This is a genomic window from Pseudidiomarina sediminum DSM 21906 (genome assembly GCF_000423165.1).
Classification (GTDB): domain Bacteria; phylum Pseudomonadota; class Gammaproteobacteria; order Enterobacterales; family Alteromonadaceae; genus Pseudidiomarina; species Pseudidiomarina sediminum.
This window is the reverse complement of the sequence record NZ_KE383983.1, coordinates 964,953-1,021,633: the sequence shown is the minus strand read 5'-3', so window position 1 is coordinate 1,021,633 and position 56,681 is coordinate 964,953. Positions and strand designations below refer to the sequence as shown.

The following is a 56,681-nucleotide window of genomic DNA, read 5'->3' as shown; positions in this document are numbered from 1 at the left end:
CGCTAGCGTTTCGAGAATGTTTAAGCCCGACGTCTCCCAGAAGTTATTCACCCGTGTTGGTTTGCCATGCTGAATCGTAAGCCAGCCGTCACGCGCAAGACGCTGCAAGACTTCACGTAACGTTGTACGCGTTACACCAATCAGTTCTGACAATTCGCGTTCAGCTGGCAAAATTGTGCCAGGCGCAAAATGTCCGTTCCAAATGGACTTCACAATATATTCTTCTGCAAAGCCCGCTGGGCTTTGTGCCTTGATGATCATGAACTGGCCTATGTTGTTACGTCGTAAACCCACCGCAGGTTACGTATTCATTATTATTAATCGACCGCTGATTTTACCAGCCTTTGTAATGGTCGGACAAGTTTTGTCGCACTTGCATTTCAGAAATGATTCGACTTCTTATCGCAGCTTGGTTATTTTTGTCTGCACTTTTTCGACGCAGCTACAACAATAAGAGATAAACCTTATGCGCTACCTCGCTGAACTACCCGAACGCCGCGGAGCATGGTTGCTCCTTGCCCTTACCGCATTCGGGCTATTTTTTGTCGCGCTCTATATGCAGTACCAAATGGAGCTCAAACCTTGTGTAAAGTGTATTTATCAACGTGTTGCCATTTTAGGCATCGGACTTGCCGCCTTAGTTCCGTTACTGGCACCAAAGATCGCTTTGGCCCGCCTGCTCGGTTTTGCCGGCTGGTTAACAGCAGCGATTTGGGGGCTCTTTATTGCCAATGAGCACGTTAGCACACAGCAATCCGCCAACGCCTTCTTCGCGGTGTGTGACGCTTTTCCAAACTTCCCAGACTGGATGCCACTACACGACTGGTTTCCTAGCTTATTCAATGCGACAGGCATGTGTGGCGATATCAGTTGGGAATTTGCTGGGTTAAGTATGCCGCAGTGGATGCAGATCATTTTTGCCAGCTATGGTGTGGTTGGTGTCGTCGTCCTAGTGTTACGCTTGCTCCTCGTTCGTCGTATTTAATCGGCTTAATCGACGTCCTTTAACGGCCAGGTCACAATACGTAATTCGAGGTCCTCATGGACCTCGTTTTCGTTTATCACCCGCTGCGCAGCGCTCATGCCCGCTGCCTGCATAGGTTCACGACTGCCGTTATGCCGCAATGGGTGCCAACTGGGCAAGTCGCGCCCTTCCGCCAAGCGGCGATACGCGCACGACGGCGGCATATAACTTAGTTCATGCACGTTCGCCGGCGTGATCACCACACAATCGGGCACAAACTGTTTACGATTGGCGTAGTTCGAACACAAGCCAGTGCTACCATCCAATAACGCACAGGTCACGTCAGTGTAGTGCAAGGTTTCCGTCACATCGTCTTCATCGATAAGCTTATGTAGGCAACACTTCCCACACCCATCGCACAGTGACTCCCATTCCTCATGGGTCATCTCCGTGAAGTCTTTGCGCTGCCAAAACCCTAACTCAGTCATGCCCGGTTACCTTGGCCTGCCATTGATAGGACGCTTCCCCCAGTTGCCACTCACAACACAACTGCTCACCGACCTGCAATGGCCCGACACCCGCAGGTGTTCCCGTCAACACAACATCGCCCGGCTCCAGCGTAAACACTTGGCTAATTTCAGCGATAAGGGCCGCTATCGGCGTCAACATCTGGCGTCCATCGCCCTGCTGCCGCAGCACCCCGTCACAACTCAGCTGAAAACGGCTCTGTTGCACCTCATCAAGGGTTGTCACGGTAACCCATGGCGCCAATACACACGCCCCGTCAAAGGCTTTGGCGCGCTCCCACGGGTACCCTTGTTGTTTAAGCTGGCTTTGTACGTCACGCAGGGTCAAGTCGAGTGCTAAGGTCGCCTGCGCCACTGCCGCCGCCGCGGTTGTAGCATCAACGCGTTGCAAACGGCGATTCACCTGCACGGCTATTTCTAGTTCGTGATGACATTCGCCCCACTGGGTCGGAATAATAACCTCAGGAAAATAGGCAAGACTGCTGGCGGGCTTAATGAACAGCAAGGGTTCACTGGGAATGGGGTTATTCAATTCAGCTGCGTGCGCCGCATAATTGCGACCCACGCAGACAATTTTAGAAGGACGCGGCATCATTGACGTGGAAATCGGATCCGGTCAGATAAATAACCGACCGCCGCAACAAAGTAGTGGGAACGGTTCCAACGCATCAAAGCGTCATAGTTCGCGTACGCAAGATAGACACGACCGTTTTTGTCATCGGGGATAACTACTGACGCTTGAATATCATCGCGTTGTGGCAACGCACTACCGTCCATCCGACGCACACCTAACGCCTGCCATTCGGCGAGAGTCTTCTTAGTTTTCAAACTTGCTAAAGATTCATCAAAGCCTTCAGGTAGTTGTACTTGGCGGCCCCAGGTCACATCGTCTTTCCAGCCCGCGTTTTTCAAGTAATTCGCTGCCGAAGCAAAAACATCGCCCATTGAGTTCCAAATATCTTTCCGGCCATCACCGTCATAATCAACTGCATACGCCATAAATGAACTTGGCATAAACTGCGTTTGACCCATGGCACCGGCCCACGAACCTTTCATTTGTGCCACATCAATGTGGCCTTCCTGAATGATGGTGAGCGCTTGCCACAATTGATCTTTGAAGAACTCTTCGCGGCGGCCTTCATAGGCCATGGTGGTTAATGCTGACACCACATCAAAACCGCCCGTGTACGAACCGAAGTTGGTTTCAATACCCCATAACGCGACAATGAAACGTGGCTGCACACCGTATTTTGCACCAACTTCTTCGAGCAAGTCTTTGTGTTCATTGTACTTTTCGACAGCTTGTTTGGCTTTCCATTCCGGTACTGCGCGTGGCAAATAGGTATCGAGGGTTAATTTAAACTCCGGCTGGTTTTTATCAGCTTTAACCGAACGCTGGTAAAACTTTGCTTCCGCAAAGGCTTGCTCAAGGGTCGCTTCGGTATAGCCCTTCTCCAGCGCTTCTGCTTTAATCGCCTTTACGTAGTCAGCAAAGCCTGCTTCATCAGCGGCATAGGTCGTATTTGGCGCCAAGTAGAGCGCCCCTAAACTCAGTACCATTGCGGCGAATTTCTTCATTTTGCCAACTCCTTTTTTAACAAATTTTCCGGCGGTGGTGGTATCTGTAAGTAGAAACCTGGATCGTCCAAATGTTCCTGCAATTCTGCCACACTTAGTTGCGCCAACTTGCGCTCAGGTGTCAGTGCAAAGGTCATCACAGGGATCGGACGACCAAAGCTAGTGGCGAGTACTTCAGGAAGAATGGAGAAGTCGGCAGGATGTGCCATATACAAATAGGTGTCCGCTCGTTTCGGACTACGAAAAACTGCACACAACATAGCTAACCTACTTCTTTACGATGGCTTCAATAGTGTTTTTCAGCTTAGCGCCTCGCCAGCTTGCGAACAAGTCAGGCAGCGGTAATTGGGCTTGCGCATGCGGTGGAATTTGCCAGCACCAGTGCAGGACGTCATTGATTTGACGACGTGAGGCGACCATAGCGACTGGAATCGCTAATTCATCAGCCAGCTCCTGCGCGCACTTTTTCACTGCATTAAATGCGACTTTATAGCCGGGCATGTCGGTTAAACGTTGCAAAGGTACCTCTAACGGCCCCTGCTCCTGACCACGCTGAATCGCGGCCAACATCGCGTCGCCAGCGTAACGCACCGTCACCGATGACAATTCTTTAATACCGTGCAGTTGCCCTTTGCTCTTCGGCATCCGTCGCGCAATTTCCAACAGCACATGTTCTTTAGCGACAAATCCTAGCGGGATATCAGCCGTACGAGCACGCTCGTAGCGCCATGCAAGTAACTCTCGCAACACGCTTAACTGTTCAGGATTGCACTGCCAAGCATTGCCAAAATGCAAAAACAACCACTCCGGCGGAATCGTCTGTGCACGTTTTTCCGCTTGCCATGCACTTTCTGCGAGGATCAGATCAAGCTTCCCGCTTTGCTCGGCCTGTGCCAGCAAGCGTGGATAAATTTGGTTCAGATAAAATACATCGGCAGCCGCATAATCAAGCTGCTCCTGGTCTAACGGACGTTTCATCCAATCCGTGCGCGACTGCGATTTATCAATCTCAACTTCTAGCTGCTGCTGCACTAAGGCGGCGTACCCCATGGCCTCACCCTCGCCGAGCATCGCAGCAGCTATTTGCGTGTCAAAAATGGCCGTCGGCAAACAGCCCATGTGTTGGTGTAAGATTTCGTAATCTTCACCACCGGCATGAATCACTAAGGTTTTATCATGATCCGCAAATACATCCCAAAGCGGCTGTAGGGGGTCGCCCTGAGTTTTATCACTCAACGCGACAGGGTCAATCAACACCGTGGCATCTCCGGCTTGTACTTGCACCAAACCGAGTTTGGCAAAGTAAGTACGGGTGCGGACAAATTCTGTATCTACGGCAAGAAACGAGGCTTGGCGGGCTTGCTCACAAAACTGAGCAAGCGCCTGAGCGTCGGTAATCATTTGGTATGGGATCACTTAGTACTACCTGATTTAGCTTCTTCTTCATCACGTAATTCGCGACGTAAAATTTTACCCACGTTTGATTTTGGTAATTCATCACGGAATTCGACAAATTTCGGCACTTTATAGCCGGTCATATTTTCTCGCGCAAACCCAATCAATTCACGCTCAGTCAATGACTTGTCCTTACGCACAATAAAGACTTTCACGGCTTCACCCGATGAATCGTGCGGTACGCCAATCGCAGCAGCTTCCAGCACTTTCGGATGGTCAACCATTACATCTTCAATTTCATTCGGATAAACATTAAAGCCTGACACCAAAATCATGTCTTTCTTACGATCAACGATCTTAAAGAAGCCGTTCTCGTCCATTAAACCGATATCACCGGTTAAGAACCAGTCGTCTTGCATTACCTTGGCGGTTTCATCAGGACGGTTTAAATAGCCCAACATAACTTGTGGGCCTCGCACTTGCAGTTCGCCGACTTCACCTTGTGGCACTTCTTCGCCACTGTCAGGATCAACAATACGTACTTCAGTCGAAGGTAGCGGTACACCAATGGTGCCGTTGTAATGTTCAATATCGGTTGGGTTTACGGTAACCACTGGCGAGCACTCGGTCAGGCCATAACCTTCAAGCAAGCGTGACTTGGTCACACGCTCCCAATGCTCCGCCACAGAGCGTTGTACGGCCATGCCACCACCCAATGCAATTTTCAGATTGGAGAAATCAAGATCTTTAAAGCCATCGGTATTGAGCAAACCATTGAACAAGGTATTGACGCCACAAATAATCGAAAATGGATACTTGCCAAGTTCTTTTACAAAGCCAGGCATATCGCGTGGGTTGGTGATCAGAATATTCTTACCACCATGCTTCATAAAGGTTAAGCAGTTCGCTGTCAGCGCAAAGATATGATACAGCGGGAGCGCGGTGATAATGGTCTCTTCACCATCATTGACCAGCGGTGCGACGATGGCAGAAACTTGTTCCAAGTTCGCCACCATATTGCGATGCGACAACATGGCACCTTTGGCAAGACCGGTGGTTCCGCCAGTGTACTGCAGAAATGCGAGATCATCGCCGGTAAGTTCGGGACGTTGATAGGTGCTGGCATCGCCTTGACTGACGACATCACGAAAACGTTTCGCCGTTGGTAAACGATAACTCGGCACCATACGCTTCACATGGCGCACCACAGCGTTCACCAACCAGCGCTTCGGCGCAGGTAGCAAGTCGCCAATAGCGGTCAAAATAATATGCGGAACATCAATATCTTTGACAACTTTTTCAAGCGTGTGCGCAAAATTTTCGAGGATCACAATACCTTTCACTTGGGCATCGCTGAGCTGGTGTTTTAACTCACGCGGGGTATACAGCGGGTTAACATTCACCACCACCATGCCGGCGCGCAAAATACCAAACAACGCCACTGGATACTGTAATAAGTTTGGCATCATTACGGCGATGGCATCGCCTTTTTTAAGACCTTGTTGCTGCAAATAGGCAGCAAATTTTTTCGAGGCTTGGTCCAACTCATTGAAGGACATCTCGTGATCCATATTCACATAGGCAATACGGTCACCGTAAGTTTCGACACTGTGCTCGAGAATGTCGACCAATGAGGCAAAATGATTTGGGTCAATCGTTTCTGGGACCCCTGCTGGATAGCGTTGTAACCAAATTTTATTCACGCGTAGATGCTCCTGGCTCATTTTAGTTTTCGCTAATCATCGCACATCCGACCTGTTTACACTAGCCGTTTTCGGTCGCCAATAGCGCACAAAACTGGCGCCACGCCGCATCTGGAGACTCCATATGGGCATGATGACCACCGGCGATATCCATCACTTGTAACTGCGGTACAGCAGTTCGCCAAGTGCTCAGCGCTTGCTCGAGGCGTTGACGATGACCTTGACTGCCAATAAGTAGTGTATAAGGACAACGAATGGCCTGTAAAATCGTCGCGATTTGCTGCGGACTCATGCGCATCACCGAGCGACAACGTAGCTGGCCATCGGCACGGAAACGGAAGTCATTCGGGGCGAGTTGTTCGATGCCACGCTCCACCAGTAATGCTGCAATGGCAGTTGAAAAATCGCCGGCTTGCTCGCGCGCCAGCACCGCACTGTTGAGATCCGTATAATGAGGTCGACGTTTGCCTTGCTGCCGCAAACGGCTGCGAAACCCTTGCCGAATATCGTCTAACACCGCGCTTTCTGGGCTGGTTAATAAGCCAAAAGCCTCAATCGCAAGTAACCTTTCGATCCGCTCTGGCTCAATGCCCGCCCAAAGGTTAGCCACAAACCCACCCATCGAGTGGGCCAGCACACTCACCTTGGACCATTGCTGCTGTTCACACAATTGCACCATGTCATAAACGTAGTCCAAAAATGGGTAGTAATTGCCCGTTGGCCGGTGATCAGAATGACCATGCCCCGCCCAATCCAGCGCCACCAATTGATGGGTCGACTGCAATTCGGAATCGATAAAATGCTGGGCGATAGGTAAAAAGCTGTGGGCGTTATCAAGCCAACCGTGTAAGGCGAGGATCACCTGCCCTTGCGGATTTCCCCACCGCAGGCCTGCCAACGCGCCCCAGTTCAACTGAAACGAAACAGGCTCAGCAACTTGCTGAGCCTGTAGGTAGCTATGCGATGTCATTTAATTGTCTTTCGCTGGTGCCGGCTTGGTTTGCACGGGTACTGGGTAGTACACACGGTAGCCCGGAGAATACCAATAATGACGGTACCAAAGCGAGCTGTAATCCACTTCAGCACGACGCTCATCGATTTCTTTCCACAAGTACTTACCAGTAACATTCAAGGTCGGGAACAGGTACGTGTACTCATCAATTTTGTCTTCTACCGGTGCGCCGATGATCCCTGTGAAGGTAACACTACGCCCTTTTTTGTACACCATTGGGTCGATGAAACCATCCAAGTAGGCACGGAAGCGACCGTCGCTGGTGTCAGAAAGCACCGGGCGTCCATAGGAGTTAAGGTCGTAATTCACCACTTCGATTAACGTGCCTTGCTCACTGTTACGCACCTCGGCAATGACCCCGCCCCAACGCGCAGTTTGCCCTTCAACTTGGTCGGCATTCTGTAACGCCGTGGAATACTTCACCAATGGTGTGTTTTCGGCAACGGCAAGTTCATCTGGTACGGCCGAACAAGCACTCAAGGTTAACGCCACAATCGTGGTAAGCCAATACTTCATCATACTCTGTACTCCTTGATTTACGCCGACGAACGCTATTCACGACCCGGCAGTTTTTGCCATGTAACTTCATTGCGAACATAAAGCGGCTCAAGTTGCTCCGCAGCAACCGGCGTCACTTTAGCAGCGAGGGTTAGCATATCTTCAGCAAGTGGTAAGGTGACGTCTGCAGAAATTTGCACCAGACCCTGTGGATCAAGCTGTTCCGCATACGCCTGCCAACCAGTGCCAACGCCAACCACAGCATCTGCGTGTGGCCACCACGGCTGTTGCGTGAGGTCTTTTAGCGCTGCCATCTGAGGTTCTGTTACCGTTTGTACGCTGCCATCTTGGACGACAAAACCAGCCACATAGACCTCATTCATACGCGCATCTATAGCACTGACAACAGTTTTTGCATTAAGTTTACGCACTGCTTGCTGTGCTAACGCCGCTAATGTAGAGACGGGATAGACCGGCAAAGTGTGACTGAAAGCTAACCCTTGGCAAATCGCCACACCAATGCGCACACCGGTAAAACTTCCTGGACCATAGCCGCAAACGATGCCATCGACATCTGCAAGACTAAGTTTAGCCTCTGCCAGCACTTCTTCCACAAAGCCGAGCACGCGCTGCGAGTGCTCACGCGGCGTGATGGCGGCACGCTGGTACGTTACCTCGCCCACTTGTAAGGCAACAGAACATTGCTCGGTAGCAGTATCAATGGCTAACAATACAGCGGTCATGCAGAGGTATCTCCAGTTAATTCATTCAAAAAGTCTAAGGCTTGCTGCAAATCTCGGGTGCGCCGTAACGGCGGCAAACTGGCGAGAAACTGCTGGCCATAAGGTTTACTGACAAGGCGTTGATCGCAAACAATCAGCACACCTTTATCATGACGGTCGCGGATCAGACGACCTGCCCCTTGTTTTAAGGCGATGACCGCCGGTGGTAATTGTACCTGAGTGAAAGCTTCCGCTCCACGCATCCGACAATCTTCGATACGCGCCTGCAACAGCGGATCATCTGGCGCCGCAAATGGCAGCTTATCAATAATCACGCAGGTCAACGCTGAGCCACGCACATCCACGCCTTCCCAAAATGATGAGGTACCCAGCAATACTCCATTCCCGGCATGAATAAAATCACGTAACAGTTCACGTTTGTTCATGCTGCCTTGAATAAATAGCGGACGATTCGTTAAGGCTTCCAGCTGTCTCGCAACCAATTGCAACATACGATGACTAGTGAACAATAAGAAGGTGCCACCGTTACGATTTGCATCCAATACTTTGGTGGCAATCTGCACCAGCTCTGGCAACATTTCGCGCTGCTGCGGTTGCGGTAAGAAGCGCGGCACACACAACAGACCTTGCTTGGCAAACTCAAACGGACTTGGTAAACATAAGGTTTGCGCATCATCTAACCCCAGCAAACGGGTAAAATGACCAAAATCTTCCCCAATGGCCAAGGTCGCGGAAGTAAACACCCAAGCCGCATCGGAATCACGCACGTAACGGCCAAATTTATCGGCAACTTGGAGCGGCGTCTGGTGCAACACCACATGCCGTGGTGTGGTTTCATACCAGAAACTATATCCGGTGCGCTGGGTATCCTGCAGCAGATTCCAGATATGGATGAATTGCACGCAACGCTCGTACAAGGTGTCGAGGTCTTGGCTACGCCCGAGCGCGGTTTTCGCAACATCGCGAAAAAACGTCAAACTCTCGGTAAGTTGTTGCGCCGCCTCTTGCACGCTTTCGGCTTCAGCAAACTGTCGCCAGTTGCCGCGCTGCGGATCAATAGGAAACGCCAAACGCCAGTCACGTAAACTGCCGATGAGTTTATCTGCAGCTTTATCGAGCTGGCGTAAGTCTTTTAGTTCAGTTAGGTAAATGGCTTTGGCATCGTGCGCCATTTCGGTCAACTGGCGACTACCCAACGCCTCACCAAAATATTGGCTGGCAATGTCAGGTAATTGGTGCGCCTCATCAAACACCAAAGCATCAGCGTGTGGGATAAGCTCCCCAAAGCCCACATCTTTAAGTGCCATATCAGCGAAAAACAAATGATGGTTCACCACCACAATATCCGCTTCAAGCGCCCGCTTACGCGCCAGCACTAGGTGACATTTTTCATAATCTGGACAGTCACGACCTAAACAGTTGTCCACCGTGCTAGTTACGTGAGGCAGCACCTCAGCATCTTCCGGGAGCGAGCTTAAACCGCCAACATCGCCGTCTTCAGTGTGGATGGACCAGCGCTTCACTTCGACCAGCTGCTTCTGTACCAGCTTGGTGAACTCCGTCGCTTGTGCTTGGCTTTGGGCTAAACGATGCAAGCACAAATAGTTACTGCGCCCTTTGAGCAAGCTCACTTGTTTTTCTGGGGCAATAGCATCGCGCAGCGCCGGTAAGTCACGGTGAAAGAGCTGTTCTTGTAAGGCTTTTGTACCCGTGGAAATCATCGCATGTCCCGACCCTTTCAAGATCGGAACTAGGTAGGCATAGGTTTTGCCCGTACCAGTTTCGGCTTCGACAACGAGCTGCTGCTTTTTCTTTAGCGTGGTGGCGATTGCCGTTGCCATTTCGGTTTGCGCTGGACGCGGCGAAAATCCGGGCAAGGCATCAGCAAGTACGCTATCAGGTTGAAAGTAATCAGCAATTCGAGTCATCGGCTACGTAATGATTGAGGCGAGGCAATGGCCGCTAGATTAGCGTATTCATGCTCGAATAGCCACGGTTGATTCAACGCCGAACGCCACCACTAAAACTATACAACTTGCCATACAACAAATCTAGAAGCGAACAAAATTAAGGCTTGAAATGCTATTTCTCAAGAAATACAATCGTTATCACATTATCCAAAAGGAACAATCATGCGTTATACAACTTGGCACCATCATCACTCAAATAAGAACTGTTAGCCGCGTTGCATACGCAGAGGGCTAGCACGTGAGTGGTTGCCTTCATCACTACTAAACCCCGAAGGGCAACCTGTCGGGGTTTTTTTATAGGAGTTTAGCATTATGGTCGCAGCGACCCAGAATCAACGTTTAACTATTGCGGTACAAAAGTCAGGACGCCTCAGTGAGCAATCGATTAAGTTGCTCAAGGCTTGTGGAATTAAATTCAACTTGCACGAAGCGCGCTTACTGGCGCATAGCCAAAACCAACCGATTGATTTGCTGCGCGTGCGCGACGACGACATTCCTGGCTTAGTGATGGACGGCGTGGTTGATCTTGGCTTTGTTGGCGAAAACGTCCTCGAAGAAACACGCCTTGAGCGTGTTGCTACCGGCATTAATGCTGACTACAAAGCCTTGCGCCCGTTAGAGTTCGGTCAATGCCGCCTGTCGATAGCCGTACCAAAAGAAGACAGCTACCAGTGCTTAACTGACCTCAATGGCAAGCGTATTGCCACCACCTATCCGTATTTATTGCAAAACTATTTGAAGCAACAAGGTATTCAAGCTAGTACTGCGGTTCTTACCGGTAGTGTTGAAGTCGCGCCGCGCGCTGGCTTAGCTGATGCCATCTGTGATCTGGTTTCAACCGGGGCCACCCTCGAAGCCAATGGCTTACAAGAAAAAGACGTCATTTTTACCAGCCAAGCGCAATTGATTCAGCGTCCTGAAGCACTTTCACCTGCCAAGCAAGCCTTGGTGGACCAACTGCTTCCTCGCTTAGATGGTGTCCAGCTGGCAAAAGAGAGCAAATACATCATGTTGCACGCGCCTAAAGCCGCACTGCAGCAAGTCGCTACCCTACTCCCAGGTGCCGAGGACCCGACCATTTTGCCGCTCAGTCACAACGAACAAATGGTTGCCGTACACGCAGTCAGCACCGAAACCTTGTTTTGGGAAACTATGGAAGAGCTCAAGGCCATCGGCTGTAGCTCAATCCTCGTGCTCCCTATTGAAAAGATGATGGGGTAACGCAAATGCCAGTACCCGCCCTTGATTTACAACAACGAACCTTTAACTGGTCGCAATTGACCACGGCAGAGCAAATGGCGCTATTGCAACGCCCAGCTCAGGTCGTACAAAACGATGTGCAAGCTATCGTCGCTGACATTCTTACCAAGGTGCGCCAGCAAGGTGATGCTGCGGTACTCGCTTACACGCGGCAGTTTGATTGTCCGCAGCTGGATGACTTGCGCTACGACAGTACCGCCATTGCCGCACGCGTTGCCACCTTGGATGACACCAGCAAAGCAGCCATTGCCCAAGCCTACGACACTATTCGTGCGTTTCACCAAGCGCAACAACCGCAGAACCTGCAAGTAACCACCGTGCCGGGGGTCACCTGTGAACTGCGCTATGCCGCACTTGATGCAGTTGGCCTCTATATTCCGGGCGGCACGGCGGTCCTGCCTTCGACCGCGTTAATGCTCGGTGTACCGGCGCAATTGGCCGGCTGTAACCGGGTCGTGTTGGTTAGTCCTCCCGATACCAATGGCGAGCTCGCGCCGGCCTTGCTCTATGCTGCGCAACTCTGTGGTATTACCGAGGTGTATCGTTGTGGTGGTGCCCAAGCCATCGCGGCACTTGCCTATGGCACGGACAGCATTGCGCCGGTGCGGAAAATTTTTGGCCCGGGCAATAGCTTTGTCACCGCAGCCAAACAAGCGGTCGCGCAAGACCCTAACGGTGCCGCCATTGATATGCCCGCAGGCCCTTCGGAATTGTTAGTGATTGCCGATGCACAAGCAAACCCAGCCTTTGTCGCCGCTGATTTGTTGTCGCAGGCAGAACATGGCGCTGACTCACAAGTGTTGTTACTCGCCACCGAGGCCAGCTTTATCGCCCGAGTGCGTGCCCAAATCGAGCTGCAATTAGAGCAACTCCCACGCGCTGATATCGCCCGTCAAGCGCTGGCCAACAGTGCCTTGATTGAAGTTGAAAGTTTGCAACAAGCGGTGGCAATTAGCCAAGCCTACGCGCCAGAGCATTTGTCGGTTCAAACCGAGCAGGCCGACCAGCTTGCTGAGCAACTTACCCTTGCCGGCTCACTGTTTATCGGTCCTTACACACCTGAAGCTGGTGGTGATTATGCCACCGGTACCAACCATGTGTTACCCACATATGGCATGGCGGCAACTTATGGCAGCTTAGGCTTGCTCGATTTTTACCGACGTTACACCAGTCAAAAGGTCACGCGTTCTGGCTTACAGCAACTCGCTCCAGCCATTACCCAACTGGCAACACTGGAAGGTTTAGATGCGCACGCCCGCGCAGTCACGATCCGTTTGGAGGAGTCCTCATGAGTGCTTTTGTCGAGCGCCTTCAGCGCCAACACTTAGCCACAGTGAAGCCCTATGTTTCTGCGCGGCGCAGTGCCAGCGGAGGAACGGTTTGGCTGAATGCCAACGAAGCGCCCACAACACCAGCGGCGAGCACGCAAGAACAATGGTTTCGTTATCCCGACTTTCAAAATACCGCGTTGAACCAAGCCTATGCGGACTATGCCGGGGTAACACGCGAACAGATCCTCAGTTGTCGTGGTAGTGACGAAGCCATCGAGTTATTGATCCGGAGCTTCTGTGAGCCAGGCCAAGATGCCGTAATGATCACCACACCAACCTATGGTATGTATGCCATTAGCGCAGCAACCCATGGTGCTCAGGTGGTGGATTGTCCATTACAAGCAGCGGAAGATGGCAGCTTACAGTTGGCCACCGAGGCAATGATCACGCGCTGTTTAGATCGCACGCAAGCGAAGATCAAATTGATATTTATCTGCAGCCCCTCCAACCCACTCGGCAACATGGTCAAGACACGTGCGCTTGAACGTTTGCTTGACGCTGTGGGCAACGAGGCTTTGGTGATTCTAGACCAAGCTTATATTGAATTTGTCGACAGTAATCACCCGCAATTTGATAGTGCTGCCCTGCTCGCGCGTTATCCGCAACTGGTCGTGTTGCGCACCCTCTCGAAAGCTTTTGGGCGTGCCGGCCTACGCTGTGGCTTTGCAATTGCCGCGCCAGAAATCATTGCCGTGCTCAGTAAAGTCATTGCACCGTATCCATTGCCGTCACCGACCATTAGCGAAGCCACCCACGGGTTAAGCTGTGAGGCTATTATGGTGATGCAACAACAGTTACAGCGTATCGCTGAACAACGTGAGCGTTTGATCGCAGCCCTCCAACAGCGCGCGTGGGTCAAGAAAATTTGGCCCAGCACCACAAACTTTGTGTTGGTCAACGTGGCCGATGCCCAAAGCTTAGTGCAACGCTGTCAACAACAGGGCGTTTTGATCCGCGATCAATCGAGCCAGCCTGGGCTACCACAATGTATTCGCATCAGTATCGGCAGCGCCGATGACATCACTCGTTTATTGGAGGTTTTACCGGCATGAGTGCACAACCGATCCTTTTTATTGACCGTGACGGCACCTTGGTGGAAGAGCCCGCCATTGATAAGCAATTGGATAGTATCGACAAATTGGTGTTTGAGCCCGGCGTCATTCCGGCCCTGCTCGCATTGCAAGCCGCAGGCTACCGTTTAGTCATGGTCTCCAATCAAGATGGTTTAGGTACCGAAAGCTTTCCCCAAGCCGACTTTGATGCGCCGCACGCATTGATGATGGCAGTCTTTAGCTCACAGGGAATTACCTTTGATGACGTCTTGATTTGCCCGCATTTTGCTGAACAAAACTGTAGTTGCCGCAAGCCCAACCTTGGCTTGGTTAAAGACTATCTGCAACAAGGGCGCATCGATTTTGCCAAGTCTTGGGTAATTGGTGACCGTGACACCGACCTACAACTGGCAGACAACATGGGCATTGGCGGATTAAAGTACGACCGTGAGCGCTTAAATTGGCAAGCGATTCAGCACCAACTCCTCGATCGTCCACGGGTTGCCACGGTAGCCCGCGATACCAACGAAACGCAAATTCGAATTGAGCTTGACCTCGATCAGCAAGCGCCTGCGCAAATCAGCACCGGCATTGGCTTTTTTGACCACATGCTGGATCAAATCGCAACACACGCTGGCATTGCGCTAAAGGTCTCGGTCCAAGGTGACTTGCACATTGATGAGCACCACACCGTGGAAGACACTGCACTGGCACTCGGTCAAGCGCTACGCCAAGCCCTTGGTAGTAAACGCGGCATTGGCCGCTTTGGCTTTGCCCTACCGATGGATGAGTGCCGAGCTGAGTGTCTGATTGATTTATCGGGGCGCCCCTATTTAAAATTCGACGCCCCTTTTAGCCGCGATCAGGTCGGCGGCCTCGCCACTGAGATGGTCGGTCACTTTTTCCGTTCGCTCAGTGATGCGATGGCGGTGTCACTACACCTCTCCACCACCGAGGGCAACAGTCACCACCAAGTCGAAAGCCTCTTTAAAGTGTTTGGCCGCGCCTTGCGCCAAGCGGTTGCGCGCACCAACGATAGTAGCTTGCCTTCAAGTAAGGGGATGCTGGCATGAGTGTCGTTATTGTTGATACCCAATGCGCCAACCTCACGTCGGTGCGGTTCGCCCTTGAACGCTTAGGGGTAAGCCCTCTCGTTAGTGCTGATGCGGCAACAATTCGCGGCGCTGAACGGGTCATTTTACCCGGCGTGGGAACCGCTGCCGCCGCCATGCGTGAACTTCAGGCACGCGACTTAGTCACCACGCTGCAACAGCTCACACAACCGGTACTGGGCATTTGTTTAGGGATGCAGCTGCTCACCGAGTTTTCCAGTGAAGGCGAGGTTGCTTGTCTTGGCGTGATCCCAACGCAAACCAAGGCGCTTAGCAACGCTGGTCTGCCACTGCCGCATATGGGCTGGAACACCATCACAGCTGAACAAACGCACCCGCTGCTGCAGCACTTACCAACGCCCACCTATTGTTACTTTGTGCACAGCTATGCCGTGCCCATCAGCCCGGTAACGCTCGCCAGTAGTGACTACGGGCAAGCTTTCTCAGCCATGATTGGTTATCGCAACTTCTTTGGTGCGCAATTTCACCCAGAGCGCTCAGGCGCTGTCGGTGCACAAATTTTGAAGAACTTTTTGGAGCTTAACGATGTTAATTCCAGCACTTGATTTAATCGGTGGTGAGGTTGTGCGTCTGCAACAAGGTGATTTTAGCCGACAAACCACCTTTGCCAGCGACCCGTTACCTATTGCCCAAGCTTACGCTAAGGCTGGAGCAACCTGGTTGCACGTGGTCGACCTTGATGGCGCACGTGATCCGGCGCAGCGGCAACTTACGAGTATCACACGCTTAGCCGAAGCATTACCTATGCAACTGCAAGTGGGCGGTGGCCTACGCACGCGTGCTGACCTAGAGCAATTGTTTGATTGCGGCGTCAAACGCGTCGTGATTGGCTCTCTCGCCGTCCAACAACCTGAACTCGTCAGTGCGTGGCTAAATGAATTTGGCAGTGAGGCTATTGTCTTATCGTTAGATGTGAGTATTGCCGATGATGGCACCGCGTATGTTGCCACGCACGGCTGGCAACAAACCTCAGACCTGACCTTAACCGACGCCATAGAGCGTTTTTTACCGGACGGTTTGCGGCATGTCTTGTGTACCGATATCGCCAAAGACGGCATGCTTAGCGGCTACAATAGTGCCCTCTATCAAATGCTGCAACAACGCTACCCACAGCTGCACGTGCAGGCCTCTGGCGGCGCTGCTTGCTTAGACGACTTACGCCAGTTGCGGGCCATTGGCTGTGCCAGTGCGATTCTTGGTAAGGCTCTATTAACCCAACAATTCACCCTTGAGGAGGCAATGACATGCTGGCAAAACGCATTATCCCCTGCCTAGATGTTCGTGATGGCCAAGTCGTCAAAGGCGTGCAATTCCGTAACCATGAGATTATTGGCGCCATCGAGCCTTTGGCCGAGCGCTATGCGCAAGCAGGCGCGGACGAGCTGGTGTTTTATGATATTACTGCATCATCTGATGCCCGTGTGGTGGACAAGTCTTGGGTGGAGCGGATCGCTCGAGTAATTGATATTCCGTTTACCGTCGCCGGTGGTATCAGCTCTATCGCACAAGCGCGTGAGATGCTCGCCATGGGCGCCGACAAAATTTCCATCAACTCACCCGCCCTGCGTAACCCAGACCTCATCAACCAACTGGTGGAAGAGTTCGGCCAGCAATGTGTGGTGATTGGCATTGATAGCTTTTATGATGCTGACAGCGGCCGCTATTCAGTCTATCAATTCACCGGCGATGAGCGTAAAACTCAAGCGACACGCTGGCAGACCCTCGATTGGGTCAACGAAGTGGTCGCCCGAGGCGCCGGTGAAATCGTCCTAAACTGTATGAATCAAGATGGCGTTCGTGATGGTTATGACATCGATCAACTGGCAACCATTCGCGCCGCTTGTCCGGTGCCGCTGATTGCGTCTGGTGGTGCTGGCAGTGCCCAGCATTTCGTTGATGTTTTTGCCCAAGCGAACGTTGACGGCGCGCTGGCTGCCTCGGTATTTCACAAAAATGTTCTTACCGTCGCTGAAGTAAAAGCGACACTTGCCGCAGCGGCGATTCCGGTACGCTACACCGATGGAGGAAAAGGTTAATGCAAGTCACGCTCGAGACCATCAACCAACTCGACTTTGCCAAGCAACAACAACTGCTGCCTGCGATTGTGCAACACCCCTATTCTGGCACAGTACTGATGCAGGGCTACATGAACCCAGAGGCGTTGCAACAAACCTTAGCTTCAGGTCGTGTCACCTTCTATAGCCGCAGTAAACAGCGACTTTGGTGCAAAGGAGAACAGTCCGGCCACTACCTTGCGTTGCAGGCAGTACATACCGATTGCGATGCGGATAGCCTGCTGGTAGTTGCCCTACCCCAAGGCCCCACCTGTCATCTCGGCACTGAGAGCTGCTTTAGTGATAACCAGAGTGGTAACCAGAATGATAACCAGTTTGCCGAACAACCCTTATTACAACATCTGATGCGCGTCATTCAACAACGGCAGCCAGATGCACAGAGCGGTAGTTATACTGAACGGCTGCTTGCCGAAGGCAGCAAACGCGTCGCTCAAAAGGTCGGTGAGGAAGGTGTTGAAGTTGCGCTCGCGGCCGCCACTGGCGACCGCGAAGAACTGTTAAATGAAAGTGCAGATTTGCTGTATCACTTGCTGGTCTTACTGCACAGTGAACAACTGGAACTTACGGACGTGCTGGCTGTGTTGCATCAGCGTCGTCGTTGAGCTGTTGCAGCAGATTTTTATCGTAATCGCGGCTGACCTTGCGTAAGCGCCAGGTCAGCAACACTGCTGCAATCGTTAGACCGATAATAAAACCGACCCACATCCCTGCGGCACCCATCTGCGGACCGAGGTAATCGGTACGTGACAACAAAATACCGGCAGTTAAACCAAATGGCCAATACGAAACAAAGGTGATCAACATCACCACTTTCGTATCTTTATATCCACGTAAGGTTCCCATTGCTACCGCCTGGAAGGTGTCCGACAGGGTGAAAATGGCAGCCAAGCCCATTAAGGTTGCAGACACTTGAATCACCACCTGATCGTTGGTGTACAAGCTCGCCAACCAAGCGCCACCGAGCCACATAATCAAGCCATTGACGGCGGCAAAGGTCATGCCATAAATGGTCGCTAATTTGTGACTTAACATCGCATTCGCTGGATTGCCCGCGCCTAGTGCGAAGCCAACCCGTAGCGTTACTGCCATCGACAAACTCAACGGCACCATGTACACCAACGAGGATATATTCAGTGCTATCTGATGACTGGCAACCACAGTGGCGCCAAGCGGAGCAATGACCAAGGCAGCTGCGGCAAACAAACTCACTTCAAAGAAAATCGCAGTGGCAATCGGAAAACCGATACGAATAATGTACCAAATATCGTCCCAATCAGGTTTAAACCACTTGTTAAACAAACCGATGGTTTTAAAGCGTTTGGTCCACATCACGTACACCAACATCCCCAACGCCATCACCCACAACACAATCGCTGTAGCCAAGCCACAACCGGCACCGCCAAGCGCAGGAGCTCCGAATTTACCGTTGATCAAGATGTAGTTGGCTGGAATGTTAACCAACAGACCTAACACCCCGATCACCAACGATGGCACCGTGTGCGATAAGCCTTCACAGAAGTTACGCAACACCATGTACAGCACCAGCGCTGGAATTGCCCAAATCAGGTAGCTTAAATAGTCTAAAGTGATGGTACGAAACGCATCTTCAACGTCCATAGCGTTCAGAATGAGTGGCGCACAAAGAATCACAGCCAAACACAGCAGACTCCCGAAGGCTGCAGCATAAAAGCCTTGTTGGGTGATATTGGCGACTTTATTGCGCTTATTGGCACCATCAAAGTGCGAAATAACTGGCGCTAAGGCCAGGCTAATACCAAACACTAATAGCGTTGAGGGAAACCAAATACTGCCGCCCACAGATACTGCTGCCAAGTCGGTCGCACTGATACGACCGGCCATGACCGTATCGACAACGTTCATCAACATTTGCGTTAACTGCGCGATCAAAATAGGCCCAGTTAAACGGAATAATTTTTTCGATTCACCCCACCAATGATCGGGGTGTGGCATGGACTTCGTGCGGTTCATCCAGAACGTCTCTTAATCAGGATTGACAAACAAGTGGTAAGCTTCATCGAGCGCTTCACAGAGGCGCATCGAATCAAGCCGGGTATTATAGGCTGCGAAGGACACTCTGACCACCGCTTCATGGCCCCAATCACGTAATAAAGGTTGCGCGCAATGACTTCCGGCGCGTACAGCAATGCCTGCTTCCGCCAAAAAGGTGGCTAAATCAAACGCGTGCACCGCCTCGCTGTAAAAACTTACCAGCGCGAGCCCATCGTCACTTTGCGGCAGTAGCGTTAACCAAGGACGCTTGGTCAGTTGTTGACGCAGCTCCTGCGCCAGCTGTTGCAAGTAGTCCTTTAAACCAGCTTGACGCTGTTGCTCGAGCCATTGCATCGCTGCTTGGCAGGTCACTATCGCAGCCGTGTTTGGCGTACCGGCCTCGAAGCGATGGAGATTAGTTTGCCACTCACTGGTACTGCTCGTCACCGTAGTAACCATGCCGCCACCAAGTAGCGTGGGCGCTAAACGTGCTTGCAATGACTGACGCAGGTACAACACACCGCAGCCAGTCACGCCATACATTTTATGGGCTGAGAACGTCAACGCGTCACATTCCAGGGCGGCAACGTCAATTGCCACGCTGGCCACAGCTTGCGCAGCATCAACGACACACACCGCGCCAACGGCATGCGCGCGTTGACATATGGCACGCACCGGTAAGCGTTGGCCAGTCACATTGCTGGCGAGGGTTACCGCGACAAGTTTACAACGCGGGCCAATAACATCGGTCCAAGCGTCGGTCAAAGTACCGCGCACCGGATCAAGATCGAGCCAACGTAACTTCAGTTGATGTTGTTCTGCTAGTCGTTGCCACGGCAACAGGTTGGCGTGATGCTCAGCGCGTGAGAGGACAATCTCATCACCGGCTTGCCAGTCCAGTTGCAACCCCTGCGCCAACATATTAAAGCTTTGCGTTGCGCCAGAGGTAAACACCACCTCGTCAGCGCCTGCGCCGATCCACGCCGCAATTTCTGTCCGGGCGCCCTCCAGCAGTGCAGTTGCACGCTGCGCTAACGGATAGCTCCCTCGATGGGCATTGGCATGTTGCTGCTGGTAGTAGCTAACAAAACGCTGGAGCACGGCATCGGGGACTTGATAACTCGCAGCACTATCGAGGTAAACCAATTCCGGTTGCTCACGAAACAACGCAAACTCAGCACGCGGCGCAAGGAAATCAGACACGTAGTGCGTCCTTGTGCTGATGCAAGAACGCGATCAGCAGTGGATTCACCAACTGCGGATGCGTCAATGGCCCCATGTGACCACAATCCAACTGCTGATGGTCAACCTTTGGCAGCACTTGTAACAGTTGTACTGCGACGCGCTTCGCACTTTGTTGTGTGTGACTGCCGGTCAACAGCAATACCGGTAGGTTCATCTGCTGATAAGCACTTGGTGCGTGCGGCTCGCCCATCAAAGCAGCAAAATCCAACGCAACTTTGCTCGCTTGCGACGCCATCAACTGTTGCATTTTTGCCGGCAGCCCGGCGAAAAAGCCAGGGAAGTTCCAATAATCAACAAAGGCTGTGGTTGCAGCGAGCGCATCGTGTTGGTGCATTTGCGCCGCAATTGCTTCAATTTCTACACGCGCCGGTTCGTCGGCCTCCAGTAAATGAAATGCGACCGGCTCAAACATCGCCAACGCACGTACATCGAGGTGCTGTTCGAAGGCCATTTTTAACGCCAAGGCACCGCCATATGAATGGCCGACTAAGGCGATCGGTTGGGTACCGATAAGGCCTTTGACGCCCTCAACCACACGCGTCAATTCGTCTTCAAAACGAAAGGCTTCGCCTTTGGCTAGATCTGCCTTCGGCGCACTGCCGTAGCCGAGTAAATCCACGCCAATACAATCGAAGTCGTTCTGTAGTGCCTGAATCAGCGCGCGCCATTGACCAGTATTGCTTTGTGAGCTGTGCAACAACACCAGTTTGGCCCCTTCAGGGTTGCCAAAACGGTGCACACCTTGGAGTAATGCCTGCGTCATAACTGTGCCATCACTCCATAGCCAATCAAATACCCTGCTTGTAACAACAGCACGATAAAGGTACCGCCCATCCCAACCATACGCGGCAGTGAAGGCCCTACGGTCATGTGCATGCCAATCGGATGACAAACACGCGCAATAAACAATAAACCGCCGAGCGCATGCAACAAGAGCGTGCTGGCACCACTGAGTTCCATCAAGGCGAGAAACAGTACTTGTAAGGGCACGTACTCAGCAAAGTTCGCATGCACCCGAATGGCCACTTTTAAATCTTTTGAATCACCGGCCCCAATGCCAACGCGGTCGCGCCAACGCAAGCGGATCACGCCCACCGATAAGACAAAATAAAGTAAGCCAAGTAAACCGGCATACATCAGTGTAATAGGTAGTTCGACCATCATTATTATTCTCCTTAGTGTCGACGGCATAAAAAAACCCACGCAAGGTGGGTTTTTTGAAAAGCATCTGCAACGCGCCAGGGTTACCCGAGTAACGTACCTAGCTCTTTGCTGATGGTTTCCACATCACGCGTGCCATCAATGTTATGGAACGCCGTGTTACCTTGCTCAGCTAGTTTACGATAATACGCAACCAATGGCTCGGTTTGTTCATGATAAATTGCCAGACGCTTACGCACGGTTTCTTCTTTATCATCATCACGGATAATTAAGTCTTCACCGGTTACATCGTCTTTGCCCGCCACTTGTGGTGGGTTGTAGTCGACATGATACACGCGACCAGAACCTGGGTGCACGCGACGTCCGCTCATACGCGCGACGATCACATCATCTGGTACGGCAAACTCTAATACCACATCAATGCTGATATCAGCCTCTTGCATCGCATCCGCTTGTGGGATGGTGCGAGGGAACCCGTCGAGCAAAAAGCCGTTTTGGCAATCAGGTTGCGCAATCCGTTCTTTCACAAGCCCAATCATGATGTCGTCTGATACAAGTTTCCCTGCATCCATCACCGCTTTCGCTTGTTGACCTAATTCGGTACCCGCTTTAATTGCAGCTCGTAACATGTCACCGGTTGAGATCTGAGGGATCCCAAAGGTTTTCATCAAGAACTGTGCTTGCGTGCCTTTCCCGGCGCCAGGCGCGCCCAACAGGATAATGCGCATCTAAACCTCTTTCCTAATTGTATCTGGTTAGCGTTGTTGTAATTAGGTCGAACTTTACCCCCTAGCGGCGTGCTTTACAAGTCCGAGCATTGCCAACTTTGGTCGACAATGCTCAGTATTTTGTAAAGCTGTTTCGACGCTAAAACTAACTCAACTTACCGTTGGTTAATTCCATCATCAGACGATTCAAACGTCCAACAAACTGCGCAGGGTCTTTTAGGCTGCCCCGTTCGGCTAAGGTTGCTTGGTCCAACAACAGTTGCGCCCACTCGGCAAACTTGTCTTCATCCTCAAGCGCAACCACCTGCTGCACCAACGCGTGCTCCGGGTTAATCTCAAAAATGTACTTGGTTTCTGGCACTTTTTGACCCGCAGCTTCCATCAGTTTTGCCATTTGTGTGCTCATGTCATTATCATCGGTGACAATACACGCTGGTGAACTGGTCAGACGATGCGTAGCTCGCACTGATTTTACCTTGTCGCCCAAAGCGTTGCTGAAACGCTCAGCTTGATCCTTAAAGGCGTTTTCCAGTTCTTCTTGCTGCTGCTTCGCTGCATCATCTTCCAAGTCACCCAAATCGAGATCACCACGGGTAACACTTTGGAATGCTTTTTCTTTGTATTCGGTGAGATGGCTCATCAACCACTCGTCAATCCGCTCAGACAGCAATAATACTTCAACCCCTTTCTTGCGGAAAATCTCCAACGCAGGGTTGTCACGCGCAGCTTCATAGCTATCCGCAACAATGTAGTAAATTTTGTCCTGCTGCTCAGGCATGCGTTCAATGTACGCATCTAAGCTCACCGTTGCTTCGGCATTGTCTTCATGGGTCGAGGCAAAACGCAGTAAGCTTGCGATTTTCTCTTGGTTGGCATGGTCCTCAGCCGGGCCTTCTTTCAAGACAGTACCAAAGGTATTCCAGAACTCTTGATAGTCTTCAGGTTTGTCTTTGGCCAACTTACTCAACAAGCTCAACACTTTTTTGGTGCTGCCGCTACGCATTGCACGGGTAATTTTGTTGTCTTGCAAAATTTCACGTGAAACGTTCAGAGGTAGGTCATTCGAGTCCATCAAACCACGCACAAAGCGCAAATAACTTGGCATTAATTGCTGCGCGTCATCCATAATGAATACGCGTTTTACATACAACTTAATGCCGTGCTGCTGATCGCGGTTCCACAAGTCCCACGGCGCACGCTTGGGAATGTACAACAAGCTGGTATATTCCTGCGTCCCTTCCACTTTGTTGTGACTCCACAACAGAGGATCTTCAAAGTCATGGGCAATCGTTTTGTAGAATTCTTTATATTCGTCGTCGCTAATGTCGCTTTTTTCGCGGGTCCACAGCGCTTGACCTGAGTTCACAGCTTGCCACTCAGTCAATTTGCCATCGTCATCACGCTCTGGCATTTGCACTGGAATGCTCAAGTGATCCGAATACTTGGTAATGATGCCACGCAAACGGAACTCGTCGACGAACTCTTTCGCATCGTCACGAACGTGGAGAATGATGTCGGTGCCGCGCTGCGCTTTCTCAATGGCACGTAGGTCAAACTCGCCCTCGCCTTTTGAATGCCATTCAACCGCCTCGTTGGCAGCTACGCCAGCTGCGCGTGTGCGCACGGTAACACTGTCGGCAACAATAAAGGCCGAATAAAAACCGACGCCAAACTGACCGATCAAACGGCTGTCTTTGGCTTCGTCGCCTGAAAGCTTACTGAAGAAGTCGGCGGTACCCGATTTCGCAATGGTACCTAAGTTGGTCATGACTTCGTCTCGTGTCATCCCAATACCATTGTCGCTGATGGTAATCGTTCCGGCGTCTTTGTCGGCGCTCACACGCACAAAGAGCTCAGCGTCGTCGCCAAGTAAAGCGCTGTCGCTCAACGCTTTAAAGCGCAACTTATCCGCCGCATCCGAAGCATTGGATACCAGCTCACGTAAGAAAATTTCCTTGTTGGAATAGAGCGAATGAATCATCAGATGAAGCAACTGCTTCACCTCAGTTTGAAAACCATGGGTTTCAGCTTGACGGGTCTCCGCCATAGTGATCTCTCCTAACGCTTGTTGATAACACTATGGCAAAGATGGGGACGTTCTAAGTCATTTCAAGACTTAATTTCAATCCAATTCGACGCGTTTACGACCGCTAAAGGCATGACCTAGGGTTGCTTGGTCGACGTACTCGAGTTCACCGCCGACAGGTACACCGTGGGCAATACGTGAGGTGGCGATACCCTGCTGACGGGCAATTTCAGCAATATAATGGGCCGTGGCTTCCCCCTCGATGGTGGGATTTGTCGCTAAAATAATCTCTGTGATAGCTTCGCTCGCCAGACGCTCGGCAAGCTTGTCTAAACCGATGGCATCGGGACCAATGCCATCGAGTGGTGACAAATGCCCCATTAAGACAAAGTAGCAACCTTGGAACTGGCCCGTTTGCTCAATCGCCAGTACATCTGCCGGGGTTTCGACAATGCACAATAATCCAGAGTCGCGTCGCTGTTCATCCGCACAAAGCTCACACACCGACTGCTCAGTTAGGGTGCGACAAACCTCACAATGCCCTACTTTCTCAATGGCCGTGGTAAGTGCGTGTGCCAATTCCGCGCCACCTTCACGCTGACGCTCCAAAATCTGAAACGCCATGCGCTGTGCCGACTTAGGCCCGACCCCGGGCAAAATACGCAGTGCGCGGATCAACTCTGTGATGGCTGGGCTTAAGCGCATGGTCGTTGCTCTCACTTCACCTTAAAACGGCATTTTCATGCCCGGCGGAAGATTCATTCCACCAGTCACTTCCGCCATGCGCTCTTTCGTGGTTTGCTCGACACGACGTACCGCATCATTGATTGCAGCAGCAATCAAGTCTTCCAACATTTCTTGATCGTCGTCTTCCATTAAACTTGGATCGATATGCACGCGACGCACGTTGTGATTGCCAAGCATGGTCACTTTCACCATACCAGCTCCTGCTTCACCCGTAACTTCTAACTGGGCGATTTCATCTTGGGCTTTTTGCATGCGCTCTTGCATTTGCTGCGCCTGCTTCATCATATTTCCCAATCCACCTTTAAACATAACGACCTCGTTGTAATCAATCAATTAAAGCGGTTGCACCGAGCTATCATCAAGCTCAGCACCAAATTGCTGTTGTAACGCTAGCGCTAATGGATCTTCCGCTAAGCGCTGCTTCGCCTGCGCCAATCGTTGGGCGTCAATGGCTTGTTGTATTTCAAAAGGTGTGGGCTGCGGCGTATTTTTCAAGCCCACATCAACAATTTCTAACGCCATCGCTTGTTGCAAGGCTTCGCGAATCGCACTGGTTGCGCCATCACTCATTAGATGTTGCCAAGCTTCACGCACATAGAGGACATAACCTGCATCGTTCTTTTCCAGCACACTATTGCGCGCCAGTTGGCGAGCTAAGCCGTCGATGGCAAGGTTATCGATCCACGCAGACCAACGATCAATTTCGGCGGCGCTACGCGTTTCTGCTGGAATCTCAAGGTTGATGGTCGGTGCAGCCATCGCGGCAGTTACGTCGGGCGCAGTTACGGGCGCTTCCCTAACCTCGGCTGACGTGCTCGCAGGCTCAGGTTCAGTCGCAACCTCAGGCTCACAAACCACAGCCTCTGATGCCGTCGTTTCAAGCGGTTGTTGCGGCGCTATGGCTTCAGGATTTTTTTTTTGCGGCGGTGATACATCAGTGCGCGGCGTTTCGTTCGCCTGCTGCATTTTTTGCTGAAGTACCGCTCGCGTCTCCAAAAGCGAGGCTAAGGTGTCTTGCGTCGTCTCAGCCGCCGCGGGAGCCTCCACAGGCTCCTGTTGTACCGGCTCGCTCATTTCTGCTGGCTCACGCGATGCAAGATCTAGGTCAGGTGACGGCGCAGGAACGTCTTCAGTTGCAACCTCTGGCGGCGCATCATTGCGCCAGTGCTGTTCTTCAGTGACCTCTGCGGGTGCAACGTCAGGACGAGCTGCAGTTGTGTCTTCGGGAGCCGCGACATCTGGCGTTACTGCAGCGCCTGAGTCGGCGGCTTCTGTTTCTGCTTCCGTTTCTGCTGGAGCGGGTTCAGGTGCTGCAACTGGTGCTGCAACTTTGGTCACTGTCGTCGTATCCGCTGACGTGCGTTCCACCAAGGTAAGTTTCTGTGGACGAAACGCCATCAAGCGCAACAGGGTCATTTCAACGCCACTACGGACATCCGCAGCATAATCAAGATCACGACGCCCTTGCACCAAAATATCGTAATACACTTGCAATAGTTCTGCCGGAAGCTGTTGTGCGAGTTGCTGATCTTCGCTAGTGAGGTTTAAGGTCTCAGCAACTTCAGGCACCGCTTGATACAACGCCAATTGATGCACGTAATTCTGCATTTCGCTGAGTAAACTACTCAGGTCAGGAACTTGCCCAGCAACGCGCGCTAAACTCGCAAGGAGTGCCGCACCGTCGCCAGTTAACACATGCTCGAGCAAGGTCGCCAATTCAAAGCTTGGCACCGCACCTAACATTTGCTGCACACCAGCAATCGTAACTTGCTGCTCCCCTTGTGCAATCGCCTGGTCCGTCAAACTCAATGCATCACGCATACTGCCGCGCGCGGCACGCGCTAACGCAGGCAAGGCCGCTTCTTCAAAAGGAATCTGTTCTTGTTCAAGCACGTACTGAAGATGCGTTGCAATTTCCGCGCGCTCCATTGCTTTCAGGTTAAACTGCAGGCAGCGTGATAACACGGTGATTGGTAGCTTTTGCGGATCTGTGGTCGCCAATAAGAACTTCACATGTTCCGGTGGCTCTTCCAATGTTTTGAGTAAGGCATTAAAACTGTGGCGAGACAACATGTGCACTTCATCGATTAAGTACACTTTATAGCGCCCGTGCGTTGGTTTGTACTGCACGTTATCAAGCACTTCACGGGTATCTTCGACTTTGGTTCGTGATGCCGCATCAATTTCGAGTAAGTCGACGAAACGCCCTTGTTCAATCGCAACACAGGCTGAGCACTCGCCGCATGGATCAGCGGTAATCCCTTTCTCGCAGTTTAGGCTTTTCGCCAGAATGCGGGCAATGGTGGTTTTACCTACCCCGCGGGTGCCAGTCAATAACCAGGCATGGTGGAGACGGCCAGTCGCCAAGGCGTTCATCAAAGGTTTCAGAACGTGTTGTTGACCAACAACTTCGGCAAATTTACGCGGGCGCCATTTACGGGCGAGCACCTGATAACTCATGCTAGCTTCCTTGTTGAACTCATGCTGCGGCGATGATAAATCGAGATTCTTACGTTACCCTAAAATTCGCACAGGGTATAGTACGGGATCTTGGCGCGTTGCAGTCGTGACGGCCCCGGCAAGTCAGTCAAACTGATCACAAAAGCGCACTCGAGCAATTCTGCCTGCGTTTGTCTGACGAGATCAACCGCCGCTAATACCGTGCCACCAGTAGCAAGCAAATCGTCAATAATGATCACTCGGTCATCAGCGGTGAGCGCATCATCATGCATTTGCAGCGCATCTTCGCCATACTCCAATTGATAACGTTGTTCGAGTGTGCTGCCAGGTAATTTACCCGGCTTGCGCAAAGGGACGAAACCAACGCCCAACGCATAGGCTAAGGCGGTACCAAAAATAAACCCGCGGGCTTCAATGCCAACAACGCGTGTGAGTTGTAACGGACGATAACGCTCCGCAAGTTGCATAATGGTCTGCTGAAAAGCTACGCCATCGGCAAGCAACGGCGTGATATCTCGAAACACGATACCAGGTTTCGGATAATCGTGAATCGCACGTATATGTGTTTTGATGTCAAAGCTCATGAAATCTCAGGGCGCAATGGTGTTTGCATGGTTTGCCAGAGATCTGCCAACAACTCCAGTAGACGCTGTTGATCAATCGGCTTAGGTAAGCACAAGTCGGCTCCAGAACGGGTTGCGCTCTCTTCGACTTGCTTGAGATCTTGGGTCGACATTAACAACAACGGCGTTTGCGCATAGCTTTCCAATGCTCGCAAATTCCGCAATAAGTTAATGCCATCCATTAAAGGCATTTTATGATCGGCAAGAACCACGTCGTAGTGTTCTGCCTTCGCTTTATTCAACCCTTCAAGGCCATCATTGGCACAATCAACGACAAAAGGTGTATGCGCGAGCATCTCAAGTAATGCTGCACGCGTCGTTGGTTTATCCTCAACCAACAAAAGTTTGCGAGACATAGGTTGCCTTAATTGGTTACGTGGGGGTTACGCCGTAAGGTGTTTCGCCCACTGTAAAATCGCTGGTAGACATGGCACGGCAACTACTACTAATACCGCAAGCACGCCAATCCAAGGTTTACTCGATGAGTCGTAATAACGTTCGGTTTTGTTAGCCATATGGGAGGTCCTCATAACTGCAGCTATTATTTTGCGGGGCGGATCATACTCGATTACGCGGTTGTGGACAACACACCACGCGCAGCAAAATCTTCAAGCAATTGAGTCAAGGCGGTTTTTAATTGGTCAGCGGTATAACCTGGCAACTGTGCCATTAAGGTGTCACACAGTTGCACTAAACTGGTCGGTTGTTGTTGGAGTAGCTCCAAGACAAAGGCGGTCATTGGGTTAAGTTGCAAAAACCGTACCTGCCCTTGCGCGGTCTGATAGACCACAACACAGTAAGGTTGCGGCTCTGGGTCTGTGGGTAAGTGTTCGGCTGAAATTTCAGCCACTGCGTACTGATAGCAAGCGATGCGCGCACTTGGGTTTAAGCGTAATAGGGTTGCCTCCTCCAGCGTTTGCGCAGCTAACACATCAGGTGGATTCGCGAATTGCACGTCAACCTCAAGTCGCTCGTAATGGGCAAGCTCAAATGTCCATACCGGCACGCCAGTGGTTGCCAAGTCCAATTGCGCCAAGTAATCGACAAACTCTTGGCCAATATCGGAAAATAATGGCGAGGCTGCCCGATGTTGCGCGATAAACCCCTCAACGAGAGCACGCCATTCGCGATCCGAAAGGACCTTGCGCAGTACCGGGAAACCGTTATCGAGAAACTGACGGATATTGTTGTGTACCAAACGCCGATACACCGCCAAACGACGTGCCTCGATAGCGGGGAAATCGTCGCCAGCTTCTGCGGCGCGGAGCCAATTGGCGAATTTATGCTGAAGTTGTTTGAAGTCTTGCGTCACTGCAGCGTTCAACCCGTTGTTGTGAATCGTCAATATGCGCCATTTCACTTAATAAGTCTGTGAGTGGCGGGATATTAAAGTCCCGCTCTAAAACCGTTGGAAAAATACCGTGACGACGATACGCATGTTCTAGCAGTTGCCAAACCTGCGGCTTAACGTCGGCACCGTGAGTATCGACAAATAAGTCAGGCGCTTCTTCAGTATGTCCGGCAATATGGCCGTATACAATGCGCTCACTCGGCAAAGCGTCAATAAACGCGTAAGGGTCGTAGTTATGGTTGACGCTATTCACGAACACATTATTGACGTCGAGCAAGAGCTTACAGTCAGCTTCTTCTACTACCGTACAAATGAACTCTAACTCACTTAATTCGGTCGCAAAGCTGGCGTAATAAGAGACGTTTTCTAATACCAACGGGCGCTCGATAATATCCTGCACCAGCTTTACTCGCTCGGCGACATAGTCTGCAGCTTCTTTGGTAAAGGGCATGGGCAATAAATCATACAAGTGTCCACCGGCTGAGCAGTAACTCAAATGCTCACTGTACACCGCGATATCAAAGCGATCTAAGAAAGCTTTCACTTGCCGCACGAAGGCAATGTCTAAAGGGTCAGGGCTCCCAATAGAGAGTGAGAGCCCATGACTGGTGAGTGGTGTTTGTTCGCGCAGTTGATCTAACTGGCGATAGGCTTTGGCACCGCGCGGAAACCAGTTTTCAGGAGCAAGTTCCCAAAACCCAACTTCCGCTGGTGCTGCCAAGACGTCTGTTAGAAACTCACGACGCAGTCCGAGTCCTACTGTCCGCCGCACTTCCCTTCACCACATTTGCCTTCGCCACACTTACCTTCGCTCGCTTTTTCTTTCGCTTTAGCTTTGGCTTCAGCTTTTACTTTATCACCGTGCGACTCGCCGCATTTGCCTTCACCGCATTTGCCCTCGCCACACTTACCTTCTTTCGCCTTTTCCTTCATCTTGTCGCTGTGCATGTGCTCTCCGCACTTGCCTTCGCCACATTTGCCTTCTTTGGCCTTTTCTTTCACTTTATCGCCGTGCATGTGTTCACCGCACTTGCCTTCACCACACTTGGCTTCACGATCTTTGCTTTGCTCTTGCTGATAACCAGAACCTAGGTCGGCATAGCTAAATGGATTGGCGGCAGCTTGCATAGCAACGCCACTCGCTAATAACGCGCCTACAGTTAAGCTAACGGTTTTTTTCACATTGTTCATGTTCAGTTCCTCGTTGTTGTGTCAAACACATTCATTAACTATAGCGTTTTTACAAAAAAAAGCCCCGCATTGATAGCGGGGCTTTACAACTTTTTTTACGTTAAACGCAATTTTTACAAAGAAACTCCGCGATTGCTCGCCTTGCTGCGAATGTAAGATTCCCAGCTACGTGCATTACGTCGTTGATCATTGAATTTTTGCGCTTCAGTTACGTATTTCAACGCTTGGCTAAACTTGTTTTGGTAGAAGTACGCTTCTGCCAAAGACATGTAAATACTACCCGGCTCATCATAGCCTTCGTCCAATGCTTTTAAATACGCATCCGTGGCAGCGTCGTACTCTTCTGCACGTAAGTGGGCAGTTCCCTTCTTACGATACAAATCAGCACGATCATCTTTGTCGCTTTCAACGCCAGCAGCTAAAGCATAGATTTTAGCTGCACGCGAATACTCACGTGCCATTTCAAAGTTAGATGCAGCGCTACGATAGTTGCGCGACGTCTTCTCGATATCACCAGACTCAAGGTGCTTCACCATCAGGCGAGCAGCATCAAACGGAATACCATTGTTCGCATACAGTTGTACCAATGCTTTAAACTGGTTTTCCTTATCGAAATAGCCTGCTAAGTAAGCAATTTCGAGGGTTTGAAGTGCTTTATCAAGCTCCTCTTCGAGCATATAAATCATGCCCAATTGGTTCCACCATGTGGTTTCACCAGGTAATACTTCAAGACCGGCTTCCAAAACATCAATCGCATCTTGATACATTTTGCGCTCATAATACGAGGCAACTTTCATCACATATGCGTTTTTGTTTGGCTCTTCGTAGTTTGCAATCGCAAGGTCAGCTGGCTTGATGACTTTGTCATATTCCTTCAGCTCATAATAAGCGTTGGCAATACGCAAAAATACATCTGGGTTCGCTTCACCAGTGAATTGCAACCACTTACCGTAGTACTGAAGCGCACCGCGATAATCTTCAACTTGAAGGCTTAACTGTGCCGACAAACGAAGAATCGTAGCTTGGTCATTCCAGCTAAGTACGTTCGCATCTGCAGAACGTTTTGCTAGCTTGAGAGCGTCATTAATACGCTCATCTTCAGTCAGTAAGTTTGCAAGAAAACGATCGACATAAGCGCGGTCAAACGAATCACTCGGATCGAGATCTTCGAGAATCGCGATTGCACCTTTCACGTCTTCTTCTTCGGTATACAAGTCGAAGGCGGCCATAATACGGCGACCAATACGCTCAGAAACAGCTTTACTACCGCGGCTATCTTTCTGCTGCTGTACCTGCTCGGCACTTGGCAAGTTGTAATTGATGTCTTGCGCCATAGCGGTAGGCGAACCTACCGCAACAACGCCACACAATACACTCGCGCTAATCAGCATTGAGAGTTTTTTGTGCATCATCATCATTACTCCTGATCCAAGGTAAAGTCGAGCTGAACAGTCTGTCCTGGCTGCTCTACCGGATTGCCATCAACCACTTTCGGGTTGTATTTCCAGCGCAAGAGTGCACGACGTGCTTCTTGGTCGAATACGCGACGTGGATTTGAGTCGATAACTTCGACATCTTTCACGCCACCCGTTTTATCAATGGTAAAGCGAAGCATTACCCAACCTTCGATACCATCACGTGCTGCCGCTGGTGGGAAGCGCGGGTTGATACGTACGATAGGTACAGCATCACCATCACGCATCATCGCGCCACTGGCATCAAAACCAGTGTCCGCACCACCTACGTCCACGTCAAAACCTAAATCTAGGTTCATACCGTCTGCGTCAGATGTATCTGGCTCATTCGGTGGCGTTTCCGGTGGCTGGGCCGGCGGTGGCGGCGGTGGCGGCGGCGTACGACGACGCTGATCCACATCCGACTCCGGAGGCTGAGTCACAATCTCAATGATTGACGACGGTGGAGGCGGTGCATTACGCCCGTCTCCCCCGCTGATCAAGAACGCCATGAACGCGAACAGGAGGAACGTAGCTGCAGCACCTAATAGTAATGATACTAAAAAGCGCACCATATTAATCGTCCTCTGCGGCTATGGATATCTTGTCAATACCCGCTTCCTTGATTTGATCCATGACTTTCACGACAACACCATGTTTGGCTTCTTTGTCTGCCTGAATCACTACGATATCGGTTGGCTGTTCAGCCAAAAGACGCTCGATGTTCGCGCCAACGCGCTCAACATCAACCATACGCTTGTCCATCCACACTTCGCCATTATCACGAATAGCGATGAAGATGTTGGCAGAAGGTTTCTTCTGCGCTTGACTTGCTTCTGGCTTGTTCACGTCGATACCTGCCTCTTTCACGAAAGAGGTCGTTACGATGAAGAAGATCAACATGATGAAAACGATGTCAAGCATCGGCGTCATGTCGATCGCTGCATCTTCTTCTTCACGAAAACGTTTACGTGCCATAATTCTTCTCTCTTAATGATGTGGCAAACTATCGATCAACTTGTCTTTTGCGCGCTTCACTTTCGCTTCTAAGCGAGTCGCGAAGAACATGCCTGACAAGGCAGCAACCATCCCAGCCATTGTTGGGATTGTCGCCATCGAGATACCGTCCGCCATAAGGCGTGGGTTACCCGTACCCTGCGTTGCCATGGTTTCGAATACTGCAATCATACCGGTTACAGTTCCGAGCAGTCCGATTAACGGACACATAGCAATCGCAGTTTTGATCAACAGAATACGTGCATTCAGTTTATCAGCTGCTTCTGAAATCCATGCTTCACGGATCTTATGAGCATACCAAGACGTGGTGTCCTCACGCGCGTTCCAACGATCGATGATGTCTTTTTTCATCTTCGGGAACACGCCAGTAAGGAACCAGTAGCGCTCAATCATGAGTACCCACATGAGAAAGAGGGCTCCCATGACGAAGTACAAAACATCGCCACCGGTACTCAAAAAATCCCTGACAGATTCCCAAAGCTCCATCAGGTAAAGCATAGGATTACTCCTTCTCCGCGTGAGCGGCTACGATGCCAGCTGCTTGCTCGTCCAATGTATGAACGATGCTCTTAGCACGACCTGCCACAACTGCGTGGATAAGAATTAACGGCAATGCAGCGATAAGACCCATAGCAGTAGTTACCAATGCCATTGAGATGTCGCCTGCCATGATCTTAGGATCACCAGTACCGTACAAGGTGATTGATTGGAAGGTACCAATCATACCGATTACCGTACCAAGTAGACCAAGCAATGGCGCGATTGCTGCGAAAATCTTGATGATGTTCACACCAGAATCGATACGTGGCGTTTCACGTAAAATCGCTTCGTCAAGTTTCAGCTCAAGGTTTTCAGTGTCGTCAGACTTGTTGTCATGATAGACCTTCAAGATACGACCCAAAGCATTCTTCTCAGAAGGCTTACCGGTGTTCTTAAGCTGTGCACGGATACGTGCGTTCTCTGCACCCAAAGTGATGATTTTGTAGATTGCGATAAGTACGCCGAGGATAAGAACCACGGTGATAACGTAACCTACAGTGCCACCTTGGTGATACTGTTCTTCAAGCGTTGCTTTCTGAGTACCAAGGTTCAAGATTTGACCACGTGCAGGGTCAAGGAACACGCTTTCATAACCTGAATCGGCAGCCAAGAAGTTTTCAGCAGCTGAAAGGATGTAACCTTCAGGTTGCTTACCTAGCGGCTGGATTTCTTCAGCTTGGTCGTTATATACGAAATATTCGCCGTCAGACAACAAGTTGAAAACACCGATACGAGTTACGTCACGCTGTTCAGATGAACCATCTAACAAAGTAACTTCAGAGTTGAAAGTAACCACTTTGCCTGATTCTTTCATTTCGGTTAACCAAGCTAACCAAAGCTCTTCAAGTTCTTTGATGGTCGGTACTTCACGCGCTTCAGCGATGCTCTCAAGGACGTCTTCACGACCAGGGTATTGAGCACTTACGATTGAAGTTGCGATACGACCGATAGTGTCGCTTGCTGCACCACGTGCAACACCGACGATTTCACCCAAAGTACCTAACTGGTTTTTCAGTTCGGTTTCTTTGTTTGCTAGGGCAATTTCGTTTTCAGAGAATTCAGTCTGTAAACGCTCGCCACGAGCTTTTTCGTCAGCAAGTTGCTTTTTAGCGCGGTTCAACAAGGCTTGCTTATCAGCACGCGCGTCAGTGAACTCAGCTTCACGTTGAGCATTGATGCGTTGTGATTCAGCACGGTTTTGTTTTACCAACTCAAGCAATTGCTCAAGTGATTTTGCTTCGTTGACTTCTTGCTCTTGCGCATAAGCAGAGCTTGCACCAACAGTTAGAGAGAATGCTGTAGCGACCAGCAAAGATTTCACTAGTTTGTTCATTCTGCTTGCTCCGCTGCGAATACTGGCAATTTAAGAAGATCTGGGGCCGTTTGCTTACGCGCCATACGGATAGCTTTAGTCAAAGCACCCATGTATGAATCGTCAAGCTCTTCCCACTCACCGGTAGTGGTGTTGTAGATCCAACCGTTTTTCATATCAAGCGATTGTGCTAACAAAGCAGCGCGACCGATTTGGAAGAAGTCTACAGAGATTTCTCCACCTTCGACCTGCAACTTACCTTCGTAAGCATTCAAAGCTGAACCGTAGTCCATCTCTGCTTGGTAGGCTTCGGTGATCTGACGGAATTGCTCAGAAGTAGTAACGTTAGGGTTACTCATTACGTCGCGAAGACGCTCAACACGCGCAAGACGGTTGTCACGTTGAATAGGCATATCCAGCTTAACAAACTGCTCCAAAGCGTCGATCATTTTGTACATCAAAGGAACAACACCTTGCTTGGTGCCTTCAATGCCGTCGATCTGGCGCTGTAGAGAAGCCAGTTGTTCGTTCTGACCATCAACAAGACGTTGTACGTGATCGTTGTAAACTTTTAATTGTTCATATTCGTCTACAATCCCACGGTATTCGTATAACAGCTCTTGAGACTGCTCGAACAACGAGTTGATTTTGTCTTGTGAACGTACATCAGCTTGATGTGTCTTTGCTTCTTCGCTCTGTAACGAAGATACTGATTGTGCAGCAGCTGTAGCGCTACCTGCGATTGCTAGCGCACCGACCAAGGCCGCCGCAACTTTGCTTTTATTGATTACTTTGGTCATAGTTCCCAACCAATTTGATTTAACTTTCTGCTGACAACATTACGCCGTCAACTTCCCAGTTATTTGAGTGACGAAAAGAGTTTAATCAACACTTGCAGCTATTACTCATATTATTATGAGCAATAATCTGCTCAATACTCCCACGATCTAGCAAAGGCTGTCAACCACCGAAATGAGATTATTCCGCGCTTTGCGCTGCATAAAAATTCACTTTTCCCACATCTTAAGACAACCTGAAAATAACGGTTATTTTATGTTCGAAAGATGTCATAAGGTTGCAATAATTTGCTTGTAGTGCCGGAGCTAGGCGACGGGACCAAGGTAAGGTATGCTACGCGGCAACGCTTTATTTTTCAGAGAACGTTACGGGTTTCGCTATGGCAATTATTCAACCGGTTGTTTTACAACGCTTAAAAGACCAAATTGAGGCCATGCGTGCGAGCATCTTGAGGTTAGGTATTAGCGAAGAAGCATTTCACGACTGGTTTGATGATCAACTCTTTAAAACTAGCCATAGCGCGCCAGAAGATTATTGTGATGAGTTGCAAAGTAATCTGCGCCAGCTCAATCGCACCGCGAACCCACAGCATCAACAGTGGCTCGCGGCACGGATTGAACAACAAATGCTAGCCTTACACCGAGCGGTGAGTTATTTCCAAGGAAAAGCCTAGCGCGTCGCGGACTTCTGCCGGCAGCGCTGGCAGTGCCGACTTCGGCAATAAGTAGGTCGACATCGCAAAGAAGTCTTTAAAAACACGGTTTTGTTCGGTGGTTCTACGTAGGTAATCGTGCCCAGAGCTGCCACCGGTACCAATTTTCGTCCCTAACATACGTTGTACCATCATTGCATGTTTGTAACGCCAAATGGTCAATTTCTCATCCATTTCAGCAAGCGATGTAATCACCTGCCAAGCCAAGTTAAATGCTGGTTCTTCGCGATACTGAGTGATAAACAGCGCACTTAACATTGCCCGCTGTGACAATTTCACTGCCCCACCCTCACGCAGACTTTGATAACGCTCAGCATCAAACAGTGCGGCAAAATTATCGCGGTTCGTTTGAATACCGGCCAATTCCGTTTCGAGCTGCTGTGCATCCACCGCGTTCTCACGAATGATGGTTTCATCGTGGTCAAGTGCGTCATTTACCGCCTGTTGATACATATCCCAGAACTTAAACTGTTTAAATTCCAGTAACGGCATCCGCGCCAGCCATGCATCAACACGGTCAAATAAGGTTGGTTGCTCTTCAAGTTGCTCAAGATAGTTTCGGTCTTCATCATTCAAGCGGTTGTAGAACGATTGCTGATCAAAGGCGATACGCGTTGCCCGCGTCAAGCCAAGACGGATTTCTAACTCTTTAAATTGAATACTTTGAAAACCAGAGGCCGGAACCAGGTAATCACGAAACTCCAAAAACTCCTGCGGCGTCATGGTTTCGATCACCGCCACCTGATCGTTCATCAAATCTTGAATGGTCAACACACGACGTAATCGATGCGCCACTAAGTAGAGCGCTTTGTCATCAAGTTGCGGCTTACTAAAGTCTTGATGAATGGCCCGCAGCTCGTGCAGCACTTGTTTAAACCAAAGCTCATACACTTGGTGCACAATAATAAACAGCATTTCGTCGTGGGCTTCAGCACCGTACTTAGTGCTATGCGGTTGCTGGGCATCGAGCAGGCGATCGAGTTTCAGATAATCGCTGTAGTAAACAGCTTCTGCATTTTTTGGCATGGGATACTCTTTTGTTGCTTGTTGCTTGTTGCTTGTTGCTTGTTGTTTGTTGCTAGAAAAACAAAAAACAAGAAACAAGAAACAGCTGTGGTTCGTTTCGGAAATTTCTTGGGGGATACAATACAAGCTAAAGCAAAAGAAGGTAAGTACCAATTTGTTGCTTGTTTTTTATTGATGAGGTACAGAAAGAAGAAAGATATGGATAGTTTGTGTCGGTTGTTTTTTTCAAACAGCAAGCAACCAGCAACAACCAACAAACTTAAATTTGGGTGGCGGCCCTGCCAGCTACACCCCGGCACCCACATCCCTGACTACGGCTGCTCCCTTCCGGGCCTGACCGGGTTCGCCAGTTCGTGTTGCGGGGGAACCAACAAGGCCACCATAACGGCGCGCATTATCCATCATTCGACCCAAGGTCGCAAGGGTAAGGCGCGCGCTTGCTTAGTATTTGTGCAACTAACGTCGTTTGCCGTGCAAGGTTTCCGCAATGGCTTCACGCGCTGCATCTGATTTTAACGCTTTAATAAAAATCGCTGCTTCGCGCGAAATACGATCCGCGACAGCTTCGGTCGGTTGTTTCAACAGGCGTTTGGTCGCCCGCAAACCAACCACAGGCTTCGCCGCCAAGGCCGCCGCTAACGCCGCTGTTTGCTCCGCCAACGCGTCATGTGCGACCACTTGATTCACCAAGCCATAATTCAGTGCTTTCGTTGCATCAATGGTATCGCCCAAGAGCAGCAACTCAGACGCGCGCAGATGACCACATAATAAGGGTAACAACTGGCTCGACGCCGCCTCAGGTACCAAGCCCAAGTGAATAAAAGGTAACGCCAACTTGGCACGCTCGCTGACTAACACTAAGTCACAGTGCAACAAAATGGTTGTACCTATACCGATGGCAACGCCATCAACACTAGCAATCACAGGTACGGTTAAACGACTTAAGGTGAACAGGAATTCAAACGGTGGCGCACTCTCATCGAGTTCTTCCATCGCTAAAAAATCATGCAAATCGTTACCAGCGGTAAAGTTCTCATCGGCACCTTGTAACACCACGGCGGCGACGGAGCTGTCACGTTCAGCATGCTCTAGCGCTTGCGTTAAGTCGGTGTACATTTGCTGCGTGAGCGCGTTCTTTTTTTCGGGACGGTTGATCGTCACCCAGACGATGCCGTCGCGCTGTTCTACCTGAATCAGATCAGTCATTGTTACGCTTTTCCCATGCCGCTTTGGTTTTTTCATGTACAGGTACAATCAAATCCAATGCTGTTTGTCCGTCGTCAGGTAAGGTTTCATTATTAGGACGTAATGGCGTGACACGCTGTCCCCACTTAATGATACCTGCACCACAGGTAAGGCCCCCACCAAACACCGCCGAGACAATCGTATCGCCTGGTTTCACAATGCCCTGCTCGACCGCTTCACAAAATGCGATGGGTAAGGTTGCCGATGAGGTGTTACCGTACTTCTGAATGTTAATAACGGTTTTTTCTTCAGGCACCTTGCACATTTTTGCTAGATAATCGATCAGGCGCTTATTTGCTTGGTGTGGAATCAGCGAGTCAATATCGTCCGTGGTTAATCCCGTTTCTTCAAAGACTTTCTCAACCGCGGTGTTCATGCCTTTTACGGCGCGTTTGAAAATTTCTTGGCCTACGAAATTAAACGGCATAATGCCATCAAAGCCAAAACGGTCGAAGCTCATGCCAAACTCAAGTGAGAGCACGTCACGAGCATCAGCGTCACAACTAACGTGCGAAGCCAATAAACCTGACTCGTTATCAGATGCTTCGAGAACCATAGCCCCAGCGCCATCACCAAATAGCACCGCACTTTCACGCTTGGTCCAATCAAGAATGCGCGTCAAACGCTCCGCACCAATGATCAACACCTTCTTGTGTGCACCGGTACGAATGGCTTGAGTGGCGTAATGCATGCCATATAAAAAACTACTACAGGCCGCGTTGAGGTCAAACGCCGCAGCATTTTTCGCGCCTAGGTCGCGCTGCACCGCCGACGCCACATTTGGAATAATTTCATCTGGCGTACAGGTACCGACCAGGACCAGATCAATATCCGTCGGCTCCAAGCCTGCTGCAGCCAAGGCGTTGCGGCCAGCTACCGTAGCAAGCTTTGACGTGCCGACAGCACTTACGCGACGCTCTTCGATGCCCGTGCGCGTGCGAATCCACTCATCTGACGTCTCTAAAAAAGTAGCCAAGTCGTCATTTGTCATGACAGCTGGCGGTAAACATTTTCCCCAACCCGTGATCTCTGCGTATTTTTTCACTGTCTAAAACCTATAGTCACTACCCGTTTTTCGTTATCATAGCACGAATGTTAACAAGAGAAATGTCCGACCAATGGTAAAACATCGAACACCAGCCCCTGCGAGCACTATGCTCCGTAGTCCGCTTGGCAACTGGCAACTGCATCGCTACCCTGTGCGTAGCAACGACCCACTACAAGCCTGGGACGCTGCCGACGAGCTCTTGCATGCGCAACTCGCAACACTGCAACAAACGCAGCTGCCGCAACACCCGTTACTCGTCAATGACAGTTTCGGCGCCCTAGTAGTTGCGGTGGCCACACAATCTTGGTGCAGTTACACCGACTCTTATGTAAGTCATCAGGCCCAGTTACATAACCTCGAACACAATAACTTGCCAACCTCTGGGAAACAGCTCGCGGGCTTAGACACCCTGCCGGCGGACCGCGACCTAGTTTTGATGAAGCTGCCAAAAAGCCAAAGCTTACTCGCTTTTCAATTAGCCAAGCTTAGTGCTGAACTGCCCAGCGGCACGCCTATTATTGTTGCCGCCAAAAGTAAGTTGTTCACTCCCGCCGTCCGGGCATTATTTCAAAACTATTGCACTGACGTATCGGTATCATTGATACAACGGAAATGCCGCATACTGCAAGGCCAATTATCACCAAACCTCGCCGAGGAGGTAGCGTCAACCAACACCTGGCAGGTACCTGAACGAGGCTTAACACTGCATCACTTGCCAGGCGTTTTTGCTCGAAATCAACTTGATATTGGTGCGCGCCTCTTGCTCGACAACTTACCTGCGGCAGGAGCAGAACAGGTCATCGATTTGGGCTGTGGCAATGGCGTGTTGGGTCTCTGCTATGCTAAGCACTCGCCTGCAAGCGCGGTGACCTGGGTCGATGAGTCCTATCTTGCCGTTGCGTCCTGTGCGCGCAACGTCGAAGCCAATCTTCCACCGAGCGATGGCTATCGCTGTGTGGTAGATGACTGCCTCACCCAGCAGGCCGACAACAGCGTCGATCTCGTGTTGTGCAATCCGCCGTTTCACCAAGAACATGCGATCACGGAACATATTGCGCGACAAATGTTCCAAGACGCGAAACGTGTGTTACGCCATGGCGGTGAATTGCGACTGGTCGCGAACCGTCATCTCCCGTATTATCATTTTCTTAAGCGTTTATTTCGTAACGTTAAAACCGTCGCCAGCAATACCAAGTTTATGGTGTTAAGCTGCACGCTTTAATGTTGTCCTTACGAAGCAGAAAAGGTGAATTATGAAAACGTTCGTTACGGCCTGCCTCCTATGTTTGGGTCTTCTGGCGCCAGCAAGCGCTAAGGTACAACCGGATAATCCATTTCCACGGGTGAAGTTTGAAACCTCGTTGGGCGATATTGTGATTGAGCTCAATCGCCATCGCGCCCCTTTAACCGTCGAAAACTTTTTGCACTACGTTGATATCGGCAGTTATAACAACACCATCTTTCACCGTCTGGTGCCGGGCTTTGTGTTGCAAGGTGGCGGTTACGATAACGAGCTGGTGCCGAAAAAAGCCGGCGCCCCCATCGCCAATGAGTCGGGTAACGGTCTAAAAAACAAGTACGGTACCATCGCCATGGCACGTGAAACCGCGCCGCACACCGCGACACGCCAATTCTTTTTTAATCTCGACGACAATACCTCGCTTGATCCAGAGAGTGGCTGGGGCTACGCCGTGTTCGGTGTTGTTGTAAGTGGCGAAGACGTGCTTGAACAACTGGCAAGCGTCGAATCTTTGCCCTATCACACAGAAACGGGGTGGCGCGACTTCCCGCAAGAACCACCTGTGCTTATTCGCGCTGAAGTACTGCCACAACAACAATAATAAGGGTTCGTCATGACCGAACAGCAGAGCACAACCACGCCGTGGTACAAAGACTTTCGTGTGTATCTCGAGCCACGCGTTTGGGTGATTTTTCTGTTCGGTGTTATGAGCGGCTTCCCGTGGGTTTTGATCAGCTCAATGCTGTCAGCCTGGCTGCAAGAAGCTGGCGTGTCACGCAGTGACATCGGTTTATTTGGCTTGGTGTTTGTCGCCTACTCGGTCAATGCACTCTGGTCGCCGTTAGTCGATCGTGTCAAGTTGCCAGTCTTACACCAACGCCTCGGTCAGCGCCGCAGTTGGCTGGCCCTCTGCCTGGTGGTGCTCATCGCTGCGACCTTCTCGATGAGCGGCCTCAACCTCGCTGAGCACACCTTTGCGGTGGCCGTAAGTGCATTGATGATCGCCATCGCATCAGCCACGCAAGACATCGCCATTGACGCCTTTCGGATTGAAACCTTTGGTCAGCATGAAGGCCACTTACAATCGGCTGGGGCGGCGATGGCCACGGCGGGTTGGTGGACCGGCTATAGCGGTCTCGGCGCAGTGCCATTTTTCCTCGTTGACGGTACCACCTGGACTTGGCAAGCGGTCTATCAAGTGATGGTGCTGTTCCTTGCCCTGCAATTACTGTTCGTGTTGTGCATGCGCGAGTCGAAGCGCTACCGTGCTGACACCGCCCCTTTCCAACGCTGGCAGGATTGGTTCAAGGTAACGCTGTACGATCCTGTGGCTGAATTTTTTAAACGTGCCGGCTGGCAGTTGGCACTCGCCATCTTAAGCTTTATCTTTTTGTTCAAAATTGGCGAAGCATTTCTTGGCCGTATGGCGATTGTGTTTTACAAAGAAATTGGCTTTACCAACGATGACATCGGTTTTTATTCAAAAATGGTCACGTGGTGGGTCACCATCATCTTCGCCATTATTGGCAGTATGGTAAATGTCCGTCTCGGTACCATGCGCGGCCTCTTTATTGGTGGCACCGCCATGGCCGCGAGTAACTTAATGTTCGCGTGGATTGCTGCTGTGGGTCCAAATACCAACCTGTTACTCGCCGCAGTCGTTATTGATGGTTTTACCGGTGCTTGGTCAACGGTCGCCTTTGTCGCCTTCATCAGCCTGCTATGTAACCGCGCCTTTACCGCCACGCAATACGCTTTATTAGCATCACTCGGGAATCTGGGGCGTACACTATTGTCATCCTACAGTGGCTTTGTCGTCGACTGGCTCAACGGTGACTGGTCACTGTTCTTTATTCTCACCGCGCTAATGGTCACACCGGGCTTATGTTTATTGCTTTTGCTCCGCAAAGCGATGCATCGTATTCAAGCCCCAGCAGCAACGCAAAGTTAGGAAACGCCACATGACAACGCAACCACCATGGTTGGTGATTGGACAAGGAGCCTTGGGCAGTCTTATGGCCGTGCACTTGGCCAAACTTGGCCAAAGAGTGACCGTAAAGTTGCGTTCTGCGCACCCCGAGCCACTAACGATCATGCATGACAATCAGCCTTGGTCGTTTCCATGTAGCGCGACACTGACGCAACCCAGTACGATTTTTGCCGCGGTTAAAGCCTATCATGTACGGCCTTTGCTTGATGAGCTACAACAGGCCCCCGCTTTCGCAGCGTCGACATTGATCTTAAGCTACAACGGCATGCTTGAAGACGAAGCAAGCTTACTCCGCCCCTCAGACTGCCACTGGGTCACTACCCACGGCGCCTATCGCGATGGCCTCGAGGTCATTCATGGGGGGCATGGTGAGAGTTGGCTTGGCGGTTGCGATCAACCTCCAGCAGCATTTGAGACATTGGCGCAAGCACTGCCGCCCTTGCATTGGCATACGGAGATCCATCAGCGACGTTGGCAAAAACTCGCGGTGAATTGTTTAATTAACCCGTTTACAGTGCTGCATCAATGCCGCAATGGTGAGGTATTGGAGCGACTCGATCATGCCGTGTGGCATGCGGTTGCGACCGAAATTGCAGCCCTCGCGGCCACCCAAGGCTTGCAACTGCAGGCCGACGAACTCTTAGCCAATGCCCAGCGTGTCATGCAACAAACAGCACAGAACCGCTCGTCGATGTTGCAAGATTTTCGCCTCGGCCGTCGTTTAGAAATTGATTATTTGAATGGTTTTGTTGCGCAGGCAAGTGCTACGGCAGGACTCGACGCGCCAGCCAACGATTGGGTCTGGCGGCGCGTCAATGCACTTAGTCAAGATCGGGATCTTCAATAAAGTCGACCACTTCCAAACCAAATCCGGAAAGTGCTGAATAGCGTTTCGGTGAGCTCATCAAATGCATTTGATGTACACCCAAATCGGCCAAGATTTGTGAACCAATACCGACGTTACGTGAGGCATTTGACGCGGCAGCTGTCGGCTTGACTTCACCACGATCTTCGGCAGCAAAACTGCGTACTTGCGCCAGAATATCGCTGGTTGATTGCTCGCGGCCAATGACCACTAACACCCCACCATGTTCGCCAATGTAATCCATCGCATGTGCCAGTGGCCAACTACGTTGCGTTGCCCGATCGGTCGAGAACAAATCGTTGAAGGTATCTTGCAGATGCACGCGTACATTCACCGGTTGCTCTGGATCAATGGCGCCATTCACCAAGGCATAGTGCACTTGATTATCGATGGTATCTTGATAAGCGATTAACTCAAACGCACCATAACGGGTCGGCAGCTGACATTGGGATTGACGCACCACGGTTTTCTCGGTCATCGAGCGATACTCAATTAAATCAGCGATAGTACCGACTTTAATACCGTGCTCGGCAGCAAACTTTTCCAAATCCGGACGACGTGCCATGGAGCCATCTTCGTTCAAGACCTCGACGATCACCGCTGCCGGCTCATAACCTGCAAGACGCGCTAAATCACAACCCGCTTCGGTATGACCTGCGCGGTTCAACACACCGCCTGATTTGGCTTTGAGCGGGAAAATATGACCTGGCATGACCAAGTCCGATGGTTTCGCATCTTTGGCCACTGCAGCCTGTACCGTGCGTGCGCGATCGGCAGCAGAAATACCCGTGGTAACCCCCTCAGCCGCTTCGATAGATACCGTAAACGCCGTCGAATAAGGGGCATTATTTTGATGCACCATCAATGGTAACTTCAACTGCTCGCAACGCTCTTCGGTTAAGGTCAAACAAATCAAGCCACGGCCAAAGCGCGCCATGAAGTTAATCGCTTCAGGGGTGACGCACTCAGCAGCAAGAATTAAATCACCTTCGTTTTCGCGATCTTCGTCATCCATCAAAATGACCATCTTACCTTGACGAATATCTTCGATGATTTCAGCGGCACTATGTAACTGACTCACGACTGTACTTCTCCTGTGGTCGGACGGTCACTTGCATGCAGTGGCCGTGCGCAAATACGTAGATCATGACCCAGCATCGTCACGCTTTCAAAGCGCATTTCAGGGACTTGATCGAGATGATGAAAATTAGGTAGTTGAACCACACCTCGGCTGCTATCGCCAAGGAGTTTTGGCGCCACGTAAAGCACCCATTCGTCAACTAAGCCTGCGCTGGTCAGCGCTCCTGCCAGCTCGGCACCGCATTCGGTCCACACATCGTTGACGTCATACTCTGCCAGTTTGGCAAAAATATCATGCAGTGGCAGCCGTTGCTGAAAACTCTGCACTTCAAGCGTTTGCACGTGTTCAGGCCAGTCGCTCCCTGCTGTCGTCGTGGGGCTAACCACTCGCAACACTGGGCTCGCTTGGGCAAAAAACGGATGTTCAACAGGAACCTGTTGTTGACGATCGAGTAGCACGCGTAGCGGTTGTCGTTCGGCTTGCGGATGGCGTGCGGTCATCAGCGCATGGTCCATCAACACCGTACGAGCGGTGGTCAACACCGCGCCACTTTGCGCACGAAAACGATGCACATCTTCTCGTGCTTCACGGCTAGTGATCCATTGACTGGCACCATTAGCAAGTGCCGTACGGCCATCGACGCTCATGGCCATTTTCAAACGAAGCCAAGGTCGATTGCGCTCCATTCTGGCAATGAAACCTTGATTTAAGGTACGTGCTTGTTGTTCAAGTACACCAACCTGAACCTTAATACCAGCAGCTTCGAGTCGCGCAATACCCTGCCCCGCCACGAGCGGATTCGGGTCACGCATCGCGACGACCACGCGCGCGACCTGTGCTTTAATTAGGGCATCGGCACAAGGTGGCGTACGACCATGATGACTACAAGGCTCGAGCGTGACATATGCTGTCGCGCCTTGGGCAAGCTCGGCGGCTTCGCGCAACGCATGCACTTCAGCGTGAGGTTCGCCAGGACGTTCGTGCCAACCGCGACCGACCACTTGACCATCACGCACAATCACACAGCCGACATTAGGGTTAGGCGGCGTACCAAAGGCACCACGCGCTGCAAGCGCTAAAGCTTGCTGCATGTATTGCTGGTCAGCATCGTGCATAACGGTCTCTCGCTTAGTCATTTAAGCGCGCGATTTCCTCACCGAATTCGCGGATATCATCAAATGCGCGGTACACCGAAGCAAACCGGATGTACGCAACTTTATCGAGGGCTTTAAGGTTTTCCATCACCAAGCCACCTATCACTTGGCTGGTGATTTCGCGCTCGCCAGTGGCGCGTAACGCAGATTTGACGTTTTGAATGGCTTGTTCCATCGCTTCGAGGCTTACTGGGCGCTTTTCTAGCGCACGCAGTAAGCCACTGCGAAGCTTGTCTTCATTGAAAGGTTCACGCGAGCCATCCGATTTGATCACCCGCGGCATCACCAGCTCTGCCGTTTCAAACGTCGTGAAACGCTCTTTACACGCTAGACATTCGCGGCGGCGACGCACGGATGCGCCATCGGCCACGAGCCGTGAATCAATCACTTTAGTATCTTGCGTACCACAGAACGGACAATGCATGACCTTTCCTTATTCAATAAAATCGCTTAACCGTTCACTTATCCGTAAACTGGGAAGCGTTTGCACAAAGCGCGCACACTTTCACGAACTTCAACGATTTTGTCTTCGTTTTCAATGTCATCAAGTACGTCACAGATCCAGTTTGCCACCTGCTCAGCTTCAGCAACTTTAAAACCACGACGGGTAATTGCTGGCGTACCGAGACGCAGGCCAGAGGTAACAAAAGGTGAACGTGGATCGTTCGGTACTGAGTTTTTGTTCACTGTGATGAACGCGCGACCAAGGGCTGCATCAGCGTCTTTACCGGTGATGTCTTTGTTGATCAGGTCCACCAAGAACAAGTGGTTTTGGGTGCCGCCAGAAACGATGTTATAACCGCGTTCTTGCATCACTTTCACCATCGCATTGGCGTTGTCCAACACTTGCTGCTGATAGGCTTTGAACTCAGGTTCCATGGCTTCTTTAAACGCTACAGCTTTGGCTGCAATCACGTGACACAGAGGGCCACCTTGACTACCTGGGAACACACCACTATTCAATTTTTTGTGTAAGGTTTCGTCGTCTTTACCTGACAAAATCAAACCACTACGCGGACCTGCTAAGGTTTTATGGGTAGTCGTCGTCACAACGTCGGCATGTGGTACTGGGTTTGGATATAACCCTGCAGCAACCAAGCCGGCAACGTGCGCCATATCGACTAACAGGTAAGCGCCAACTTCGTCAGCGATTTCACGGAATTTCGCCCAATCAACAATACCTGAATAGGCAGAGAAACCAGCTACAATCAGCTTTGGCTTGTGCTCAAGTGCTAACTCGCGTACTTCTGCGTAGTTAATTTCACCGGTGGTTTCGTCCAAACCGTACTGTACAGCGTTGTACAATTTGCCTGAGAAGTTAACCCCTGAACCATGGGTCAAGTGGCCACCGTGCGCCAAGCTCATACCTAACACGGTATCGCCCGCTTCAAGCAATGCCAAAAACACTGCAGAGTTGGCCTGTGAACCAGCGTGCGGTTGCACGTTGGCATATTTTGCACCAAACAACTGCTTGGCACGTTCAATCGCTAAATCTTCGACCACGTCAACGTACTCACAACCGCCATAATAGCGTTTGTGCGGATAACCTTCCGCGTACTTGTTGGTCAGTTGTGAGCCCTGTGCCTGTAGCACGCGAGGACTGGTATAGTTCTCTGAGGCAATCAACTCAATGTGTTCTTCCTGACGAGCAACTTCGTCAGTCATAGCTTGCCATAGATCAGCATCGTAATCGGCAATGTTCATGGTGTTTTTTAACATTGGGGCTCCTGACTTCATAACGGGACGATGATTTGAGGCAGTAGTTTACCAATATACTTGGGTTCACGCCAACTTAAGGGTTAAAATAGCCGCTTAATTTGCAGCCGATGAAAGGAAGTGTTGCTGATATGGCACAGTTTATCTATTCGATGTCGCGGGTAAGCAAAGTGGTCCCGCCGAAAAAAACCATTCTGAAGGACATTTCATTGTCCTTTTTCCCGGGCGCCAAAATTGGTGTTTTAGGTCTTAACGGTGCGGGTAAATCAACCTTGCTACGCATCATGGCCGGGATTGATACCGAGATCGAGGGTGAAGCGCGTCCACTTGCCGGTACGCAAATTGGTTACTTACCGCAAGAGCCGCAACTCGATGAAAACAAAACCGTGCGTGAAACTGTTGAAGAAGCTGTGGCTGAAGTTAAAGACGCGATGGCAGAACTTGATCAGGTTTACAGCGCCTATGCCGATGAAAATGCCGACTTTGATGCCTTAGCCAAACGCCAAGGTGAACTCGAAGCCATCATTCAGGCGAAAGACGGTCATAACCTCGAGAATATTCTTGAGCGTGCAGCGGACTCACTGCGTTTACCACCTTGGGACGCAAAAATTGGTGTGTTATCCGGTGGTGAGCGGCGCCGCGTGGCAATCTGTCGTTTGTTACTAAGTAAACCTGATATGTTGCTGCTCGACGAACCGACCAACCACTTGGACGCCGAATCTGTCGCGTGGCTCGAACGCTTCTTGCACGACTACGACGGCACCGTTGTGGCGATTACCCACGACCGTTATTTCCTTGATAACGTTGCCGGCTGGATCCTCGAGCTTGACCGTGGTTACGGCATTCCTTGGGAAGGTAACTACTCGTCTTGGTTGGAGCAAAAAGAGAAACGCCTCGAGCAAGAAGAGAAATCTGAGAAAGCCCGTCAGCGTAGCATTAAGCAAGAATTGGAATGGGTTCGTCAGAACCCGAAAGGTCGCCAAGCGAAAAGTAAAGCGCGGATGGCGCGTTTTGAAGAGTTGCAAAGCGGCGACTATCAAAAACGTAACGAAACCAACGAGCTGTTCATTCCACCTGGTCCCCGCTTGGGCGACAAAGTGTTGGACGTGGAACACTTGCACAAAGCCTATGACGGCCGCGTGCTTATCGATGACTTAAGCTTCAGCATTCCTAAGGGTGCCATCGTCGGCATTATCGGTCCAAACGGTGCAGGTAAATCGACCTTGTTCCGTATGATCACTGGTGCTGAGCAGCCTGATAGCGGCACCGTTGAACTCGGTGAAACCGTACAATTGGCAAGCGTCGATCAGTTCCGTGATGACATGGATGACAACAACACCGTGTGGCAAGAAATCTCTGATGGTCAAGACGTGTTGCGGATCGGCACTTTTGAGATCAACAGCCGCGCCTATGTCGGTCGCTTTAACTTCCGTGGCAACGACCAACAAAAGCGTATCGGTGAATTATCCGGTGGTGAACGCAACCGTGTGCACTTGGCAAAATTATTGAAAGCTGGCGGTAACTTATTGCTGCTTGATGAACCAACCAACGACCTTGATGTTGAAACTTTGCGAGCGCTTGAAGAAGCCTTGTTGGAGTTCCCTGGCTCAGCGATGGTGATCTCGCACGACCGTTGGTTCCTTGACCGTGTGGCAACACACATCTTGGATTATCGTGATGAAGGTAAGATTAACTTCTACGAAGGTAACTACACCGATTACGAAGCTTACATGAAAGAAACGCACGGCGAGCAGGCTATGGAGCCGCATCGCGTGCGTTACAAACCTATCGGTTAAAGCACTTGAAGACGTTCGCCGTTTAGGCGAACGTCTTATTTTCTAGTGTGCCGGGGGCAAATTGATCAACAGCAATCGCTGCCAAACGTAATTGCTCCACTTCGACCAAGTGTTCCGCTTCCTCAGCCGTAATAACTTCCGCTGCCAGTGCCGCATCAGCAAGTTCACTACCAGCCAAATCAGGCGCAATCTCTCCGCGCTTCTCAGCTTTTTGCAAACGCTTATATAGCGCCTCATGTTGCTTCATTTTCACAAAGGCAAGCTCCATGTGACCCAACATATCGTTAGCATCATCCTTCCAATAACACAAGAAGGTTTGTCGATCGCGCGCTTTGCCTGGCTCCATCATTGCATCTGCAATGCCTTGATAAAGCGCATCGGCAGGCTTGGCATAACGAATACCCAACGGGAAAATCGCCAACCGCAAGGTCCATGCCATGAAGCGATTCGGGAAGTTGGCAAAAAAGCCACGGAATGCTTCGCCAATGGCATGTAAATGGTGTTGCAACGCATAATCAACAAAGACCAAATCGGTGCTTTGACGCCCGTCGTCTTCGTAGCGTTTCAACACCGCCGAGGCCATGTACAAGTGACTCAGGACGTCGCCTAAACGTGCCGACAGCATTTCTTTACGTTTCAAATCACCGCCCATGACCAGCATCGCCACGTCAGCAGTAAGCGCTAACGCGCGACTCATGCGGGTGAGTTGCTGATAATAGCGCGCAGTAGAGCCACTAATTGGACTCGCATTGAAGCGCGCACCGGTTAAGCCCATCCATACACTGCTAAAGAAGTTACCTGCTGCAAAACCGATGTGTTTAATGAGTAAGGCGTCAAAGTCACGCAAACCTTGCTCTTCGTCAGGGTTCGCTGCGGCATCCATTTCCTTTAATACGTACGGGTGACAACGGGTCGCTCCCTGACCAAAAATCATCAGGTTACGGGTCAAAATGTTTGCCCCTTCCACGGTAATGGATACCGGCGTCGCCATATAACCATGGCCAAGGTAGTTCTTCGGCCCAAGCTGAATGCCTTTGCCAGCATGGATATCCATGGCATCTTCCATCACCTGACGTCCCATCTCGGTCATGTGATACTTGGTCATTGCCGTAATCACTGAAGGGCTTTTCCCTTCACACAAGGCAGCCACCGTCAAACGACGCATCGACTCGATGGAGTAGTTGGTACCACCAATACGCCCCATCGCCTCTTGCACCCCTTCAAACTTACCAATCGGCAAACCGAACTGTTGCCGTACATAAGCATAAGCACCAGTCATTCGTTGGGTAACGTGACCTGTAGCGGTCGCCAGCGCTGGCAACGAAATACCGCGCCCTGCCGACAAACACTCCATCAGCATCTTCCAGCCTTTGCCGACGTAATCTTTACCGCCAATGACCCAATCCAATGGAATGAAAACATCTTTTCCGTAGGTGGTACCGTTCATGAATGCTTGGTTGAGCGGGAAATGACGTTCACCGGTCTCAACTCCAGGGTGATCGGTTGGAATCAACGCACAGGTAATCCCAATCGCTTTTTGGTCGCCCAACAAGCCATCCGGATCATAAAGTTTGAAGGCTAAGCCCAGTACTGTCGCGACCGGAGCCAAGGTGATGTAACGTTTGTCCCAGTTCAGGCGAATACCCAAAACTTCTTTGCCGTCATGCTCGCCCTTGCAGAGTACCCCGCTATCAGGGATCGCCCCGGCATCAGAGCCGGCTTCAGGCGCCGTTAACGCAAAACACGGGATATCCGTGCCATCGGCAAGACGCGGCAGCCAGTAATTTTTCTGTGCTTCGGTACCGTAATGGGTCAGCAATTCACCTGGACCTAATGAGTTCGGTACCATCACCGTAACTGCTGCACTGATTGAGCGGGTGGCAATCCGTGACACAATATGGGAGTTTGCCGCAGGCGAAAACGCTAAGCCGCCAAACTCTTTACCAATGATCATGGCGAAGAACTTCTCTTTACGAATGTAGTTCCACACCGCCTCCGGCAAATCACGGTCTTGCTGCACAATGTTGAAGTCATCCAGCATGGCTAACAGGGTTTCCAGCTGGTTATCAATAAAGGCTTGTTCTTCTTCAGTAAACTGCGGTGGCTTTTGTTGTAAAAACTGATGCCAATCTGGGCGACCACTGAATAACTCGGCGTCCCACCAAACATCACCGGCGGTCATCGCTTCCCGCTCGGTTGCTGAGAGCGGCGGTAGTACCCGTTTGAAGAAGCCAAACATGGGACGGCTGATAAGACTGCGACGGATCTCTTTCACAGCAAACAGCAAGACTGCCGCAACCACTAATAAAATGAGAATTTCCATAACTTACCCTTGCGTATTGAGGTTATTCACTGCAGGCGTCAACGCCACCAGCGATAAAGGGGATCAGACGTTCAACGACCTGATCAGCCGCCACGTCTTCACCAAAATCCGCCGCTGCAATTTCCCGCAACGCCGGACCTGAAACTTGTGCAAACACCGTTGCACCGAGCACAAAGTGCAAGCGCCAGAACATGTCCGCTGGACTCAGTTTCGGATTCGCTTGATGTAAGGTGTCGAGTAACAACGCGATCACCTCACCGAATTGCTCCATGATGTAGCGCCGCAAATGCCCTTGAATCTCTGCATAAGCAAAACCCAGCAAACTTAAAAATAGCGTTGAACCTTGCTCATGTACACCGCGCAATTCCGCTAGCGGACCACGAAAACAATCAAACACCTCGCGCGTGTTAAATTGGTTACGCTCAGCTAAGGCCATTAGTTCAGTTTGCAGCTTTGGCATAAACACGTCCAAGTAACGTGCCATGACAGCTTGGATGAGTGCTTTTTTGGAGCCAAAATGGTAATTGACAGAAGCGAGATTGACGTTCGCTTCAGTGGTGATTTGTCGTAACGACGTCTGCTCGAAGCCCTGCTCTGCGAACAAGGCCTCGGCAGCATTGAGTAGTTTATCTTGTGTAGTCACTGCTTTGGTCATTGTTGCCGCCGTTTAGAACGTCCATTTAAAACATGCGTTTTAATCTAATCCATGTTGACGTTCGGTGCAAGCTGACCAGAGCCTTTAAGTTGCCGAAGTATCCAGCGGCGCAAAGCTCTTAACTAAATCGTCCAGCGCTTTCATTTGCTGTAAATAAGGCTCTAATTTACTTAGCGGCAACGCACAAGGGCCATCGCATTTTGCTTGCTCAGGCTCTGGATGCGCTTCGATAAACAAGCCTGCTAAGCCTAGCGCCATTCCTGAACGTGCAAGTACCGCTGCTTGTGCGCGACGACCATCGGCTGAGTCCGCGCGACCACCTGGGCGTTGTAACGCGTGCGTCGCGTCAAACATGACTGGGGCCATATGGCGCATTTCGTCCATCCCCAACATGTCGACGACCAAATTGTTGTAGCCAAAACTGCTACCGCGCTCGCACAAAATCACATTGTGATTTCCGGCTTCAGCGAACTTCTTCAATATATGGCGCATTTCTTGCGGTGCCAAAAACTGTGGTTTTTTCACATTAATCACGGCGCCCGTTTGAGCCATCGCCACCACTAAGTCGGTTTGGCGTGCTAGGAAAGCTGGTAATTGAATAATATCTGCCACTTCCGCCACCGGCTCAGCCTGATGCGGTTCATGTACATCGGTGATCACCGGCACATTGAAGGTACGTTTGATCTCAGCAAAGATCTCTAAGCCCTTCTCCATGCCCGGTCCACGATAAGAGTGGATCGAGGACCGATTCGCTTTATCAAAGGATGCTTTGAATACGTACGGAATGCCCAAGCGTTGGGTCACTTCAACGTAATGCTCAGCAATGCGCATCGCCAAATCACGCGACTCGAGCACATTCATGCCACCGAACAAAACGAACGGCAAGTGGTTACCCACTTGCACGTCGCCGACTTTAATCACTTCAGTATTAATCACTGTGTATCCTTAACCCGCTGCAATCACGCGCAGGACTTGTCCACAAAGATAAGCGGCATAGGTACCTAACGCGTAACCAAACACCGCCAACAATACCCCAACCGGAGCAAGTGATGGGTGGAAGGCTGAGGCCACCACAGGTGCTGATGCTGCTCCACCTACGTTGGCTTGGCTACCTACCGCCATATAGAAAACAGGCGCTTTAATCAAACGTGCGACCAATAACATGAGGCCAGCGTGAATCGTCATCCACACGGCACCAATCAGGAAGTATTTCGGCGCATCAATGATGGCACTAACGTCCATATGTAAACCAATGGTCGCTACTAAAATATAGACAAATAACGAACCAATTTTCGATGCCCCAACGCCTTCAAGGGTTCGTACACGCGTAAATGACAATGCGACACCGACGGTGGTGGCAATCACAATCAACCAAAAGAATTTTTTGTTCAGGCTAAATTCTTTCAGAACCGGCATATTATCGTTGATGTACGGTGCAATAATATCGGCACCGAAATGCGCTAAACCGGCCACACCAAAACCAACTGCAAGAATAAAAATTAAATCTGGTAGCTTGGCTTCGCGACGATGTTCTGACTCGTATTTTTCGATACGCTCACGAATACCCTCAATAGCGCTGGTATCAGCACCAATGCGCGCATCAATCTTTTTAGCGTTCGCGGCCATGTATAACAACACCGCCATCCAAAGATTAGCTACGATAATGTCGACTGTGACCATGGCTGAGAAAATTTCCCCACCCACTTCATAGACTTCTTTCATCGCCGCTTGGTTCGCACCACCACCAATCCAGCTACCGGCAATGGTCGTCATGCCACGCCATACAGCGTCAGGTCCGGCACCGTTGAGCATTTCTGGGAAAATGATAGAAATAAGCAACAAGGCAATCGGCCCACCAATCACAATACCCAAGGTACCGGTCAAAAACATGATGAGGATTTTCGGCCCAAGACGCATAATCGCTTTTAAATCGAGACTCAGCGTAAGGAGAACCAGACAGGTTGGTAACAAATAGTCCATGACCAACGGATACAGCGCGGTATTACCACCATCGACCACGTTAAATGTATTCAGCAACGATGGCACAAAGTAACACAGCAAGAGCGCTGGTACCCATTTGTAAACCCCTTGCCAAAACGGGTGTTTACTTTGTTGCGTGTAGAAAATTCCCCCGAGGATTACGGCGAGTAAACCAAAGATCACGCCGTCATTTGAAATTAATGGAGCTGCTTCCACGATTACCTCTTATTGTAGTTATGGTGGATAAATCGAGACACCCCACGCGCGCACATCAGTGCAAGGTGGTTTGCGGTCTCGTCCAGTTTTCAAGCTGCAAACGTAGCAGTTGCGCACTCGGATCATCGGGGCATTGTTCGACAAAATACTGATAATCGTCAACGGCAACGTGGTTACAATCCAGCTCTTCGAGAATGTAACCACGATCACGGATTTCATAAGGGTCGTCAGGCAATACAGCTAACAACATATGAACGCTCGTTAAAGCGTCAGCAAAGCGACGATCAGCAATAAAGGCGTGCTTGAGTTCACTGAGGTATCGTACCACGATGGTCTTTTGGTCAGCGGCTTCTAGCTTCTCCCAGCTAAACCGTTCTTCACCTTCCGTGGCATCTTCAAAACGTTCTTGAACTTGTTGGTTATGTAACAGGTCACCACTGCTTGGGTCAACGAAAAAGCTTTGCTGCTGATCGTCGAAACGCAGTAATGGGTGACCTGGAAAATCAATTAGCTCGAGCACCAGTCCATGATAAGACGCGGCCTCTTGCAACAATAATGCGAGTGATAAGGGCTCCCCCGTACGCAAGCGGATAGCGCGGTCAAGCAACACCCGCTTACTGGTCAGCAAAGGCTCTGGCGCTTTACTAAACCCCAGTTGCCAATAGAAAGCACGACACAATTTTCGTAGTCGCTCAATGCCGTCAACCTCAGCAAGTTGCTGTTGTTCACCCATGGCATTGAGTTGCTGATAAAAAGAACTGACGTAGTGGTCGCTATCGGCATTAAATACCCGACTTACCTCCCATAGAATTTCGATGGTCGGTAACAACTCGTGATCCACATGTTCTAAATATGAAAACTGCATACTACCCTTTACTTTTAACAACTTAACCTAGCAATGCTTGCTTGCTGTAAGCAACGTGCAACAGCATTGCTATCCAGCCCATCGCCACCACAAAAGCGCCGTAGCGTAACCATGCACGCTGCGCCTTCATTGCGATCAAACCGAAGACAATATACCCCACCAAGCCTACCAGCTTATTCAACAACCAAGGGGTTTCCCAAGGCCACTGCTGCCAGTGTACCAACATGCCAACAATGGTCAGCAAAAGGAGGGTATCAATAATATGCGGGACAATTTTAACCCACTTCTGTTTCGCGACAGAGGCGTCCATGCTACGCCAAATAAATCGCAGCACGAATAATAACACACTTAGCGCAACGATACTGACATGGAGATGTTTAAACGCAATAAACGGCATAACTTCAGATCCTTATTATTTGAGTTCTTTTACGGCTAAAGCTGCACTTGGAAAACGTGCTTCGAGCATTTCTTGAATGCTATTGAGGCGCACTTCGAGCGCCGCCCGCTGTGCCTCAACATACATAATATCGCGATACGAACGTAGCGCCGACATCACGCTGGTAAAAAGCTTTTGTGAGGTCAGCTCGGTTTTCGCTTTATAGTCATTGATATCGTAATTCATCACCACTGCGCGCTCAGGTGCCTGCCCCGGCTGACCGGTGCGTAAGATAATCCGAATTTGGCGATTGCCACACTCGTTACGAATATAGTTGGCGACCTGCAGGCCAGCGTCATCGGTTTCCATGACAACATCCAACAAGGCCAAAGCTAAGTCGGGATGAGCGTCAATTTTCTCACGGGCTTCAGCTAATGAATGCGCGCTAATAAATTCTAAACCAGCCCCCTCGAACACCACATCCATCAA

General features: G+C 50.6%; 60 protein-coding genes, 1 other RNA gene and 1 pseudogene (2 of these 62 cut by a window edge). 15 read left to right on the top strand and 47 right to left on the bottom strand.

The window, feature by feature from the left end; translation table 11 throughout:
- Positions 1–261: the 5' end (the start) of a fatty acid metabolism transcriptional regulator FadR gene (fadR, locus tag G535_RS0110130; protein ID WP_026861957.1), read on the bottom strand. Its footprint begins 450 nt before the window's first position; 261 of the gene's 711 nt are visible here — the first part of the coding sequence; its start codon is at positions 259–261; its stop codon lies beyond the left edge, outside the window.
- Between the two features lie 205 nt (positions 262–466).
- Here fadR and dsbB point away from each other — a divergent pair, with 205 nt between their 5' ends.
- Entirely contained in the window at positions 467–985 is a 519-nt protein-coding gene (gene dsbB / locus G535_RS0110120) for a disulfide bond formation protein DsbB (protein WP_026861955.1), read from the top strand.
- A 5-nt stretch (positions 986–990) separates the two neighbouring features.
- Here the strand turns inward: dsbB and G535_RS0110115 are convergent, their stop codons facing one another.
- From G535_RS0110115 to G535_RS0110070, 10 genes are all read right to left on the bottom strand, one after another.
- The gene (locus G535_RS0110115) at positions 991–1,452 is read right to left on the bottom strand and encodes a YcgN family cysteine cluster protein (protein ID WP_026861954.1); all 462 of its coding nucleotides are present in this window, start codon (positions 1,450–1,452) and stop codon (positions 991–993) included.
- Entirely contained in the window at positions 1,445–2,056 is a 612-nt protein-coding gene (locus tag G535_RS13440) for a fumarylacetoacetate hydrolase family protein (protein ID WP_241970440.1), read from the bottom strand. The genes G535_RS0110115 and G535_RS13440 overlap by 8 nt, the downstream gene beginning before the upstream one ends.
- Positions 2,057–2,082: 26 nt before the next feature.
- Positions 2,083–3,069 (bottom strand): lytic murein transglycosylase, encoded by a 987-nt coding sequence (locus G535_RS0110105; RefSeq protein WP_026861953.1) that lies wholly within the window; start codon positions 3,067–3,069, stop codon positions 2,083–2,085.
- The gene (locus G535_RS0110100) at positions 3,066–3,329 is read right to left on the bottom strand and encodes a YcgL domain-containing protein (RefSeq protein WP_026861952.1); all 264 of its coding nucleotides are present in this window, start codon (positions 3,327–3,329) and stop codon (positions 3,066–3,068) included. The genes G535_RS0110105 and G535_RS0110100 overlap by 4 nt, the downstream gene beginning before the upstream one ends.
- 7 nt (positions 3,330–3,336) lie before the next feature.
- Positions 3,337–4,485, bottom strand: a complete 1,149-nt coding sequence (gene rnd / locus G535_RS0110095) for a ribonuclease D (protein WP_051207128.1) — start codon at positions 4,483–4,485, stop codon at positions 3,337–3,339.
- Complete coding sequence (gene fadD, locus G535_RS0110090) at positions 4,482–6,167, bottom strand: long-chain-fatty-acid--CoA ligase FadD (RefSeq protein WP_026861950.1); 1,686 nt, start codon at positions 6,165–6,167, stop codon at positions 4,482–4,484. The genes rnd and fadD overlap by 4 nt, the downstream gene beginning before the upstream one ends.
- A 61-nt stretch (positions 6,168–6,228) precedes the next feature.
- On the bottom strand, positions 6,229–7,137 hold the full coding sequence (locus G535_RS13435; protein ID WP_034728017.1) for an alpha/beta fold hydrolase: 909 nt from the start codon (positions 7,135–7,137) through the stop codon (positions 6,229–6,231).
- Positions 7,138–7,698 (bottom strand): Slp family lipoprotein, encoded by a 561-nt coding sequence (locus G535_RS0110080; RefSeq protein WP_241970441.1) that lies wholly within the window; start codon positions 7,696–7,698, stop codon positions 7,138–7,140. It lies immediately after the preceding gene.
- A gap of 32 nt (positions 7,699–7,730) precedes the next feature.
- Entirely contained in the window at positions 7,731–8,420 is a 690-nt protein-coding gene (gene tsaB, locus G535_RS0110075; RefSeq protein WP_026861948.1) for a tRNA (adenosine(37)-N6)-threonylcarbamoyltransferase complex dimerization subunit type 1 TsaB, read from the bottom strand.
- Positions 8,417–10,348 (bottom strand): DNA repair helicase YoaA, encoded by a 1,932-nt coding sequence (locus tag G535_RS0110070; protein WP_026861947.1) that lies wholly within the window; start codon positions 10,346–10,348, stop codon positions 8,417–8,419. The genes tsaB and G535_RS0110070 overlap by 4 nt, the downstream gene beginning before the upstream one ends.
- A gap of 354 nt (positions 10,349–10,702) precedes the next feature.
- On the opposite strand from G535_RS0110070, the gene hisG reads away from it, so the two are divergent.
- From hisG to hisIE, 8 genes are read left to right on the top strand one after another with little or no spacing between them, the layout of a single operon-like run.
- A complete protein-coding gene (hisG, locus tag G535_RS0110065) occupies positions 10,703–11,611 on the top strand; it encodes an ATP phosphoribosyltransferase (RefSeq protein WP_034728014.1) in 909 nt (302 codons plus the stop codon).
- Positions 11,612–11,616: 5 nt separating this feature from the next.
- On the top strand, positions 11,617–12,942 hold the full coding sequence (gene hisD / locus G535_RS0110060; protein WP_026861945.1) for a histidinol dehydrogenase: 1,326 nt from the start codon (positions 11,617–11,619) through the stop codon (positions 12,940–12,942).
- The gene (hisC, locus tag G535_RS0110055) at positions 12,939–14,033 is read left to right on the top strand and encodes a histidinol-phosphate transaminase (RefSeq protein ID WP_026861944.1); all 1,095 of its coding nucleotides are present in this window, start codon (positions 12,939–12,941) and stop codon (positions 14,031–14,033) included. Before hisD ends, hisC begins: the two co-directional genes overlap by 4 nt.
- Positions 14,030–15,106 (top strand): bifunctional histidinol-phosphatase/imidazoleglycerol-phosphate dehydratase HisB, encoded by a 1,077-nt coding sequence (gene hisB, locus G535_RS0110050; protein WP_026861943.1) that lies wholly within the window; start codon positions 14,030–14,032, stop codon positions 15,104–15,106. The genes hisC and hisB overlap by 4 nt, the downstream gene beginning before the upstream one ends.
- A complete protein-coding gene (hisH, locus tag G535_RS0110045; protein WP_026861942.1) occupies positions 15,103–15,711 on the top strand; it encodes an imidazole glycerol phosphate synthase subunit HisH in 609 nt (202 codons plus the stop codon). The genes hisB and hisH overlap by 4 nt, the downstream gene beginning before the upstream one ends.
- Positions 15,692–16,441, top strand: coding sequence for a 1-(5-phosphoribosyl)-5-[(5-phosphoribosylamino)methylideneamino]imidazole-4-carboxamide isomerase (gene hisA, locus G535_RS0110040; RefSeq protein WP_026861941.1), 750 nt, complete (start codon positions 15,692–15,694; stop codon positions 16,439–16,441). Before hisH ends, hisA begins: the two co-directional genes overlap by 20 nt.
- Positions 16,411–17,202: an imidazole glycerol phosphate synthase subunit HisF gene (gene hisF, locus G535_RS0110035; protein ID WP_026861940.1), complete on the top strand. Its 792-nt coding sequence runs from the start codon at positions 16,411–16,413 to the stop codon at positions 17,200–17,202. The genes hisA and hisF overlap by 31 nt, the downstream gene beginning before the upstream one ends.
- A complete protein-coding gene (hisIE, locus tag G535_RS0110030; RefSeq protein WP_026861939.1) occupies positions 17,202–17,843 on the top strand; it encodes a bifunctional phosphoribosyl-AMP cyclohydrolase/phosphoribosyl-ATP diphosphatase HisIE in 642 nt (213 codons plus the stop codon). The genes hisF and hisIE overlap by 1 nt, the downstream gene beginning before the upstream one ends.
- Here the strand turns inward: hisIE and G535_RS0110025 are convergent.
- From G535_RS0110025 to G535_RS0109925, 21 genes are all read right to left on the bottom strand, one after another.
- Positions 17,803–19,230, bottom strand: coding sequence for an MATE family efflux transporter (locus G535_RS0110025; protein WP_420834818.1), 1,428 nt, complete (start codon positions 19,228–19,230; stop codon positions 17,803–17,805). The genes hisIE and G535_RS0110025 overlap by 41 nt on opposite strands.
- A 12-nt stretch (positions 19,231–19,242) precedes the next feature.
- Positions 19,243–20,454, bottom strand: a complete 1,212-nt coding sequence (locus G535_RS13430; protein WP_034728012.1) for an aminotransferase class V-fold PLP-dependent enzyme — start codon at positions 20,452–20,454, stop codon at positions 19,243–19,245.
- Entirely contained in the window at positions 20,447–21,259 is an 813-nt protein-coding gene (locus G535_RS0110015) for an alpha/beta fold hydrolase (RefSeq protein WP_034728010.1), read from the bottom strand. Before G535_RS0110015 ends, G535_RS13430 begins: the two co-directional genes overlap by 8 nt.
- Positions 21,256–21,660 carry an MAPEG family protein gene (locus tag G535_RS0110010; RefSeq protein ID WP_026861936.1) on the bottom strand — a complete coding sequence of 135 codons (405 nt, stop codon included), beginning with the start codon at positions 21,658–21,660 and terminating at the stop codon, positions 21,256–21,258. The genes G535_RS0110015 and G535_RS0110010 overlap by 4 nt, the downstream gene beginning before the upstream one ends.
- 80 nt (positions 21,661–21,740) lie before the next feature.
- Positions 21,741–22,385: an adenylate kinase gene (gene adk, locus G535_RS0110005; RefSeq protein ID WP_026861935.1), complete on the bottom strand. Its 645-nt coding sequence runs from the start codon at positions 22,383–22,385 to the stop codon at positions 21,741–21,743.
- A gap of 145 nt (positions 22,386–22,530) precedes the next feature.
- The gene (htpG, locus tag G535_RS0110000) at positions 22,531–24,432 is read right to left on the bottom strand and encodes a molecular chaperone HtpG (protein WP_026861934.1); all 1,902 of its coding nucleotides are present in this window, start codon (positions 24,430–24,432) and stop codon (positions 22,531–22,533) included.
- A 75-nt stretch (positions 24,433–24,507) separates the two neighbouring features.
- Positions 24,508–25,116 (bottom strand): recombination mediator RecR, encoded by a 609-nt coding sequence (gene recR, locus G535_RS0109995; protein WP_026861933.1) that lies wholly within the window; start codon positions 25,114–25,116, stop codon positions 24,508–24,510.
- A gap of 21 nt (positions 25,117–25,137) precedes the next feature.
- A complete protein-coding gene (locus tag G535_RS0109990) occupies positions 25,138–25,467 on the bottom strand; it encodes a YbaB/EbfC family nucleoid-associated protein (protein ID WP_026861932.1) in 330 nt (109 codons plus the stop codon).
- A 24-nt stretch (positions 25,468–25,491) separates the two neighbouring features.
- On the bottom strand, positions 25,492–27,618 hold the full coding sequence (dnaX, locus tag G535_RS0109985) for a DNA polymerase III subunit gamma/tau (protein WP_026861931.1): 2,127 nt from the start codon (positions 27,616–27,618) through the stop codon (positions 25,492–25,494).
- A 59-nt stretch (positions 27,619–27,677) separates the two neighbouring features.
- Positions 27,678–28,202 (bottom strand): adenine phosphoribosyltransferase, encoded by a 525-nt coding sequence (locus tag G535_RS0109980; protein WP_026861930.1) that lies wholly within the window; start codon positions 28,200–28,202, stop codon positions 27,678–27,680.
- Positions 28,199–28,597 (bottom strand): response regulator, encoded by a 399-nt coding sequence (locus tag G535_RS0109975; protein WP_026861929.1) that lies wholly within the window; start codon positions 28,595–28,597, stop codon positions 28,199–28,201. Before G535_RS0109975 ends, G535_RS0109980 begins: the two co-directional genes overlap by 4 nt.
- 27 nt (positions 28,598–28,624) lie before the next feature.
- On the bottom strand, positions 28,625–28,756 hold the full coding sequence (locus tag G535_RS14370; RefSeq protein WP_275069080.1) for a hypothetical protein: 132 nt from the start codon (positions 28,754–28,756) through the stop codon (positions 28,625–28,627).
- A gap of 53 nt (positions 28,757–28,809) precedes the next feature.
- Entirely contained in the window at positions 28,810–29,553 is a 744-nt protein-coding gene (locus G535_RS0109965) for an HvfC family RiPP maturation protein (protein WP_026861928.1), read from the bottom strand.
- The gene (locus G535_RS0109960; RefSeq protein WP_026861927.1) at positions 29,522–30,364 is read right to left on the bottom strand and encodes an HvfB family MNIO-type RiPP peptide maturase; all 843 of its coding nucleotides are present in this window, start codon (positions 30,362–30,364) and stop codon (positions 29,522–29,524) included. Before G535_RS0109960 ends, G535_RS0109965 begins: the two co-directional genes overlap by 32 nt.
- Positions 30,349–30,783, bottom strand: coding sequence for an HvfA family oxazolone/thioamide-modified RiPP metallophore (locus G535_RS0109955; RefSeq protein ID WP_026861926.1), 435 nt, complete (start codon positions 30,781–30,783; stop codon positions 30,349–30,351). Before G535_RS0109955 ends, G535_RS0109960 begins: the two co-directional genes overlap by 16 nt.
- Before the next feature lie 113 nt (positions 30,784–30,896).
- Positions 30,897–32,198: a tetratricopeptide repeat protein gene (locus G535_RS0109950; RefSeq protein WP_241970442.1), complete on the bottom strand. Its 1,302-nt coding sequence runs from the start codon at positions 32,196–32,198 to the stop codon at positions 30,897–30,899.
- Between the two features lie 2 nt (positions 32,199–32,200).
- Positions 32,201–32,812: an energy transducer TonB gene (locus tag G535_RS0109945; RefSeq protein ID WP_026861924.1), complete on the bottom strand. Its 612-nt coding sequence runs from the start codon at positions 32,810–32,812 to the stop codon at positions 32,201–32,203.
- A gap of 1 nt (position 32,813) precedes the next feature.
- Positions 32,814–33,215, bottom strand: a complete 402-nt coding sequence (locus G535_RS0109940) for an ExbD/TolR family protein (protein WP_026861923.1) — start codon at positions 33,213–33,215, stop codon at positions 32,814–32,816.
- Positions 33,216–33,227: 12 nt separating this feature from the next.
- Complete coding sequence (locus tag G535_RS0109935) at positions 33,228–33,752, bottom strand: MotA/TolQ/ExbB proton channel family protein (RefSeq protein ID WP_026861922.1); 525 nt, start codon at positions 33,750–33,752, stop codon at positions 33,228–33,230.
- A 4-nt stretch (positions 33,753–33,756) separates the two neighbouring features.
- Positions 33,757–35,127, bottom strand: coding sequence for a MotA/TolQ/ExbB proton channel family protein (locus tag G535_RS0109930; protein WP_026861921.1), 1,371 nt, complete (start codon positions 35,125–35,127; stop codon positions 33,757–33,759).
- Positions 35,124–35,906, bottom strand: a complete 783-nt coding sequence (locus tag G535_RS0109925; RefSeq protein WP_026861920.1) for a DUF3450 domain-containing protein — start codon at positions 35,904–35,906, stop codon at positions 35,124–35,126. The genes G535_RS0109930 and G535_RS0109925 overlap by 4 nt, the downstream gene beginning before the upstream one ends.
- A 377-nt stretch (positions 35,907–36,283) precedes the next feature.
- On the opposite strand from G535_RS0109925, the gene priC reads away from it, so the two are divergent.
- Positions 36,284–36,577, top strand: a complete 294-nt coding sequence (gene priC, locus G535_RS0109920) for a primosomal replication protein PriC (RefSeq protein WP_026861919.1) — start codon at positions 36,284–36,286, stop codon at positions 36,575–36,577.
- On the opposite strand, the gene G535_RS0109915 is transcribed toward priC, so the two are convergent.
- The 4 genes from G535_RS0109915 to G535_RS0109905 all read right to left on the bottom strand — a co-directional run bounded on the left by G535_RS0109915 (position 36,539) and on the right by G535_RS0109905 (position 39,932).
- Positions 36,539–37,642 carry a tryptophan 2,3-dioxygenase family protein gene (locus G535_RS0109915; RefSeq protein WP_026861918.1) on the bottom strand — a complete coding sequence of 368 codons (1,104 nt, stop codon included), beginning with the start codon at positions 37,640–37,642 and terminating at the stop codon, positions 36,539–36,541. The two genes, priC and G535_RS0109915, sit on opposite strands and share 39 nt — an antisense overlap.
- 276 nt (positions 37,643–37,918) lie before the next feature.
- Positions 37,919–38,015, bottom strand: an RNA gene (gene ffs, locus G535_RS14100) — signal recognition particle sRNA small type.
- An 83-nt stretch (positions 38,016–38,098) separates the two neighbouring features.
- Positions 38,099–38,848, bottom strand: a complete 750-nt coding sequence (locus G535_RS0109910; protein ID WP_026861917.1) for an enoyl-CoA hydratase-related protein — start codon at positions 38,846–38,848, stop codon at positions 38,099–38,101.
- Positions 38,841–39,932 (bottom strand): ketoacyl-ACP synthase III, encoded by a 1,092-nt coding sequence (locus G535_RS0109905; protein WP_026861916.1) that lies wholly within the window; start codon positions 39,930–39,932, stop codon positions 38,841–38,843. The genes G535_RS0109910 and G535_RS0109905 overlap by 8 nt, the downstream gene beginning before the upstream one ends.
- A gap of 109 nt (positions 39,933–40,041) precedes the next feature.
- On the opposite strand from G535_RS0109905, the gene G535_RS0109900 reads away from it, so the two are divergent.
- The 4 genes from G535_RS0109900 to G535_RS0109885 are packed head-to-tail and all read left to right on the top strand — an operon-like array spanning position 40,042 to position 44,012.
- Complete coding sequence (locus tag G535_RS0109900) at positions 40,042–41,157, top strand: methyltransferase (RefSeq protein ID WP_026861915.1); 1,116 nt, start codon at positions 40,042–40,044, stop codon at positions 41,155–41,157.
- A 31-nt stretch (positions 41,158–41,188) separates the two neighbouring features.
- Entirely contained in the window at positions 41,189–41,776 is a 588-nt protein-coding gene (locus tag G535_RS0109895; protein ID WP_026861914.1) for a peptidylprolyl isomerase, read from the top strand.
- Between the two features lie 12 nt (positions 41,777–41,788).
- The gene (locus G535_RS0109890; protein ID WP_026861913.1) at positions 41,789–43,126 is read left to right on the top strand and encodes an AmpG family muropeptide MFS transporter; all 1,338 of its coding nucleotides are present in this window, start codon (positions 41,789–41,791) and stop codon (positions 43,124–43,126) included.
- Positions 43,127–43,136: 10 nt separating this feature from the next.
- Positions 43,137–44,012 carry a ketopantoate reductase family protein gene (locus tag G535_RS0109885; protein WP_026861912.1) on the top strand — a complete coding sequence of 292 codons (876 nt, stop codon included), beginning with the start codon at positions 43,137–43,139 and terminating at the stop codon, positions 44,010–44,012.
- Here G535_RS0109885 and ribBA read toward each other — a convergent pair.
- From ribBA to glyA, 4 genes are read right to left on the bottom strand one after another with little or no spacing between them, the layout of a single operon-like run.
- Complete coding sequence (ribBA, locus tag G535_RS0109880) at positions 43,987–45,111, bottom strand: bifunctional 3,4-dihydroxy-2-butanone-4-phosphate synthase/GTP cyclohydrolase II (RefSeq protein ID WP_026861911.1); 1,125 nt, start codon at positions 45,109–45,111, stop codon at positions 43,987–43,989. The two genes, G535_RS0109885 and ribBA, sit on opposite strands and share 26 nt — an antisense overlap.
- Positions 45,108–46,226: a bifunctional diaminohydroxyphosphoribosylaminopyrimidine deaminase/5-amino-6-(5-phosphoribosylamino)uracil reductase RibD gene (gene ribD, locus G535_RS13425; RefSeq protein ID WP_034728404.1), complete on the bottom strand. Its 1,119-nt coding sequence runs from the start codon at positions 46,224–46,226 to the stop codon at positions 45,108–45,110. The genes ribBA and ribD overlap by 4 nt, the downstream gene beginning before the upstream one ends.
- Positions 46,227–46,239: 13 nt before the next feature.
- Positions 46,240–46,689: a transcriptional regulator NrdR gene (gene nrdR / locus G535_RS0109870; RefSeq protein ID WP_026861910.1), complete on the bottom strand. Its 450-nt coding sequence runs from the start codon at positions 46,687–46,689 to the stop codon at positions 46,240–46,242.
- Positions 46,690–46,727: 38 nt separating this feature from the next.
- Complete coding sequence (glyA, locus tag G535_RS0109865) at positions 46,728–47,984, bottom strand: serine hydroxymethyltransferase (protein ID WP_026861909.1); 1,257 nt, start codon at positions 47,982–47,984, stop codon at positions 46,728–46,730.
- A 128-nt stretch (positions 47,985–48,112) separates the two neighbouring features.
- Between glyA and ettA the strand changes: the two genes are divergently transcribed.
- Entirely contained in the window at positions 48,113–49,777 is a 1,665-nt protein-coding gene (gene ettA, locus G535_RS0109860; RefSeq protein ID WP_026861908.1) for an energy-dependent translational throttle protein EttA, read from the top strand.
- 22 nt (positions 49,778–49,799) lie between these two features.
- On the opposite strand, the gene G535_RS0109855 is transcribed toward ettA, so the two are convergent.
- The 7 genes and pseudogenes from G535_RS0109855 to G535_RS0109825 all read right to left on the bottom strand — a co-directional run.
- On the bottom strand, positions 49,800–52,100 hold the full coding sequence (locus tag G535_RS0109855) for an acyl-CoA dehydrogenase (RefSeq protein ID WP_026861907.1): 2,301 nt from the start codon (positions 52,098–52,100) through the stop codon (positions 49,800–49,802).
- 22 nt (positions 52,101–52,122) lie between these two features.
- On the bottom strand, positions 52,123–52,755 hold the full coding sequence (psrA, locus tag G535_RS0109850; protein ID WP_026861906.1) for a TetR family transcriptional repressor PsrA: 633 nt from the start codon (positions 52,753–52,755) through the stop codon (positions 52,123–52,125).
- 84 nt (positions 52,756–52,839) lie between these two features.
- The gene (gene kdsA / locus G535_RS0109845) at positions 52,840–53,688 is read right to left on the bottom strand and encodes a 3-deoxy-8-phosphooctulonate synthase (RefSeq protein WP_026861905.1); all 849 of its coding nucleotides are present in this window, start codon (positions 53,686–53,688) and stop codon (positions 52,840–52,842) included.
- 12 nt (positions 53,689–53,700) lie between these two features.
- A complete protein-coding gene (locus tag G535_RS0109840; protein ID WP_026861904.1) occupies positions 53,701–54,951 on the bottom strand; it encodes a DUF819 family protein in 1,251 nt (416 codons plus the stop codon).
- A gap of 55 nt (positions 54,952–55,006) precedes the next feature.
- Complete coding sequence (locus tag G535_RS13925) at positions 55,007–55,816, bottom strand: SirB1 family protein (protein WP_026861903.1); 810 nt, start codon at positions 55,814–55,816, stop codon at positions 55,007–55,009.
- Between the two features lie 22 nt (positions 55,817–55,838).
- Entirely contained in the window at positions 55,839–56,213 is a 375-nt protein-coding gene (locus G535_RS0109830) for a SirB2 family protein (protein ID WP_026861902.1), read from the bottom strand.
- Positions 56,214–56,306: 93 nt separating this feature from the next.
- Positions 56,307–56,681, bottom strand: a pseudogene (locus G535_RS0109825) (response regulator) (its annotated part continues 132 nt past the right edge of the window); the annotation flags it as partial.

What these genes read in the sequence shown, in the direction of transcription:
- dsbB (WP_026861955.1), top strand. Translation starts at nt 467, where the DNA reads ATGCGCTACCTCGCTGAACTACCCGAACGCCGCGGAGCATGGTTGCTC.
- G535_RS0110115 (WP_026861954.1), bottom strand. Translation starts at nt 1,452, where the DNA reads ATGACTGAGTTAGGGTTTTGGCAGCGCAAAGACTTCACGGAGATGACC.
- G535_RS0110105 (WP_026861953.1), bottom strand. Translation starts at nt 3,069, where the DNA reads ATGAAGAAATTCGCCGCAATGGTACTGAGTTTAGGGGCGCTCTACTTG.
- G535_RS0110100 (WP_026861952.1), bottom strand. Translation starts at nt 3,329, where the DNA reads ATGTTGTGTGCAGTTTTTCGTAGTCCGAAACGAGCGGACACCTATTTG.
- G535_RS13435 (WP_034728017.1), bottom strand. Translation starts at nt 7,137, where the DNA reads ATGACATCGCATAGCTACCTACAGGCTCAGCAAGTTGCTGAGCCTGTT.
- G535_RS0110080 (WP_241970441.1), bottom strand. Translation starts at nt 7,698, where the DNA reads ATGATGAAGTATTGGCTTACCACGATTGTGGCGTTAACCTTGAGTGCT.
- tsaB (WP_026861948.1), bottom strand. Translation starts at nt 8,420, where the DNA reads ATGACCGCTGTATTGTTAGCCATTGATACTGCTACCGAGCAATGTTCT.
- G535_RS0110070 (WP_026861947.1), bottom strand. Translation starts at nt 10,348, where the DNA reads ATGACTCGAATTGCTGATTACTTTCAACCTGATAGCGTACTTGCTGAT.
- hisG (WP_034728014.1), top strand. Translation starts at nt 10,703, where the DNA reads ATGGTCGCAGCGACCCAGAATCAACGTTTAACTATTGCGGTACAAAAG.
- hisD (WP_026861945.1), top strand. Translation starts at nt 11,617, where the DNA reads ATGCCAGTACCCGCCCTTGATTTACAACAACGAACCTTTAACTGGTCG.
- hisC (WP_026861944.1), top strand. Translation starts at nt 12,939, where the DNA reads ATGAGTGCTTTTGTCGAGCGCCTTCAGCGCCAACACTTAGCCACAGTG.
- hisB (WP_026861943.1), top strand. Translation starts at nt 14,030, where the DNA reads ATGAGTGCACAACCGATCCTTTTTATTGACCGTGACGGCACCTTGGTG.
- hisH (WP_026861942.1), top strand. Translation starts at nt 15,103, where the DNA reads ATGAGTGTCGTTATTGTTGATACCCAATGCGCCAACCTCACGTCGGTG.
- hisA (WP_026861941.1), top strand. Translation starts at nt 15,692, where the DNA reads ATGTTAATTCCAGCACTTGATTTAATCGGTGGTGAGGTTGTGCGTCTG.
- hisF (WP_026861940.1), top strand. Translation starts at nt 16,411, where the DNA reads ATGCTGGCAAAACGCATTATCCCCTGCCTAGATGTTCGTGATGGCCAA.
- hisIE (WP_026861939.1), top strand. Translation starts at nt 17,202, where the DNA reads ATGCAAGTCACGCTCGAGACCATCAACCAACTCGACTTTGCCAAGCAA.
- G535_RS0110025 (WP_420834818.1), bottom strand. Translation starts at nt 19,230, where the DNA reads ATGAACCGCACGAAGTCCATGCCACACCCCGATCATTGGTGGGGTGAA.
- G535_RS0110015 (WP_034728010.1), bottom strand. Translation starts at nt 21,259, where the DNA reads ATGACGCAGGCATTACTCCAAGGTGTGCACCGTTTTGGCAACCCTGAA.
- G535_RS0110010 (WP_026861936.1), bottom strand. Translation starts at nt 21,660, where the DNA reads ATGATGGTCGAACTACCTATTACACTGATGTATGCCGGTTTACTTGGC.
- adk (WP_026861935.1), bottom strand. Translation starts at nt 22,385, where the DNA reads ATGCGCATTATCCTGTTGGGCGCGCCTGGCGCCGGGAAAGGCACGCAA.
- htpG (WP_026861934.1), bottom strand. Translation starts at nt 24,432, where the DNA reads ATGGCGGAGACCCGTCAAGCTGAAACCCATGGTTTTCAAACTGAGGTG.
- recR (WP_026861933.1), bottom strand. Translation starts at nt 25,116, where the DNA reads ATGCGCTTAAGCCCAGCCATCACAGAGTTGATCCGCGCACTGCGTATT.
- G535_RS0109990 (WP_026861932.1), bottom strand. Translation starts at nt 25,467, where the DNA reads ATGTTTAAAGGTGGATTGGGAAATATGATGAAGCAGGCGCAGCAAATG.
- dnaX (WP_026861931.1), bottom strand. Translation starts at nt 27,618, where the DNA reads ATGAGTTATCAGGTGCTCGCCCGTAAATGGCGCCCGCGTAAATTTGCC.
- G535_RS0109980 (WP_026861930.1), bottom strand. Translation starts at nt 28,202, where the DNA reads ATGAGCTTTGACATCAAAACACATATACGTGCGATTCACGATTATCCG.
- G535_RS0109975 (WP_026861929.1), bottom strand. Translation starts at nt 28,597, where the DNA reads ATGTCTCGCAAACTTTTGTTGGTTGAGGATAAACCAACGACGCGTGCA.
- G535_RS14370 (WP_275069080.1), bottom strand. Translation starts at nt 28,756, where the DNA reads ATGGCTAACAAAACCGAACGTTATTACGACTCATCGAGTAAACCTTGG.
- G535_RS0109955 (WP_026861926.1), bottom strand. Translation starts at nt 30,783, where the DNA reads ATGAACAATGTGAAAAAAACCGTTAGCTTAACTGTAGGCGCGTTATTA.
- G535_RS0109950 (WP_241970442.1), bottom strand. Translation starts at nt 32,198, where the DNA reads ATGATGATGCACAAAAAACTCTCAATGCTGATTAGCGCGAGTGTATTG.
- G535_RS0109945 (WP_026861924.1), bottom strand. Translation starts at nt 32,812, where the DNA reads ATGGTGCGCTTTTTAGTATCATTACTATTAGGTGCTGCAGCTACGTTC.
- G535_RS0109940 (WP_026861923.1), bottom strand. Translation starts at nt 33,215, where the DNA reads ATGGCACGTAAACGTTTTCGTGAAGAAGAAGATGCAGCGATCGACATG.
- G535_RS0109935 (WP_026861922.1), bottom strand. Translation starts at nt 33,752, where the DNA reads ATGCTTTACCTGATGGAGCTTTGGGAATCTGTCAGGGATTTTTTGAGT.
- G535_RS0109930 (WP_026861921.1), bottom strand. Translation starts at nt 35,127, where the DNA reads ATGAACAAACTAGTGAAATCTTTGCTGGTCGCTACAGCATTCTCTCTA.
- G535_RS0109925 (WP_026861920.1), bottom strand. Translation starts at nt 35,906, where the DNA reads ATGACCAAAGTAATCAATAAAAGCAAAGTTGCGGCGGCCTTGGTCGGT.
- priC (WP_026861919.1), top strand. Translation starts at nt 36,284, where the DNA reads ATGGCAATTATTCAACCGGTTGTTTTACAACGCTTAAAAGACCAAATT.
- G535_RS0109915 (WP_026861918.1), bottom strand. Translation starts at nt 37,642, where the DNA reads ATGCCAAAAAATGCAGAAGCTGTTTACTACAGCGATTATCTGAAACTC.
- G535_RS0109910 (WP_026861917.1), bottom strand. Translation starts at nt 38,848, where the DNA reads ATGACTGATCTGATTCAGGTAGAACAGCGCGACGGCATCGTCTGGGTG.
- G535_RS0109900 (WP_026861915.1), top strand. Translation starts at nt 40,042, where the DNA reads ATGCTCCGTAGTCCGCTTGGCAACTGGCAACTGCATCGCTACCCTGTG.
- G535_RS0109895 (WP_026861914.1), top strand. Translation starts at nt 41,189, where the DNA reads ATGAAAACGTTCGTTACGGCCTGCCTCCTATGTTTGGGTCTTCTGGCG.
- G535_RS0109890 (WP_026861913.1), top strand. Translation starts at nt 41,789, where the DNA reads ATGACCGAACAGCAGAGCACAACCACGCCGTGGTACAAAGACTTTCGT.
- G535_RS0109885 (WP_026861912.1), top strand. Translation starts at nt 43,137, where the DNA reads ATGACAACGCAACCACCATGGTTGGTGATTGGACAAGGAGCCTTGGGC.
- ribD (WP_034728404.1), bottom strand. Translation starts at nt 46,226, where the DNA reads ATGCACGATGCTGACCAGCAATACATGCAGCAAGCTTTAGCGCTTGCA.
- nrdR (WP_026861910.1), bottom strand. Translation starts at nt 46,689, where the DNA reads ATGCATTGTCCGTTCTGTGGTACGCAAGATACTAAAGTGATTGATTCA.
- glyA (WP_026861909.1), bottom strand. Translation starts at nt 47,984, where the DNA reads ATGTTAAAAAACACCATGAACATTGCCGATTACGATGCTGATCTATGG.
- ettA (WP_026861908.1), top strand. Translation starts at nt 48,113, where the DNA reads ATGGCACAGTTTATCTATTCGATGTCGCGGGTAAGCAAAGTGGTCCCG.
- G535_RS0109855 (WP_026861907.1), bottom strand. Translation starts at nt 52,100, where the DNA reads ATGGAAATTCTCATTTTATTAGTGGTTGCGGCAGTCTTGCTGTTTGCT.
- psrA (WP_026861906.1), bottom strand. Translation starts at nt 52,755, where the DNA reads ATGACCAAAGCAGTGACTACACAAGATAAACTACTCAATGCTGCCGAG.
- G535_RS13925 (WP_026861903.1), bottom strand. Translation starts at nt 55,816, where the DNA reads ATGCAGTTTTCATATTTAGAACATGTGGATCACGAGTTGTTACCGACC.
- G535_RS0109830 (WP_026861902.1), bottom strand. Translation starts at nt 56,213, where the DNA reads ATGCCGTTTATTGCGTTTAAACATCTCCATGTCAGTATCGTTGCGCTA.